Consider the following 57,289-nt stretch of genomic DNA (forward strand, 5'->3'; position numbering starts at 1 on the left):
GGAAGGTGCTGGCCGCCGGTGTGCGGGACTCCGCCGTGCATGTCGTACGGCCGCACGGGCTGACCCTGGAGGAGGTCGGGTACCCGGCGGACGAGCTGCTGGCCGCGCGGAACAAGGAGGCGCGGAACCGGCGGAGTCTGCCGGGGGCGCCCGGGGGCGGCTGCTGCTGACCCCGGGCGGCGGGGGGTGGGGTTACTGCGCGTTGGCCGCGGCGGCCGCCTGGGTCTCGCCCCGGCGGTGTATCTGGCGGAAGGTGGACTTGCCGAGGTCGTCGCCGGCGGTGAAGACGGCCTTGTCCTTCTCCGCCACGTCCTTGCCGTTGGTGAAGCCGGCGAGGGTGAAGTAGGCGTAGCGGCCGTAGGAGTTGGCGGTCGTACGGCAGACCGTCGTACGGCAGAAGGCGGGGACGCCGTCGCCGGGGAGGGAGACGATGGTGCTCTGCTTGTCCCAGTCCGTCTTGACCTTGGTCGCCTTGGCCTCGGTGTCGAACAGGGCGACGCCGATCGTGACCGCGACATCGTCCCGGTGGTACGTCACGCGCATGAAGCGGGTGCAGTCGTTGCTGGTGAGGAGCTTGTCGAGGGTGCCCTGGACGGCTGAGGCGCAGTCCTTCGTCGAGGCTGTGAGGCCCTTGAGGTAGACGTTGTCCTGCTCCGTCAGCTGGGAGCCCGGGAAGAGGATGTCCGGGCTGATCGGGGCCTTGTCCTTGCCCGAGCTGGAGATGAAGTCCTTCGGGTTCAGCGGGGGCGGGGCCGAGGTCGGTGCGAACGACGGGTCCGTCTTGGCGCTGGCGCTCGGGATGTCCGCGGTGGTCGGCAGGTCGTTCGGGCCGTTCGCCGTGGTGTTGCCGCTGTCGGCGTTGACGACGGCGACGGCCACGGCGACGCCTATGCCGACCGTGGCGAGGGCGCCGCCGACGATCATCAGGAGTCTGCGGCGTCTGTTGCGTGTTTCGGACTGCTCGGCGAGTGACGCCCAGTCCGGGGTCTGGTTACTGGTGGAATTCCACTGATTGTCCCACGGATTGTGGGAACCCCCGGGGCTCCACTGGGACCCCCCCTGCCCAAAGCTCATGGGCCGCATTTTAGACGGGTGCGGGGGTGTGCTGGTCAGTGTCCGCCGGGACTTGAGCCCCTAGCGTGATCTGGCGGGTGCGCGCAAATGCGGCCAACTGTGGTGGTCGGGGCGATCGCGGTCAGGTGGTCGACGAACGCGGTCAGGGGTCGGGGCGGGGTGTGTGGGCGCCCGGCCGCACCCGAGCGGAGCGGGGCCGTTTTGACCCGTCCGGGCCTGCCCGGCTAAGCTGCGTGTTCGTTATGTGTATTGGCTTGCTCATTCTCACGTGAGGGGCCCTTACACCGGTCCACCGGGCCGATGACCAGCGAGCCAGCACGCGGTTGCGTCACCGCTGTGCGGCAAGGGCTGTCGTGATCGTCTTCGGTGACCTGTCAGGAACCTCACTGAAGAAGCGAAGGCTACGAACCGTGCGTACGTACAGCCCCAAGCCCGGCGACATCACTCGCCAGTGGCACGTCATCGACGCCCAGGACATCGTCCTGGGTCGTCTGGCGACCACCGCTGCCACCCTTCTGCGCGGCAAGCACAAGCCGATCTACGCCCCCCACGTCGACGCTGGTGACTTCGTCATCATCATCAACGCGGACAAGGTCCACCTGTCCGGCAACAAGCGGACCCAGAAGATGGCCTACCGCCACTCCGGCTACCCGGGTGGTCTGCGCTCCGTCCGTTACGACGAGCTGCTGGAGAAGAACCCCGAGAAGGCCGTAGAGAAGGCCGTCAAGGGCATGCTCCCCAAGAACTCCCTGGGCCGTCAGATGCTCTCCAAGCTGAAGGTCTACTCGGGCGACCAGCACCCCCACGCTGCCCAGCAGCCGGTGCCGTTCGAGATCACCCAGGTCGCGCAGTAAGTCCGGCCACACCCCCTAGCCTGAAGAAATCTGAGGAGAATCGTGGCCGAGACCACCGTTGAGCAGCCGGTCGAAGAGACTGAGCTCGTCGACATCGACAGTTACACCACGGAGTCGGACGTCCCCGTCGAGGGCGAGTACACCTCCGAGTCCATGGCCTCCCGCTTCGGCGACCCGCAGCCGGCCGCCGGCCTGGGCCGCCGCAAGAACGCCATCGCGCGCGTCCGCATCGTGCCGGGCTCCGGCAAGTGGAAGATCAACGGGCGTACGCTCGAGGACTACTTCCCGAACAAGGTGCACCAGCAGGAGGTCAACGAGCCGTTCAAGGTTCTTGAGCTCGAGGGCCGCTACGACGTCATCGCCCGCATCGCCGGTGGCGGTGTCTCCGGTCAGGCCGGTGCGCTCCGTCTCGGTGTCGCCCGCGCGCTGAACGAGGCCGACGTCGACAACAACCGCGGCGCCCTCAAGAAGGCCGGCTTCCTCAAGCGCGACGACCGTGCGGTCGAGCGCAAGAAGGCCGGTCTGAAGAAGGCCCGTAAGGCCCCGCAGTACAGCAAGCGTTAATCACGCGCTGCCAGCGTCGCTTCGCTGCACCGCACGCAACGCCCCGGAGGCACGTACCTGTGCCACCGGGGCGGTTTGCGTAGCAGGGGCACGTGTTTATCGCAGGCTTATACACAGACTGGCGGTACAACCCCGATAGGGGGACGACAGTCTCAGGGAATGTACTTGGTCCGGGCGTGCCGGGACACTCAGGGACACCTGGTACGGGATCGGGTACGAGCCGCACATTCTCAGCAATTCGGAGGACACCACAGTGGGACGACTCTTCGGCACGGACGGCGTGCGCGGTGTCGCCAACGCGGATCTGACGGCCGAGCTCGCGCTCGGACTCTCCGTCGCGGCGGCACACGTACTCGCCGAGGCGGGCACGTTCGAGGGCCACAAGCCGGTGGCGGTGGTCGGGCGGGACCCGCGGGCGTCCGGAGAGTTCCTGGAGGCGGCCGTCGTGGCCGGCCTCGCCAGCGCGGGCGTCGACGTGCTGCGCGTCGGGGTGCTGCCCACCCCCGCGGTGGCGTTCCTCACCGGCGAGCTGGGCGCCGACCTCGGGGTGATGCTCTCCGCCAGCCACAACGCCATGCCCGACAACGGGATCAAGTTCTTCGCCCGCGGTGGCCACAAGCTCGCCGACGAGCTGGAGGACAGGATCGAGGGCGTGTACGAGGAGCACCGGACGGGGGCTCCCTGGGACCGGCCGACGGGTGCGGGGGTCGGGCGCGTCCGGTCGTACGACGAGGGCTTCTCGCGGTACGTCGAGCATCTGCTCTCCGTCCTGCCCAACCGGCTCGACGGGCTGAAGGTCGTCCTCGACGAGGCGCACGGCGCGGCCGCCGGGGTCTCGCCGGAGGTGTTCACACGTGCCGGCGCCGAGATCGTCACCATCGGGGCCGAGCCGGACGGGCTCAACATCAACGACGGGTGCGGTTCGACGCACCTCGGGAAGCTGAAGGCCGCCGTCGTCGAGCACGGGGCGCACCTCGGCATCGCGCACGACGGGGACGCGGACCGGTGCCTCGCCGTGGACCACGAGGGCGACGAGGTCGACGGGGACCAGATCCTCGCGGTGCTCGCGCTGGCGATGCGGGAGCGGGGGGAGCTCCGCTCGGACACCGTGGTCGCCACGGTCATGTCCAACCTCGGGTTCAAGCTGGCGCTGGAGCGGGAGGGGCTGCGGCTGGTGCAGACCGCGGTCGGGGACCGGTATGTGCTGGAGGAGATGAAGGAGCACGGATACGCGCTCGGGGGCGAGCAGTCCGGGCATGTGATCATCTCCGACCACGCGACGACCGGGGACGGCACGCTGACGGGGCTGCTGCTGGCCGCTCGGGTCGCGCAGGACGGGCGTACGCTCCGGGAGCTGGCCGGGGTGATGGAGCGGCTGCCGCAGGTGCTCATCAACGTGCCGGATGTGGATCGGACGCGGGTGTCCACGTCCGCGGAGCTGGCGGCGGCGGTTGCCGAGGCCGAGGGTGAACTGGGGTCCACCGGGCGGGTGTTGTTGCGGCCTTCCGGGACCGAGCCGCTTGTTCGGGTGATGGTGGAGGCCGCCGATATCGAGCAGGCTCGGGCGGTGGCGGGGCGGCTGGCTGATGTTGTGAAGTCTGCGCTCGGGTAGTTCTCGCGTTCCGGGTAGGGGCGTGGGGTTCTGTGCGGTGCGGGCTGCGGGTTTGTCGTGGCTTGTCGCGCAGTTCCCCGCGCCCCTATCGGGGCACGGCCCCTCTACGGGGCCTGGACCACAGCCACTTCTGGAGGAGCAGGGTGACGGTGCCTGCCAGGATGATGCCCAGGAGGTTGAGGAGCAGTTGCTCCGTGGAGCCCACCGTCTGTTTCGTGTCGCCGTAGGCCAGGGCCACCGCCGCGTTCGCCGCCGCCGGGACCGTGGTGACCGAGATGGCGACGCCCACCAGGGCGCCCGACTTCGCCGAGGTCAGGGAGAGGGTGCCGGCGATGCCGGCGAGGACGGCCACGACGAAGGAGAAGGCGTCGGGGGCGTAGACGAAGGCCGTGTTGGGGCGTTCGGCGTCCAGTTGTTCCCGGCTGAACAGGTCGAGCGCGTCCATGAAGAGGCTGAAGCCGACCGTCGCGGCCATGGCCACCGCGAAGCCCACGACGAGGGCGATCAGGGAGCGCAGGGCCAGGCGGGGACGGCGTTGGACGACGGCCGTGCTGATGCCTGCCAAGGGGCCGAACTCCGGGCCGACGGCCATCGCGCCGACGATCAGGATCGCGTTGTCGAGGACCACACCGCAGGCCGCGATCATCGTGGCGAGGGTGAGGAAGGCGACGTAGGTGATGGAGAGCGTCGACTCCTCGTGGGTCGCCTCCGTCAGGTGCTCCCACAGGACCGCGTCTGCGCCCTCGCCCGGTGCGTCCTTCTCGGCCTTGTCGGCGCGCTCGGAGAGCGACAGGTCGATGTCCTCGACGGCGATGGAGCCGGTCTTGTCGAGGTCCAACGCCCGTAGAGCGCCGATCAGTTCGTCACCGGCCTCGCGTGCCACGTCGCACATGACGACGTCCCCGGCGGGGTTGCGGGCGGCGCCCGGCACGACGACGAGGTGGGTGGTGCCGACGGTCTCCTCGACCAGACGCACCACCTCGCCCGTCTGGTCGGACGGGGTGATCAGGCGCAGATGCAGCATGCGGCCTTTTTAACAGGCCGCGGTTACGGCCAGGGGCAGGGCCCACGCCCTCACAGTTTGCGCAGGCTGAGACGGCGCACCTTGTGGTCCTGGCCCTTGCGGATGATGAGGGTGGCGCGGCCCCGGGTGGGGGCGATGTTCTCGACCAGGTTGGGCTTGTTGATGGTGCGCCAGAGGGTGCGGGCGTAGTCGAGGGCCTCGTCCTCGGAGACCTGGGTGTACTTGCGGAAGTACGAGTCGGGCTTCTGGAAGGCGGTCTGACGGAGCTTCTTGAAGCGGTTCAGGTACCAGTGCTCGATGTCGTCGGCGGCGGCGTCGACGTACACGCTGAAGTCGAAGTAGTCGGCGAGACCGACGCGGGTGCGGCCGTCCTGGCCGGGGAGGGCGGGCTGGAGGACGTTGAGGCCCTCGACGATGAGGATGTCGGGGCGGCGGACCGTGAGCCGCTGGTCGGGGACGATGTCGTAGATGAGGTGGGAGTAGACGGGGGCCGTCACCTCGTCCTTGCCGGCCTTGATGTCGGCGACGAAACGGGTCAGGGCCCGGCGGTCGTACGACTCGGGGAAGCCCTTGCGGGAGACCAGGCCGCGTTCCCGGAGGTCCTTCATGGGGAGCAGGAAGCCGTCGGTGGTGACCAGTTCGACGTGGGGGTGCTCGGGCCAGCGGGCGAGGAGGGCCTGGAGGAGGCGGGCGACGGTCGACTTGCCGACGGCCACGGAGCCGGCGACGCCTATGACGAACGGGGTGCCGGACTGGGAGCCCTGTTCGCCGAGGAAGGTGTTCAGGGCGCCGCGCAGGCCGTCGGTGGCGCCCACGTAGAGGTTGAGGAGGCGGGACAGCGGCAGGTAGATGTCCCGTACCTCGTCGAGGTCGATGACGTCGCCCAGACCGCGCAGCTTCTCGACCTCCTCGGCGTTCAGGGGGAGCGGCGTCTTTTCGCGCAGCGCGCTCCATTCGGCACGGGTGAGGTCGACGTAGGGAGTCGCCTCCGGCCTGGGCCGGTGGGCGCTCCGCGGCAACGAGGAGGCCGGTGAGATCACAGTCCATTGTGAACGGAGTTTGAACGGGGTGGCGGGTGGGGTCCGTCACGCCGGGGGCACCGTAGAGGGTTCGCCCTTCGCTGTGCGTGAACTGTGGTGAAGGTATGGACCTCGGGTGGGGGACGGGCTAGCGTCCGGGCGGTCGGGAGGGAGTCGCCTCCCGGTCGACCAGGGGGAAATGGGGGTTGGGATGGCATTTGGCGTGCGTCTGCGGTTACGGGACGCTGTGCGGCGTGGATCTACGCGCGGTGAGGCGGAGCTCGCCGGCCGGGTGTGCAGTGAGCTGTCGTCGGATCTGCCGGACGAGGATCTGGGCGAGTGTCTCGACGATGCGCTTGACATGTACCGGATGGGGAGCAAGCCGCGGTGCGAGGAGGTCGAGTATCTGGGGATGGTGCGGGAGGCCATCGACCGCATCGAGGAGGGGGAGTAGAAGGGGTGGCGCGGGGAGGGGGCGTGACGGGGCAGCGCGGCGAGGGGAGTTGAGACTCGTGGGTGGGGCGAGCATCAGGAGATGACGTCCCGCCAGGCCGCCGGGATCGCCTCCGCCACGTCGTGGGCGCTCGTCGGGGCGCCGTTCGCGGCGTAGCGGCCCGCCAGGCCGTGGAGGTACGCCGCCGCGCTCGCCGCGTCCAGGGGCGTGAGGCCGGCTGCCAGGAGGGAGCCCGCCAGGCCCGAGAGGACGTCGCCGCTGCCGGCCGTCGCCAGCCAGGGGGTGCCGGTGGGGTTGACGCGGACCGGGGTGGTGGGGTCCGGGGTGGCGACGAGGGTCGTCGAGCCCTTGAGGAGCACCGTGGCGTCGTAGGCGCGGGCCAGATCGTGTGCGGCGGTCAGGCGGGCGGACTCGACCTCCTCGCGGGAGACGCCCAGGAGGGCCGCCGCCTCCCCGGCGTGGGGGGTCATCAGGGTGGGGGCCCGGCGGGTGCGGACCGTCTCGCGGTCGGCGAGGCGGAGGCCGTCGGCGTCGAGGAGGACCGGGACGTCGGAGGCGAGGGCCTCGGCGACGGGGGTCGGGTCGTCGCCCGCGCCGGGGCCCGCGACCCAGGCCTGGACCCGTCCCGCCTTCTTCGGGCCCTCGTCCGAGACCAGGGTCTCCGGGAAGCGGGCGAGGACCGTGTCGGCGGCGGGGCCCACATAGCGGACGGCGCCCGCGCCGCCGCGCAGGGCGCCCGCGACCGCGAGGACCGCCGCGCCCGGGTAGCGGGTCGAGCCCGCCGCGATGCCGACGACTCCTCGGCGGTACTTGTCGCTCTCCTGGGACGGGCGGGGGAGCAGGGCGGCCACGTCGGCGTGCTGGAGGGACTCCAGGGCGGGAGTGGGCGGGAGGGTCTCCGTCAGGCCGATGTCGATCAGGCGGACCGAGCCGGCGTACTCGCGGGCCGGGTCGATCAGCAGGCCCGGTTTGTGGGTGCCGAAGGTGACGGTGAGGTCGGCGCGGACGGCTGCGCCGTGCACCTCGCCCGTGTCCGGCTCGATGCCGCTCGGGAGGTCGACGGCGACGACCGTCGCGGGGGAGGCGGCCACGCGGTCGGCCAGGTGGGCGGCTTCGGGGCGGAGGCCGCCCTTGCCGCCGATGCCGACGATGCCGTCCAGGACGAGGTCGGCTCGGGAGAGGGCGGTGGCGGCGGCTTGGGGGGTGGTCGTGGTGCCGCCTGCTCGGAGGAGGGCCTTGAGGGCTTCCGGGTGGGTGCGGTCGGGGGTGAGGAGGACGGCGGTCACTCCCGCGCCTCGTTTCGCCAGGCGGGCGCCGGCGTAGAGGGCGTCTCCGCCGTTGTCGCCGCTGCCGGTGAGGAGGACGACGCGGCTGCCGTAGACGCGGCCGAGGAGGTCGGCGCAGGCGGTGGCCAGGCCGGCGGCCGCGCGTTGCATCAGGGCGCCTTCGGGGAGGCGGGCCATGAGGGTGCGTTCGGCTGTGCGGACGGTTTCTACACGGTGGGCTGAGCGCATGGGGACGAGTCTGCCTTGCGGAGGGACGTGGGTGCAGCTGGGCTTGGGGTGTTGGGTGCGCTTCGCCGACGCTGGGCGGGGGTGGGTTTCGCTCACCGGCGCTCGCCGGGTGCCGCTGCGCCCACCCTCCCCCACTCTCGGCTTCGCTCGAGCGGGAGGTGCCCCCATCGCCCCAGCGGCACGATTGCCCGCAGCCACTACGGCAGGGGGACAGCGGGGCTGTGCCCCGTCAGGGGCGCGGGGAACTGCGCGATCGGCCACGGACGACCCGCAGTCGCTCTCCTACGCGCACCCCCGAGTCCTCAGGCGCCCCTCCCCCTCCCCTCCCCTCACCCCTCCGCGATCACCACCGCCGATGCCACCCCCGCGTCATGGCTCAGCGAGATGTGCCAGGACTTGACGCCCAGTTCGGCGGCGCGGGACGCGACCGTGCCGGTTACTCGGAGGCGGGGCTGGCCGGAGGGTTCGACGTAGACCTCGGCGTCGGTCCAGCGGAGGCCGACGGGGGCGCCGAGGGCCTTGGCGAGGGCCTCCTTCGCGGCGAAGCGGGCCGCCAGGGAGGCGATGCCCCGGCGTTCCCCGCTCGGGAGCAGGAGTTCGCTCGGGAGGAAGAGGCGGTCGGCCATGCCGGGCGTACGGTCCAGCGAGGCGCGGAAACGGTCGATCTCGGCGACGTCGATGCCGACTCCGATGATGGGCATGATCCGCAGCCTACGGGGACGGCGACGGGCGGAGTCCCGCGACGCCGCTCGACGGGCCCTGGCCCGCCCCGTCACCGACTCACTCCACCGTCACCGACTTCGCCAGGTTCCGCGGCTGGTCCACCTCGTTCCCCCGCGCCGTCGCCAGTTCGCAGGCGAAGACCTGGAGGGGGACCGTGGCGACCAGCGGTTGCAGCAGCGTCGGGGTCGCCGGGATGCGGATCAGGTGGTCGGCGTAGGGGACGACCGCCTCGTCGCCCTCCTCCGCGATGACGATCGTGCGGGCACCCCTCGCGCGGATCTCCTGGATGTTGGAGACGATCTTGTCGTGGAGGAGGGAGCGGCCGGCGGGGGAGGGGACCACGACCACGACCGGGAGGTCCTCCTCGATCAGGGCGATCGGGCCGTGCTTCAGCTCGCCCGCCGCGAAGCCCTCCGCGTGCATGTAGGCCAACTCCTTGAGCTTCAGGGCGCCTTCCAGTGCGACCGGGTAGCCCACGTGGCGGCCCAGGAACAGCACCGTGTTCTTGGTGGCGAGGGTGCGCGCCAACTCCCGTACCGGCTCCATCGTCTCCAGGACGCGTTCGACTTCGTGGGAGATGCGGGAGAGGTCGCGGATCACGGCCCGGATCTCGTCGCCCCACTTCGTGCCGCGTACCTGGCCGAGATAGAGGGCTACGAGGTAACAGGCCACCAGCTGCGTCAGGAACGCCTTCGTCGAGGCGACCGCCACCTCCGGGCCCGCGTGGGTATAGAGGACCGCGTCGGACTCGCGGGGGATCGTCGAGCCGTTGGTGTTGCAGATGGCGAGGACGCGGGCGCCCTGTTCACGGGCGTGACGCAGCGCCATCAGCGTGTCCATGGTCTCGCCGGACTGGGAGATGGCGATGACCAGGGTGTGCGGGTCGAGGATCGGGTCCCGGTAGCGGAACTCGCTCGCCAGTTCCACCTCGCACGGGATACGGGTCCAGTGCTCGATGGCGTACTTGGCGATGAGGCCCGAGTGGAACGCCGTACCGCACGCGACGATGACCACCTTGTTCAGCTCGCGCAGCTCCGAGGCGGGGATCCGGACCTCGTCCAGGGAGAGCGAGCCCGCCGCGTCGATACGGCCGAGGAGCGTGTCCGCGACCGCCTTGGGCTGCTCGGCGATCTCCTTGAGCATGAAGTAGTCGTAGCCGTCCTTCTCCGCGGCCGACGCGTCCCAGTCGACGTGGTACGAGCGGACGTCGGCGGGGCGGCCGTCGAAGGTCGTCACCGTCACGCCGTCGCGCCGCAGTTCGACCACCTGGTCCTGGCCCAGCTCGATCGCCGAGCGGGTGTGGGCGATGAACGCGGCCACGTCCGAGGCGAGGAAGGCCTCGCCCTCTCCCACGCCGACCACGAGGGGCGAGTTACGTCGGGCGCCCACGACCACGTCCGGCGCGTCCGCGTGCACCGCGACCAGCGTGAACGCGCCCTCCAGCCGGCGGCACACCAGCCGCATCGCCTCCGCGAGGTCGTCGCAGGACGAGAACTCCTCGGCGAGCAGATGGGCCACCACCTCCGTGTCCGTCTCGGAGGCCAGCTCGTGGCCCCGCTCGGCCAGTTCGGTGCGCAGGGCGGCGAAGTTCTCGATGATGCCGTTGTGGACGACGGCCACCCGGCCCGCGTTGTCGAGGTGGGGGTGGGCGTTGGTGTCCGTGGGGCCGCCATGGGTCGCCCAGCGGGTGTGGCCGATGCCGGTCGAGCCGGTCGGCAACGGGCGGCTGACCAGCTCCTTCTCCAGGTTGACCAACTTGCCGGCCTTCTTGGCGGCGGCGAGGCCCCCGTCGGCCAGGACCGCGACGCCCGCGGAGTCGTACCCCCGGTACTCCAGCCGCTTCAGTCCGGCAAGGACCACGTCCAGCGCGGACTGCGAGCCGACGTATCCCACGATTCCGCACATATCAACCCCTGTGTCGTGCCCTGTGTCGTACTGCTCGCGACCTGTCGTGTGCCCACTGTGACTGTACGTGACAGTGGGGCGTCCGGTGAGCCCTCATATCGGGTGACTTCCCACGCGGATATCGGGTGACGCACGCGCGGCAGTCTCATGGGCGTGAGGGCGGCACGTATCGCTGATCACATGACCGTTCGAAAGGGGCCCCGTGGGCTCTGAGACACTGGGGCTGACATGAGTGAGACAGCACCTCTGCGGAGCGCGCCCCTGCGGGCCCGTGCCGAGATCGATCTGGATGCCCTGCGGGCCAATGTGCGGAAGCTGCGCGCGTCGGCACCGGGTGCCGAGCTGATGGCCGTGGTCAAGTCCGACGCGTACGGCCACGGGGCGGTGCGGTGTGCCCGGGCGGCGGTCGAGGCGGGGGCGACCTGGCTGGGTACGGCCATGCCGGAGGAGGCGCTGGCGCTGCGCGCGGCGGGGCTCTCGGGGCGGCTGATGTGCTGGCTGTGGTCGCCGGGCGGCCCCTGGCGCGAGGCGGTCGAGGCGGATCTGGACGTCTCGGTCAGTGGCATGTGGGCGCTCGAGGAGGTCACCGACGCCGCCCGTGCCGTGGGCGTACGCGCGCGCGTGCAGCTCAAGGCCGACACCGGGCTCGGGCGCAACGGCTGCCAGCCGGGCGACTGGCCGGAGCTCGTCGCGGAGGCACTGCGCGCGGAGGCCGAGGGGCTCGTCACCGTCACCGGACTCTGGTCGCACCTCGCGTGCGCCGACGAGCCCGGGCACCCGTCCATCGACGCCCAGCTCACCCGCTTCCGCGAGATGGTCGCGTACGCCGAGGGACAGGGCGTCCGCCCCGAGGTGCGGCACATCGCCAACTCGCCCGCCACACTCACCCGCCCGGACGCCCACTTCGACCTCGTACGGTCGGGCATCGCCGTCTACGGCATCTCGCCCAGCCCGGAGCTGGGCAGCTCGGCCGATCTCGGGCTGCGCCCGGCGATGCGGCTCAGCGCCTCGCTCGCGCTGGTCAAGCACGTCTCCGGGGGCCACGGCGTCAGCTACGGCCACCACTACGTCACACCCGGTGACACGACCCTCGGCCTGGTGCCCGTGGGCTACGCGGACGGCATCCCCCGGCACGCCTCCGGCACCGGGCCCGTCCTGGTCGGCGGCAAGTGGCGGACGGTCGCCGGCCGGGTCGCGATGGACCAGTTCGTCGTCGACCTCGGCGGGGACGAACCCGCCGCCGGGGACGAGGTCGTGCTGTTCGGCGCGGGCGACGACGGCGAACCGACCGCCGAGGACTGGGCGAAGGCGGCCGGGACCATCGCCTACGAGATCGTGACGCGCATCGGAACCCGCGTTCCGCGCGTCTACGTCAACACGGGTGAGTGAGCGAAGCGCGTGCGACGGCGAGTGCGGCCCATGAGTATGTGATCACCAAGAGGTGATCCGGGGTACTTGAACGGGCGGTACCGAGCACGAGTAAGTGAAAGACGAACAAGACTGGAAACTCCGTACGGATGTGCGGAGCGGTAGCGGTAGCAGAATCGGCTGCACGATCGGCAGCGCTAACGGGATCGGCAGCGGGACCGGACGTCGGTGAAGAGGAGCGGGATGTGAGCGAGAGCAGCGCGGAGGCCGTGGAGGCCGTCGCGAGCGCGGCCGCCACGGCCGCGTCCTCCGAGGGCATCTGGCGCCGCGCCGGTGTCGCCGGGGCGGCGATAGGCGTGGTCGCGGCCGGCGCGGCCGCCGGCGTCGCCATAGAGCGGCTCACCGTCGGGCGCGGCATGCGCAGGAAGGCCCGCCTCGCGCTCGACTCCACCGGTCCGTACGGGGCGCTGCGCGGCACCCCCGGCAAGGCGTACGCCGACGACGGCACCGAGCTGTACTACGAGGTCGACGACCTCGAACCCGAGGCCGGCCTCTCCACCCGCAGGCGCCGGCTCTTCGGCCGCAAGGCCCCGGCCCCGGTCACCGTCGTCTTCAGCCACGGCTACTGCCTCAACCAGGACTCCTGGCACTTCCAGCGGGCCGCGCTGCGCGGTGTCGTACGGACCGTGCACTGGGACCAGCGCAGCCACGGCCGCTCCGGGCGCGGCGTCGGCCAGGTCCAGGACGACACGGCGCTCACCATCGACCAGCTGGGGCGCGACCTGAAGGCCGTGATCGACGCGGCGGTGCCGCAGGGGCCGATCGTACTCGTCGGGCACTCCATGGGCGGGATGACCGTCATGGCGCTGGCCGCGCACTACCCGGAGCTGATCCGCGAGAGGGTCGTCGCCGTCGCGCTGGTCGGTACGTCGTCGGGGCGGCTCGGCGAGGTCAACTTCGGGCTGCCGGTCGCGGGCGTCAACGCCGTACGGCGGGTGCTGCCCGGTGTGCTGAAGGCGCTGGGGCAGCAGGCCGCGCTGGTGGAGCGGGGGCGGCGGGCGACCGCCGATCTGTTCGCCGGGATCATCAAGCGGTACTCGTTCGCGTCCCGGGACGTCGACCCGGCGGTCGCGCGGTTCGCCGAACGGATGATCGAGGGCACGCCGATCGACGTGGTCGCCGAGTTCTATCCGGCGTTCACCGAGCACGACAAGACCGAGGCGCTGGTGGCGTTCGCCGAGCTGCCGGTGCTCGTGCTGGCCGGGGTCAAGGATCTCGTCACGCCCAGCGAGCACAGTGAGGCCATCGCCGATCTGCTGCCGGACGCGGAGCTGGTGCTCGTACCGGACGCGGGGCATCTGGTGATGCTGGAGCACCCCGAGGTCGTGACCGACCGGCTCGCCGACCTCCTCACCCGCGCGGGGGCCGTGCCGGCGGGGGCTACCGTTAGTGGTTATGGAAGCGCCAGCAGCACCGCACGTCCCGGGTGAGCCCATGTCGTCTCTTCGCGTCACCGTCACTTCTCCCGAGCAGATGCTCGAGTTGGGCCGCCGCCTGGCCAAGCTTCTGCGCGCGGGCGATCTCGTGATGCTCAACGGGGAGCTGGGAGCCGGGAAGACGACCCTGACGCGGGGGCTCGGGGAGGGGCTGGGGGTACGCGGGGCCGTCACCTCGCCGACCTTCGTCATCGCCCGGGTGCATCCGTCCCTGGTGGAGGGGCCGCCGCTCGTCCATGTCGACGCGTATCGCCTGGGCGGCGGGCTGGACGAGATGGAGGACCTCGACCTCGACGTCTCGCTGCCCGAATCGGTGATCGTGGTGGAGTGGGGCGAGGGGAAGGTCGAGGAGCTGACGGACGACCGGCTGAACGTCGTCATCCACCGGGCGGTCGGGGACACGACCGACGAGGTGCGGCAGGTGACCGTCACCGGGGTGGGGGAGCGGTGGGACTCCGTCGAGCTGGGTGTGTTGTCGGCCTGACGCCTCCATGTGTGCCGACAAGGTGTCGGCACACTGTTGCGTTGGGCGTCTTCGGCGTGGTCACATGGTAACCAGTCCTTGGTTAGGTCTACCTAACTTGGTTCGCCGGTGGCACCAGGAGGCTGTCCATGTCAGCATCAGAGCGGCGGCCCTCCGGGGCCGGCGGTGTGTCGATGCGGGACCTGTTGGCGGCGGGTGAGGCGGCGAAGGCCGTGTCGACGCCTCCTGCTCCGCCTGTGGCTCCGCCGGTGAAGGCGGAGGGGCGGAGGCCTGTGGAGCGGCGGCACCCTCGGGCCGCGTAGCCGTTTGCGCCCCGGGAGGGGTGTTGTGGGTCGGGTCGCGGCTGCGGGTGGTGGGGGTTGTTCGCGCAGTTCCCCGCGCCCCTTTTGTGCGGCCTGTTGCCTCGAAACGCGCTCCCTACTCGACCACGACCACCTTCGTGCCGATGCCGGCGAACTCCCACATCGCCTTGCCGTCCTTGCGGGACTCCCGGATGCCGCCCGTCTTGGTGGTGGGGTCGGGCTCGGGGGTGGAGCCGTCGACGGCCGCGCTGAAGCCGATGACGACGCCGTCGACCGACGCGAAGCGGACGACGTGTTCGATGGGGGTGCCGTCGGAGCCGGTGACGGCGGCCGAGCGGGACGTGACGGTGTAGGTCGCGGGGGTGGGGTCGACCGTGCTCGGGGTGACCTCGAACGTGCGGGTGATCTTCTCGTTGGAGCCGACCAGCCAGACGCGGTCGTCGTCGAGGGAGTAGACGACACGCTCGCCCGCGCCCGAGTCGTCGGGAAGGATCTGCTCCTTCTCCTTCTCCTGGTCGGCCGGGCTCTTGGACTGCTTGGCCTTCGGGGACTCCGAGGCGGACGGTTTGCCCAGGTCGTCGGGTACGCTCGCCGACGCCTGATAGGCGAGGAAACCTACTGCGGCGATGGCCGCCGCGGTGAGCCCGGCCACGAATCCCGAGCTGCTACTGGCCACCTTCTGTGTCCACCTCTCGTACCCACGTACGCCCTTGAAGTACGTCTGTGCTGTGACGGTAGCAGCAGAGGGAGCGTGCACCGGGTCGGCCGTGGCCCGGCCCGAAGCGCCGTAGGCTGTTTGCGTGCTCTTGCTCGCTCTGGATACCGCCACCCCCGCCGTCACCGTCGCGCTGCACGACGGCACGGACGTCGTCGCCGCGTCGAGCCAGGTCGACGCGCGTCGCCACGGGGAACTGCTGCTGCCCGCCGTCGACCGGGTCCTGGCCGAGGCGGGCACCCGCCTCGACGCCGTCACCGGCATCGTCGTGGGCATCGGCCCCGGCCCGTACACCGGGCTGCGCGTCGGCCTCATGACCGCCGACACCTTCGGCCTCGCCCTCGGGGTCCCCGTCCACGGCCTGTGCACCCTCGACGGGCTCGCGTACGCGGCCGAGGCCGAGGGAACGGCCGGGGGGCCGTTCGTGGTGGCCACCGACGCCCGGCGCAAGGAGGTGTACTGGGCGCGCTACGAGGACGCGCGGACACGGGTGACCGAGCCGGCCGTCGACCGGCCCGCCGAGATCGCGGAGCTGGTGGCCGGGCTGCCCGCGGTGGGCGCCGGGGCGCTGCTCTATCCGGACACCTTCACCGACGCCCGCGCGCCCGAGCACGTCTCCGCCGCCGCCCTCGCGGCGCTGGCCGCCGAGAGACTCGCGGCGGGCGAGGAACTGGAGGCGCCCCGGCCGCTGTATCTGCGCCGGCCGGACGCCCAGGTGCCCAAGAACTACAAGGTGGTCACCCCCAAGTGACGACCGCGGTGCTGCGCGAGATGCGCTGGTGGGACATCGAGCCCGTACTGGAGCTGGAGAAGGACCTCTTCCCCGAGGACGCCTGGTCCCGGGGCATGTTCTGGTCGGACCTCGCCCACGCGCGGGGCCCGCACGCGACCCGGCGGTACTTCGTGGCGGAGTCCCCGGAGGAGAACGGGCGGATCGTCGGGTACGGGGGCCTCGCCTCCGCCGGGGACGTCGCCGACGTACAGACCATCGCCGTCGCGCGTGAACACTGGGGCACCGGCCTCGGCGCGCTGATCCTCACCGAGCTGCTGCGGGCCGCCACCGCCTTCGAGTGCGCCCAGGTGATGCTCGAATGCCGGGTCGACAACGTCCGCGCCCAGAAGCTCTACGAACGCTTCGGCTTCGAGGCGATCGGCTTCCGCCGTGGCTACTACCAGCCGGGGAACGTGGACGCCCTCGTCATGCGACTCAACGACCCCTCCACATCCGTATCCGCACAAGGAACCGAGATCAATGGCTGACGAACCTCTGGTCCTGGGGATCGAGACCTCCTGCGACGAGACCGGTGTCGGTGTCGTGCGCGGTACGACGCTGCTGGCCGACGCGATCGCGTCGAGCGTCGACGAGCACGCCCGCTTCGGTGGGGTGGTGCCCGAAGTCGCCTCGCGGGCGCACCTGGAGGCGATGGTCCCGACGATCGACCGCGCGCTGAAGGAGGCGGGGGTCAGCGCGAAGGACCTGGACGGCATCGCGGTCACCGCCGGGCCGGGGCTGGCGGGCGCGCTGCTGGTGGGCGTCTCGGCGGCGAAGGCGTACGCGTACGCGCTGGGCAAGCCGTTGTACGGCGTCAACCACCTCGCCTCCCACATCTGTGTGGACCAGCTGGAGCACGGGGCGCTGCCCGAGCCGACGATGGCGCTGCTGGTGTCCGGGGGCCACTCGTCGTTGCTCCTTTCGACGGACATCACGTCGGACGTACGGCCGATGGGGGCGACGATCGACGACGCGGCGGGGGAGGCCTTCGACAAGATCGCGCGCGTGCTGAACCTCGGGTTCCCGGGCGGTCCGGTCATCGACCGGTACGCGCGGGAGGGCGACCCGAACGCGATCGCGTTCCCGCGCGGGCTGACCGGGCCCCGCGACCCGGTCTACGACTTCTCCTTCTCGGGTCTGAAGACCGCCGTGGCCCGCTGGATCGAGGCGAAGCGGGCGGCGGGTGAGGAGGTGCCGGTGCGGGATGTGGCGGCGTCCTTCCAGGAGGCCGTGGTGGACGTGCTGACGCGCAAGGCTGTGCGGGCGTGCCGCGACCAGGGGGTCGACCACCTGATGATCGGCGGCGGTGTCGCCGCCAACTCCCGGCTGCGGACGCTGGCCCAGGAGCGGTGCGAGGCGGCGGGGATCCGACTCCGGGTGCCCCGGCCCAAGTTGTGCACGGACAACGGGGCGATGGTGGCGGCGCTGGGCGCGGAGATGGTCGCGCGGGGACGGGCCGCGTCGGACTGGGATCTGTCGGCGGACTCTTCGCTGCCGGTGACGGATCCGCACGTGCCGGGGAGCGCGGCCGGGCACGGGCATGGCCACGACCACGATCATGTGCACGAGCTGGCGAAGGACAACCTGTACTCGTGACCGTCGCGTTGATGTGGGAGGCGCGGGCCGTGGCCGGGCGGGGCGAAGAGCTTCTCGCCTGGGCCCGGGCGCAGGAGCTGCCCGACAGCGGACGGCTCCTGCGCCGCGAGACCCTGCGGGCGCCTCAGGACCGGGTGCTGGTCATCACCTGGTGGGACGCCCCGTACGACGCCGACCTGCCCGAACTGCCGGAGCCGGGCGGTGAGTTGGTCAGCCGGGCGGTGCATCGGTGGCGGTTCGAGTCGGTGGGGGCGGACTGAGGCGGCCCGGATCCACGACCAGTGGCGGACGGGCTTGATCGGCCCCTCCGCCTGGGTCGTCGTTGTCCCGCACGCGAGGGCCCAGGCGGAGTGACAGGGGGCGTCAGCTCTCCAGGGCTCGGACCTCCGTCTCGCAGTGCAGCCGGCGGTCCGGGCCCACCTCCCGTACGGGCCCCCGCACGGTCAACCGCACCCGGTGGCGTACGTCCGTGCTCGACGCCGCCAGGCGGAGTTCCAGCGCGCCCGGTTCCACCACGCGGCGGCCGGAGCGGTCCGCGAAGCAGGACACGTCGGGGTGGAAGCGGAAGGTGACGCGGGAAGCCTCACCCGGCTCCAACTCCACGCGCTGGTAGGCGATCAGGCGGATGTCCGGGCGGGTCACCGAGGCCACCGGGTCGTGCAGGTACAGCTGCACGACCTCCGCCCCCGGCCGCTCACCCGTGTTGCGGACGGTCACCGCCACGTCGTACGTGCCGTCCGTGTCGATCTCCGCCTCGGTGCCCTCGAAGTCGCCCCATGCGAACGTCGTGTACGAGAGGCCGTGCCCGAAGGGGTACAGCGGGGTCGGGTCGAGGTTGCTCGCGCCGCCGTACAGGCCCGTCGGCGGCTGGAGGTACGTCCACGGCTGGCCGCCGGGGCGGTTCGGGACGCTGACCGGGAGGCGGCCCGAGGGGGAGACGCGGCCCGACAGCACTCCCGCCACCGACGGGCCGCCCTCCTCCCCGGGGAAGAACGCCTGGACCGCCGCCGCCAGTCGGCCGTTCCAGCGGCCGAGCGCGTAGGGGCGGCCGGTGAGGAGGACCAGGACCACCGGAGTGCCCGTGGCGACCAGCGCGTCCAGCAGCTTCGCCTGGACGCCGGGCAGCCGGAGGTCCTCCGCGTCGCAGCCCTCGCCGGAGGTGCCCCGGCCGAAGAGCCCGGCGCGGTCGCCGAGGACCGCCACGCAGACGTCGGCCTCGGACGCGCGGGCGATCGCCTCGGAGAACCCTTCCATGCTGTCGCCGTCGACCTCGCTGCCGGCGGTGTAGGTGATCTTCGCGTCGGGGAGTTCCGTGCGGAGGGACTCCAGGACGGTCGGGATCTCGATGCCGAGGGAGGTGCCGGGGTGGGCCGGGAGGACGTGGGAGGGGAAGGAGTAGCAGCCCAGCATGGCCAGGGGGTCGTCGGCCCGGGGGCCCACGACCGCGACCCTGATGTCGGGGGCGAGCGGCAGTACGTCGTTCGGGTTGTCCAGCAGGACCACCGACTCCTCGGCCAGGCGGCGGGCCAGGGCGCGGTTGCGCGGTGGGTCCAGGTCGACGGTGGCGGTGGCGCGCTCGGGGGTCCAGTCCTCGTCGAGGAGGCCCAGTTCGCACTTCTGGAGGAGGACCCGGCGGGCGGCGAGGTCCACCAGCGCCTCGGGAACCGCGCCCGCGCGCACGGCCTCGACCAGGGGCTCGCCGTAGCAGCGCAGGCTCGGCAGTTCCACGTCGATGCCGGCGGCCAGCGCCGCGTGGGCGGCCTCCGCGCGGCTGCTCGCCACGCGGTGGTTGGTCTCCAGGAAGCCGACGCCGAAGTAGTCGGAGACGACCGTGCCGGTGAAGCCCCAGTCGTCGCGGAGGAGTTCGGTGAGGAGGCCGCGGTCGGCCGACACCGGCACGCCGTCCGTCTCCGTGTACGCCGCCATCACCGAGCGGGCGCCGCCCTCCCGCAACGCCATCTCGAACGGGGGGAGGACCACGTCCGCGAACTCGCGGACGCCGGCGCGTACGGGCGCGTGGTTGCGGGCGCCCACGGACGCCGCGTACCCGGCGAAGTGCTTCAGGGTGGCCACGATGCTGGCCGCCTCCAGGCCCCGAACGTACGCCGAGCCGATCGTGCCCACCAGGTACGGGTCCTCGCCGATCGTCTCCTCGACCCGCCCCCAGCGCGGGTCGCGGACGACGTCCAGGACCGGGGACAGGCCCTGGTGGACGCCGACCGACGCCATGTCGTGGCCGATGCTCCGGGCCATCTCCTCGACGAGCGGCGGGTCGAAGGTCGCGCCCCAGGAGAGGGGGACCGGGTACGCCGTCGCGCGCCAGCTCGTGAAACCGGCCAGGCACTCCTCGTGGGCGACGGCCGGGATGCCGAAACGGCTCTCGGCCATGATCCGGCGCTGGAAGCGGGCCAGCGCCCGCGCGCCCTGTTCCGGGTCGACGGGAGCCGTGCCGAAGACACGGGTGAGCTGGCCCAGACCCCGGGTGATCAGCTCGTCGAAGTCGAACGATTCCGTCATGCCCGCCTCGTCGGGGGCGATGTCCTCGCCGGACGAGTCGGTCTTCACCCACACGCCGTACAGCTGGGCCGCCTTCTCCTCCAGGGTCATCCGGGAGAGCAGATCCTCGACCCGGTCGGTGGCGGGCAGGGCGCGGTCACGCCAGGGGATGGTCATGAAGCTCCTGTCGGGGGTCGGTGAGGTCAGAGGCCGCAGGGGCCGGTGCGACTGGTGGGCTCACTTGCCGCCCACCCCCATCAGCCCGCCCACCAGCGCCCGCCGCGCCACCAGGTACACGGCGAAGATCGGGATGCCGGAGAGGACGACCGAGGCGAGCAGGGCGGGGATGTTGACGCCGAACTGGCTGACGTAGTTGAACAGGCCGAGGGTGAGGACCCGGGGGCCGTCGGACTGGGTGAAGATCAGCGGGAAGAGGAAGCCGTTCCAGGCCTGGAGCGCCGCGTAGATGACGACCGTGCTGATGCCGCCCTTGGCCAGCGGGATCGTCAGCTGGAAGAGCATGCGCAGCGGGGACGCGCCGTCCAGGGCCATCGCCTCGTACAGGTCTTCCGAGACGTCGCGCAGGGTGCCGACCAGGACCAGGACCGAGACCGGCATCGCGAAGGCCGCCGTCGGGAGGATGACGGCCAGGAGGGTGTCGTAGAGGTCGAGTTTGGCGATCAGCAAATACAACGGGACCACCACCGCCTGCGCCGGGATCGCCACGCCCAGCAGGAACAGGCGGAAGGCGGCGTTCGACCAGCGGTCGCGGGTGCGGACGGCGACGTACGCGAGGGGGATGGACAGGACCAGGACGATCCCCACGACGGACACCGCGACGATCGCCGTGTTGCTCAGGAGGTGGCCGAAGCCGCTGGTGAGGACCGTGTTGTAGTTGTCGAGGGTCGGGTCCGTGGGGGGCTTCAGCGGGTTGCCGGTGAGGGCCTTGTCCGCGCCCGTGAGGGACGCCGACAGCATCGCGTAGATGGGGATGAGGACGATGACCAGCCAGACGAAGGCGCCGAGGCCCGCGACCGGGTTGCCGCGCCTCGTCCAGTGGCGTCGCCGGCGAGGGGCCACCACGGACGGGCCCCCGTCCGGCTGCCGGGTCTTCGTGGGGCGCGCCAACGTGTCGTGTGACACTCCGTCACATCCCTTCGCGGGTGCTGCGCATGGCGCCGAAGCCCGTCAGCCGGACCAGGACGAGCGACAGGCCCGTCGCGGCGATGACCAGGAAGGACGCGATGGCGCTGGCGTAGCCGAAGTCGTACGTCTTGAAGCCCGCCTCGTACATCAGGTACGGCAGGATCGCCGTGTCCGTGCCGGGGCCGCCCTTGGTGAGGATCAGGACCGTCTCGAAGTACGTCAGTGAGCCGACGACCATCAGGACCGTGGACGTGGTCATCGTGTGGCGCAGCTGCGGGAGCGTGATCGAGAAGAACTGACGGTAGCGGCCGGCGCCGTCGATGGCGGCGGCCTGGTAGAGGACGTCGGGGATCTGGCGGGCCCCGCCCTGGTAGATCAGGGTGTGGAAGGGGATGAACTGCCAGCCGCCGACGAAGACGATCGCGAGGAACGCGCCGCTCTGCGAGCCCAGGGTGTCCCTCTGGATGATGCCGAAGTTCGGGTCGAGGAGGGCGTAGAAGAGGATCGCGATGGCGGTGGAGGAGAGCAGGAACGGCACGAAGAAGACCGCGGAGAGGATCGCGCGGTTGCGCTGCCGGCCCGCCGCCCAGACGCCGAGGAGGAGGGCGACGACCGTCTGGAAGGCCCAGCTGGCGACGGTCAGGACCACCGTCAGCGTCAGGGACTGGGTGAGCCGGGGGTCGTCGAGCAGCTTCTGCCAGTTGTCGAAGCCCACCGGCCGCGGGTCGCCGAGGCCGTCCCAGCTGGTGAAGGAGAGATAGAGGGCCAGGCCCATCGGAACGATGGCGAAGAAGGTGAAGAAGAGCACGGCGGGCAGGGCCCAGACGGCGTGCGGGCGGCCGGTGCTTGTGGTCCTCGGCGCCTTCGTGGTGACGGGAGGCCGCTTCTCGACCACCGCCGTCACTTCAGCCCCTTGCACGCCGTCACGAACTCGCTCGGCGAGGACTGGCCCGCGAACAGCTTGCCTATCTCCGTGTGCATCTTGGTGCCCAGGCCGTCGCCGAGCGCCTGGTCCCAGGAGAGCGTGAAGGCGGGGGCCTTCTGCACCATGTCGTACTGGAACTTCGCGTACTCGGGGTTGGGCGCGGAGGAGAGGAGCTCGGCCGCGTTCGAGGTGGTGGGGACGTCGCCGTTGTCGACGAGGGCCTGCGCGTACGCCTTGGAGGCGCAGTCCTTGAGGAAGCCGACCGCCAGGTCCTTGTTCTTCGTACGGGCGTTGATGGACCAGTAGTTGGTGGGGTTGCCGACCACGTTGCGGACGTCGCCCGTGCCGCCCTCGACGGTCGGGAAGGCTGCCCAGCCCAGGTTGCTCTTGGCGAAGTCCGGGAACTTGCCGAGCTGCGTGGAGTACTCCCAGGAGCCCATCAGGTGCATGGCCGCCTTGCCGCGCGCGAAGACCGCGGGGGCGCCGCCGTTGACGTAGGACACCGAGGTGAACTTGGAGCCGAAGGCGCCGTCGTCGATGAGTTCCTTCACCAGTTCGGCGGCCTTGAGGACGGCCGGGTCGCCCCAGCCCTCGGCGTCACCGTCCTGGATGCGCTTGAAGACCTCGGGACCGCCGATGCGGTCGACCAGGTACTCCAGCCACATCAGGTCGGGCCAGATGTCGGAGCCGCCGAGCGCGAAGGGGGTGATCTTGGCCTTCTTCAGCTTGGCGTTGATGTCGAGGAGTTGGTCCCAGGTGGTGGGCGGCTGGAGCTTGTGCTCGGTGAAGACGGCCTTGTTGTAGAAGAGGATCACCGGCTGCATGCCGCGCATCGGGATGCCGTAGTGGCGGCCCTTGAGATCGCCGGCGGAGAGGACCGAGGGCAGGAAGCCGTCCTTGAGGACCGGGTCGCCCTCGATGATGTCGGTGAGGTCGACGAGCTTGCCGGCCTCCTCGTACGGCTTGATGGAGCCGCCGCCCCAGTTGAAGAAGACGTCCGGGGCGCTCGGGGAGCCCATGGCCGTGCGGAGCTTGGGGGAGTAGTCGGAGCCGGGGACCTTCTCCAGCTTGATCGTGCCGCCGGCCTTCTTCGCGGCGGCCGACTTGTTGAACCGGTCGACGCCCGCCTGCTGGACCTTCACCGCGTCGTCGCCGTACACGAACGCGGTGATCGTCTTGCCGTCCCCGCCGCCCGCGCCACCCCCGGAGCCGCAGGCAGTGAGGCCCGTGCCGAGGCCCGCGGTGAGCAGTGAGGCGGAACCGGCGCCGAGGAACCAGCGCCTGCTGAACGGCCGGCCACCAGTGCTGTTGCCGGGGACCTGGCCTCTACTCGACTCCATGAGAGCACCCTTCGCGAATGTTCGAACCTGCGAATGTTTCGGATGGGACTTCGAATGTTCCGGGAACGTATGGCGGTCGAAAGGGTTCGTCAAGAGGTCGCGCAGGGATACGATCCCGCCCATGAAGCCCGCGAAGCCCGAGGAAACCCAGACAAGAGCGCGTGCGTCCCACTCCACGCAGACCGCGACGCTCGCCGAGATCGCCCGTCAGGCCGGCGTCTCGGCTCCGACTGTTTCGAAGGTGCTCAACGGCCGCGCGGACGTCGCGCCCGCCACCCGCACCCGCGTCGAGGAGCTGCTGCGCGCGTACGGCTACCGCCGCCGGCGCGCCGAGGCGACCAGATCCCCCCTCATCGACCTGGTCTTCCACGAGCTGGAGAGCGCTTGGGCGATGGAGGTCATCCGGGGCGTCGAGAACGTCGCGCGCGAGGAGGGACTGAGCGTCGTCCTCTCCGAGAGCGCGGGCCGGCTCACGCCCGGCCGCACCTGGGCCGACCAGGTCGCCGCCCGCCGCCCGCACGGCGTCGTCCTCGTCCTGTCCGGGCTCGACGAGTCCCAGCGCGCGCTCCTGACCAGCAGGTCCATCCCGTTCGTGGTCATGGACCCGGCGGGCGACCCCGGCGACGACGTGCCCTCGATCGGCGCCACCAACTGGCAGGGCGGCCTCGCCGCCACCCGCCATCTGATCGAGCTCGGCCACCGCCGCATCGGCGCCATCAGCGGGCCGTCGCGGATGATGTGCAGCCGCGCCCGGGTGGACGGCTACCGGGCCGCGCTGGAGACCGCCGGGCTGCCGGTCGACCCGGGCCTGCTCAAGGCGGGCGACTTCCACCACGAGACCGGCTACCGGCTGGGCCTGGAGCTGCTGCGCCGCCCGGACCGCCCGACCGCCGTCTTCGCGGGCAACGACCTCCAGGCCCTCGGCCTCTACGAGGCCGCCCGTGAACTGGGCCTGCGCGTCCCGGAGGACCTGAGCGTGGTCGGCTTCGACGACCTGCCGGTGGCCCGCTGGGTGGGGCCGCCGCTGACGACCGTACGGCAGCCGCTGATGGAGATGGCCGAGGCGGCGGCCCGGCTGGTGCTCGACCTGGGGCGCCAGGAGGGCGCGTCGTCGGCGACGAGGGTGGAGCTGGCGACGAGCCTGGTGGTGCGGAGCAGTACGGGGGTGCCTCCGGCGGTCTAGGCGGGGTGGGCGTTCGGTGTGTGGCCGGGTGCTGCGTCGCCGTGGCTCGTCACGCCCACGCGGCGGAGCCGCATATCGGCCAGCCCCGCGCCCCTGGAGTGGCGCCGTGTGACGGCTTGGCCGGAAGTTGACGTATTGACGGGTGAGCCGACCACCCTCACACTCCTCCGCAGTCAATCGGTTGCACAACCGAAACTTTCGGAGGCATCCGCAATGAGATCCGCTCTCAGAACCTCCTTGAGTACCTTCCTCACTGGCCTGACGGCCGCCGCGGTGGCCACCGCCACCCTGCTCGTCGCGGCTCCCGCCGCCCACGCCGCCGACCCGCCCCTGCGCGGCCTCGCCGCCGCGAAGGGCAAGGCGATCGGCACCGCGGTGACCGGCTCCAAGCTCACCGGCGCCTACGGTGAGATCGCCGGCCGGGAGTTCAACTGGCTCACCCCCGGCAACGCCATGAAGTGGGGCTCCGTCGAACCCACCCGGGGCAACTTCAACTGGACCGAGGCCGACCAGATCGTCGACTTCGCCGAGGCCCACGACCAGGACGTACGGGGCCACACCCTCGTCTGGCACAGCCAGAACCCGAGCTGGCTCGACAACGGCACCTGGACGCCCGCACAACTCAGCCAGCTGATGAACGACCACATCGCGCTGGAGGTCGGCCGCTACAAGGGGCGCCTGGCCGCCTGGGACGTGGTGAACGAGCCGTTCAACGAGGACGGCACCTACCGCCAGACCCTCTGGTACAACGGCCTCGGCGCCGACTACATCGCCCAGGCCCTGACCGCCGCCCGCGCCGCCGACCCGGCCGCCAAGCTCTACATCAACGACTACAACGTCGAGGGCGTCAACGCCAAGAGCACGGCCCTCTACAACCTGGTCAAGGACCTGAAGGCACGTGGCATCCCCATCGACGGGGTCGGACTCCAGGCCCACCTGATCCTCGGTCAGGTCCCCTCCACGCTCCAGCAGAACATCCAGCGCTTCGCCGACCTGGGCGTGGACGTCGCCATCACGGAACTCGACATCCGCATGCAACTCCCGGCGACCGAGGCGAAGCTGGCCCAGCAGCGCGCCGAGTACGACGCCGTGGTGAAGGCGTGCGTGGCCGTGACCCGCTGCACCGGCCTCACCGTCTGGGGCTTCACCGACTCCGACTCCTGGATCCCGGACACCTTCCCGGGCGAGGGCGCGGCGACCCCGTACGACGAGAACTACCGCCCGAAGCCCGCGTACTACGGCATCGTGACCGCACTCGGCGGCACGGGAACGACGCCTCCGCCGTCGACGGACGGCTGCTCGGCGGCGTACAGCGTCGCGAACCAGTGGAACACCGGCTTCACGGGCAACGTCACGATCCGCTGCGCCGCCGGGTCCTCGCTCTCCTCCTGGCGGGTCACCTGGACGTTCGGGGCGGGCCAGCGGGTCGGCCAGGCCTGGAACGCGACGTGCGCCCAGACCGGTACGACGGTCAGCTGCGCCAACGCGTCCTGGAACGGGAGCGTGCCGAGCGGCGGTTCGGTGAGCTTCGGTTTCAATGGCACCTGGAGCGGGAGCAATCCCGTACCGACCGTGACGTTGGGCTGAGAAGTCTGAGAATTTCCGAAGGAAACGCAGCAAGCGGTTCCTGCACGTAACAATTCGGACGTAAGTTCCTGTGTGTGACTGGTGAAGAAGACGAGTACGGGGGCGTGGGCAGACGGCGGCGCTGGCTGAAGTTCGCGGGGTGCACGCTCGCCGGCGTCCTCGTACTCGGCGCGGTCGGAGCGGGCTGGGCGTTCTGGCGGCTCAACGACAACATCGAGAGCGTCGACATCAACAGCGCGCTCGGCGACAACCGGCCCGCGAAACCCCGGTCCTCCTCGGATGCGGAACCCTCCTCGCTGGGCTCCGCCGCGCCGCTGCCGAGCGGCGCGCTGAACATCCTCGTCCTCGGCTCCGACTCCCGCAGCGGCGAGGAGAACGCGGAACTCGGCGGCGGTGGGGAGGACTCGGGCGCCCGCTCCGACACGGCGATGGTCGTCCATCTCGACGAGGGCCGCACCGGCGCGACCGTCGTCAGCATCCCCCGCGACACCCTCGTCACCCGCCCGTCCTGCCCGCTGGAGTCGGGCGGTTCGACGTCGGTGGCGCACAACGTGATGTTCAACAGCGCGTACGCGGTCGGCGGCCCGGTCTGCGCGGTCAAGACCGTCGAGTCGGTGACGGACGTCCGCATGGACCACTACATCGAGATCGACTTCTCCGGCTTCGCGAAGCTCGTCGACACCCTCGGCGGTGTCACGGTGACGACGGACGAGGACATCGACGACGAGGACAGCCATCTGACGCTGGAGGCCGGCACCCACCACCTGGACGGCGAACAGGCCCTGGCCCTGGCCCGCACCCGCCACGGCATCGGCGACGGCAGCGACCTCGGCCGCATCGCCCTCCAGCAACAACTGGTGAAGTCCCTGCTGGACCAGGTCTCCTCCACCAACCTGCTGTCCAGCCCGACCCGGCTCTACCAGGCCGCCGACGCGATCACCGACAGCCTGACGACGGACACCGGCCTGGACTCGCTCGGCGAGCTGAGGAGCCTCGGCCAAAGCCTGAAGGGCCTGTCGTCGGCCAGCACGAAGACCGTGATGATGCCGGTGATTACGGCGCCCTACGACCGCAACCGCGTGGTGGCGGACGAGCCGGAGGCGAGCGAGCTGTGGGAGTCGCTGAAGTGAGGTCCGCAGCCGCAGCCGTCGGTGTCGGTCGGTCGCGTGCAGCCGGCCTCAAAGAATGTCGAAGATTTCTTGGCGGCCGTGTCGATCCGTGCGGGGCCCGTTCGACGTAGGGGTGAGAGGCGGGGAGAGACCCCGCCGATCCTTACCGAGGGAGTCACCATGCCGCGTTACCTGTCGATGGTCCGGATCGACGAGACGACCGCGCCCGCCGAGGGGCCGAGCCCCGAGCTGATCCAGCGGATGGGGGATCTGCTGGAGGAGATCACCAAGGCCGGGGTCATGCTCGACACGGCCGGCCTGATGCCGACCGCGCAGGGGAAGAGGGTGCGCTGGGAGGGCGGGCAACTGTCGGTCACCGACGGGCCGTTCACCGAGACCAAGGAGGTCGTCGGGGGCTATGCGCTGATGCAGTGCAAGGACATGGCCGAGGCGGTCGAGTGGGCCAAGCGGTTCCTGAAGGTGCACGAGGAGCACTGGACGGTCACCTGCGAGGTGCGGGAGATCCAGGAGGGCTGAGCCTGTTTGGCGAAGTTGTCCTCCGGGTGTCTGATGGTGGGCTGTGACCCCACAGCCCACCCCCGCTCCCACCCCCGCTCCTGCTCCCGCCCCCGATTCCGGCACGGCCGTCGAAACCGTCTTCCGGATCGAGTCGCCCCGCCTCATCGCCGGTGTCGCGCGGATCGTGCGGGACGTCGGCATCGCGGAGGAGCTGGCGCAGGACGCGCTGGTCGCGGCGCTGGAGCAGTGGCCGCGGGACGGGGTGCCGGACAACCCGGGTGCCTGGCTCATGGCCACGGCCAAGCACCGGGCGATCGACCTCGTGCGCCGCCGGGAGCGCTATGCGCGCAAGCTCGCGGAGGTGGGCCGGGACCTGGAGGCGGCGGGACCCCATGTCGACCAGCCGTCCGACCCGGACGACATCGACGACGACCTGCTCCGCCTCGTCTTCACGGCCTGCCACCCGGTGCTCTCCGCCGAGGCCCGTATCGCCCTCACCCTCCGTCTCCTCGGCGGCCTGACCACGGCCGAGATCGCCCGCGCCTTCCTGGCCCCCGAGCCGACGATCGCCCAGCGCGTCGTCCGCGCCAAACGGACCCTCGCCACCAAGGCCGTCGCCTTCGAGGTCCCCTACGGCCCCGACCGCGAGGCCCGCCTCGACTCGGTGCTGGAGGTCATCTACCTGATCTTCAACGAGGGCTACGCGGCCACCGCCGGCGACGACCTGCTGCGGCCCGCCCTCTGCGAGGACGCCCTCCGACTCGCCCGGGTCCTCGCCCAGCTGATGCCCAAGGAGCCCGAAGTGCACGGCCTGGTGGCCCTGCTGGAGCTCCAGGGGTCGAGGGCCGCCACCCGCACGGGGCCCTCCGGGGAGCCGGTCCTGCTCAAGGACCAGGACCGCCGCCGCTGGAACCGTCTCCTCATCGCCCGCGGTTTCACCGCCCTCGGCCGCGCCACCGCCACCGCCACGGGCGCCCCGGGTCCGTACGCCCTCCAGGCCGCCATCGCCGCGTGCCACGCCCAGGCCTACACGTACGAGGAGACGGACTGGCAGCGGATCGCGACCCTGTACGCCCTGCTCGCCGCCCGCTCCCCGTCGCCCGTGGTGGAGCTGAACCGGGCGGTCGCCGTCTCCATGGCGCAGGGCCCGGGTCCCGCCCTGGAGATCGTGGACGCCCTGGCCGCCGAACCCGCCCTCCGCGACTACCACTTGCTGCCGAGCGTGCGCGGGGACCTGCTGCGGAGGCTGGGACGTACGGAGGAGGCTCGGGAGGAGTTCGTACGGGCGGCGGGGCTGGCACGCAACGAGCGGGAGCGGGCGTTGCTGCTGGCGCGGGCGGAGGGGGAGTGAGGGGATAGGGGGAGGGGGTGTGAGGGGCTTGCGTCACGGGGAGGGCTGGGGCGCCGGGTGGCCGATCAGCATCGTCGGGGCGCCGGCGACCCGGGTCAGGAAGACCGTCGCCGAGTTGCGTCCCTGTGGCTTGACCTTCTTCCGCAGCTCCTCCGGCTCGACGGCCGACCCCCGCTTCTTCACGGTCAGGATGCCGACCTCACGCTCTCTGAGCAGGGCCTTCAACTTCTTGACGTTGAAGGGGAGTTGGTCGGTGATCTCGTACGCGGTGGTGTAGGGGGTGGGGTGGAGGGCGTCCGCGGTCACATAGGCGATGGTCGGGTCGATGAGACCGCCGCCGTCGAGTCCGGCGGCGACCTCGGCGACGAGGTGGGCGCGGATGACGGCGCCGTCGGGCTCGTAGAGGTAGCGGCCGACGGGGCGGACACGGGGGTCGGGGAGGCCGCGGCCGAGGAGGGTGCGCGGGCCGGGGAGAAGGGTCGCGCGGACGGCGGCCGCCGCCCCCGTGCCGAACCAGAGCACCGCCTCCTTCACATCGCCGCCGTCCGAGATCCACTCGGCCTCGGCCTCGGCGGGGACCGCCTCGTGGGGGATGCCGGGGGCGATCTTCAGGGCGGCGCGCGGCGCCTTGAGCGCGGTGGCGACGGCCCAGGAGAGCGGGGGCGAGTAGGCCTCGGGGTCGAAGATCCGGCCCCGGCCGCCGCGCCTGGCCGGGTCCACGAAGACCGCGTCGTACGGCGCGACGTCCACGTCCGTGACGTCCGCCTCCCGCACCTCGATCAGGTCGGCGAGGCCGAGCGCGTCGGCATTGGCGCGGGCCACCGCCGCCGTCAGGGGGTCGCGGTCGACGGCCAGGACGCGGATGCCGGCCCGCGCGAGGGCGATCGCGTCGCCGCCGATGCCGCAGCACAGGTCGGCCACGGAGGTCACGCCCAGGGCGCGCATCCGCTCCGCCCGGTACGTCGCCACGGTCGTCCTGGTCGACTGCTCGACCCCGTTCGGCGTGAAGAACATCCGCTCCGCGTCCGCCGCGCCGAACTTCGCCGCCGCCCGCTGCCGCAGCCGGGCCTGCGCCATCGCCGCCGAGACGAGCTCGGCCGGGTGGTCCCGGCGCAACCGGGTCGCCACGGCCAACTCCCGCGCCGGCTCGGTACCGCGCACCTCGTCGAGGAGAGCGCGGCCCTCCGGGGTGAGGAGGGGGGTGAGGAAGGCGGCGGGATCGAGGTCGTTCACCGGGCCATTGTCCGCCAGGGAGGGAGGCGTTGTAGGCCAGTCGGTGGACCGTGTGGGGCCGTCGGCGGTGTCGGGGCGGTGGGAAGGGGGCGGCCTGCGAGGATGCAGCGCCATGCGATTTGTACGACAAAATGATGTTAAGGGTGCCAAGTGGTCGGGTTCCGGGAGGGGGAGCGGTGGCCCCCGGGGCGGCGGTCTCCGGCGTGGCAGCCTCCGGCGTGGCGGCCTCCGGGGCGGCGGTCTCCTGGGCGGCGGTCTCCTGGGAGGTACCGCCGTGCTCGCCGTGGCGGTCATCGTGTCCGGGTGCACCTGGGGCGGTGCCGAGAAGGCTTCGGGGAGCGGTTCCGGCGGGTCCGGGCCTTCCCGTGGCTCCGGGGAACTCGAGAGCGCGGATCCGGTCCACGGTCAGCCCGGACGGCGGCGCCCTCTTGACGCGCCCGCCGCGCGGGCCATCGACAGGTACGCCGCGAAGTCGCGCCGGGCGCACGCCGCGCGGGTCGCCGCCGCGAAGCGCTGGGGGCTGACCCAGGCGCCCCTGCTCCCGCCCGCGCCCCCGGCGACGAAACCGGCGCTCAAGACCCGCAAGGGGTTCGAGGTCGACGGACACGTGGAGGACGGACTCCCGCCGGTCTTCACGACCGTCCCCACCCGCCACAAGGTCGTCTTCCTCACCATCGACGACGGCGCCGAGAAGGACCCCGCCTTCCTGCGCATGATGAGCGACCTGAGGATCCCGTACACCGCCTTCCTCAGCGACTACCTGATCAAGGAGGACTACGGCTACTTCGAGCGGATGCGGGACCGTGGCGTCGTCCTGAACAACCACACCCTCAACCACCGCTTCATGCCCGCCCTCTCCTACGCCGCCCAGAAACGCGAGATCTGCGGCATGCAGGACGTGATCGAGAAGCGGTACGGCGAACGGCCCACCCTCTTCCGGCCGCCGTACGGCAGCTACGACCAGGACACCCTCCGCGCCGCCAAGACCTGCGGCGTCAAGGCGGTCCCCCTCTGGAACGAGGAGGTCTTCGCCGACCGCTGGGACTACCGCGAATGGGACCGCGAACTCCGCCCCGGCGACATCGTCCTCAGCCACTTCCGGGGCAAGGCCGACTGGAAGGGCACCATGCCCGACATGATCCGCCGCTTCCTGAACCTGGTGACCGCCGAGGGGTACGCGGTGGCGAGGCTGGAGGACTACCTGTGAAGGACGCCGGGGGCGGCCGGCCGGGAGGACGAGGACGAGGAGGGGGAAGGGCGACGGGAGGACGCCGGGTGCCTGGAGGGCGAGGAACCCGAGCAGAGCGGACAGCGCGAGCAGCGCGGACAGCGCGGGGAGTACGGGCAGCGCGGGGAGCGCGGGGAGTACGGGCAGCGCGGGGAGCGCGGGGAGCGCGGGGAGTACGGGCAGCGCGGGTAGTGCGACGCGGGGCGCGCGCTTCGACGGCCCGTACGCCGGTCGCCCGCGCCGTGGCCGCCCTCTCCTCCCTCGCAGTTCTCGCCGTACTGCTCCTCGCCGGATGCGCGCCCGACCCCGTCGACCACGCCGGCCGAGCGGAGAAACCGGGGGCCGAGGTGGCGGCGAAGGGACCGGGGGCCGAAGCGGAGGCGGAGGGCCCACGGCCGGCGCCAGGGCCGGGGGCATCAGCGGCAGCGACGCCCCGGACACCGACTCCGGCACCCCCGACCCCGGCCCCGACCTCGACGGCCGCGCCCTCGAGCGCCCGGCCCACCGGTCCAAGTTCAGCCACGTCCCGCCCCGGCGGGGCCGACGGCGCATCGACCCCTGCCCCCTCCACCCCCTCCACCCCCTCCGTCCCGCGCACCCGCGCACGCGCCCCCGCCCCCGACGCCTCCCCTCACCACCTCCGCCCCGACTCGCCCCCGTACCGCCGCTGGGGCCTCGCCGCCCCCCTCGCCCCCGCGCCCAAGGTCCCCGACCGGCCGTCCGCCCCGGGCGCGGCGGGGCCCGGTCTGCCGCCCGTCGTCGATCGTGTGCGGACCCGGGACAAGGTCGTCTTCCTCACGTACGACGACGGGGCCGAGAGGGACCCCCGGTTCGTCGACATGGTCCGGGAGCTGCGGCTGCCGGTGAGCATGTTCCTGACGGACAGCGTCGTGGGGCCGGGCTACGGCCACTTCGCACGGCTGCGCGCGGTCGGGGTGACCGTGCAGAACCACACGCTCGACCACACCGCCCTGCGCGGCCTGCCGTACGCCGGACAGCGGGCGGAGATCTGCGGCCAGCAGCACAAGCTCAAGCAGCGCTTCGGTGTCCGCCCGACCCTCTTCCGCCCGCCGTACGGCGTCTACGACACCACCACGCTCCGCGCCGCCGCCGACTGCGGCATCTCGGCCGTCGTCCTGTGGCGCGCGGCCCTGCAGACCACCGACCCCCGCCCCACGGTCGGCGACCACCTGCGCCCCGGCGACATCGTCCTGGTTCTCTCCCACTCCCGGATCAGAGGCCCCGAACAGCTCAAGGGCACGACGCTCACGGAGATGACGACGCGGCTGCTGCGCCGCATCCAGGAGCAGGGCCTGACGGTCGGCCGCCTGGAGGACTATCTCTGACGCCCCTCCGGCCCCCTGGAACCGCCTCCGACACCCCGCCACAACCCACGCAATTAGCAGTCCGCTTGACCGAGTGCTAATCGCGGTCATAGTCTCAGGTCTGGCACTCCCCCCTGGAGAGTGCCAACTACGCGACGGGCAGGTCCGGCACCCGCGACGACGGATCCACCTGGTCGCCACCTCAGACAGTTAACCCCGTGAGATCTCCGAAGGGGGAGGTCGGATCGTGACGACCACCAGCTCCAAGGTTGCCATCAAGCCGCTCGAGGACCGCATCGTGGTCCAGCCGCTCGACGCCGAGCAGACCACCGCCTCTGGCCTGGTCATCCCGGACACCGCCAAGGAGAAGCCCCAGGAGGGCGTCGTCCTGGCCGTGGGCCCGGGCCGCTTCGAGAACGGCGAGCGCCTGCCGCTCGACGTCAAGACCGGCGACATCGTGCTGTACAGCAAGTACGGCGGCACCGAGGTGAAGTACAACGGCGAGGAGTACCTCGTCCTCTCGGCTCGCGACGTCCTCGCGATCATCGAGAAGTAATTCACCAGGCTTCCCGCGAGGCGTACATCGTCCCGCGAAAGCACATTGCTTTGAGCTGCGCCCCTGGCCCCCGCGACCATTAATCAGCCGGGCGTCGGGGGCGCGGTTCGTTTCACCAACGTTTTCCGAGAGGGCTGAACCGCTCCCATGGCGAAGATCCTGAAGTTCGACGAGGACGCCCGTCGCGCCCTCGAGCGCGGCGTCAACAAGCTTGCCGACACGGTCAAGGTGACGATCGGCCCCAAGGGCCGCAACGTCGTCATCGACAAGAAGTTCGGCGCCCCCACCATCACCAACGACGGTGTGACCATCGCCCGTGAGGTCGAGGTCGAGGACCCGTACGAGAACCTCGGTGCCCAGCTGGTGAAGGAGGTGGCGACCAAGACCAACGACATCGCGGGTGACGGTACGACCACCGCCACCGTGCTCGCCCAGGCGCTCGTGCGCGAGGGCCTGAAGAACGTCGCCGCGGGTGCCTCCCCGGCCGCCCTGAAGAAGGGCATCGACGCCGCCGTCGCCGCGGTCTCCGAGGAGCTCCTCGCAACCGCCCGCCCGATCGACGAGAAGTCCGACATCGCCGCCGTCGCCGGTCTGTCCGCCCAGGACGCCCAGGTCGGCGAGCTCATCGCCGAGGCGATGGACAAGGTCGGCAAGGACGGTGTCATCACCGTCGAGGAGTCCAACACCTTCGGTCTGGAGCTGGACTTCACCGAGGGCATGGCCTTCGACAAGGGCTACCTGTCGCCGTACTTCGTGACGGACCAGGAGCGTATGGAGGCCGTCCTCGACGACCCGTACATCCTCATCCACCAGGGCAAGATCGGCGCCATCGCCGACCTGCTGCCCCTGCTGGAGAAGGTCATCCAGTCCAACGCCTCGAAGCCGCTGCTGATCATCGCCGAGGACGTCGAGGGCGAGGCCCTCTCCACCCTCGTCGTCAACAAGATCCGCGGCACCTTCAACGCGGTCGCCGTCAAGGCCCCCGGCTTCGGCGACCGTCGCAAGGCGATGCTGCAGGACATGGCGACCCTGACCGGCGCCGAGGTCATCTCCGAGGAGGTCGGCCTCAAGCTCGACCAGGTCGGTCTCGACGTGCTCGGCTCCGCCCGCCGCGTCACCGTCACCAAGGACGACACCACGATCGTCGACGGCGCCGGTGACTCCGGGGCCGTCCAGGGCCGTGTCGCCCAGATCAAGTCCGAGATCGAGAACACGGACTCCGACTGGGACCGCGAGAAGCTCCAGGAGCGCCTCGCGAAGCTGGCCGGCGGCGTGTGCGTCATCAAGGTCGGCGCCGCCACCGAGGTGGAGCTGAAGGAGAAGAAGCACCGTCTGGAGGACGCCATCTCCGCGACCCGCGCCGCGGTCGAGGAGGGCATCGTCTCCGGTGGTGGCTCCGCGCTCGTCCACGCCGTCAAGGTCCTCGAGGGCAACCTCGGCAAGACCGGCGACGAGGCCACGGGTGTCGCGGTCGTCCGCAAGGCCGCCGTCGAGCCGCTGCGCTGGATCGCCGAGAACGCCGGCCTGGAGGGCTACGTCATCACCTCCAAGGTCGCCGAGCTCGACAAGGGCCAGGGCTTCAACGCCGCGACCGGCGAGTACGGCGACCTGGTCAAGTCCGGCGTCATCGACCCGGTCAAGGTCACCCGCTCCGCCCTGGAGAACGCCGCCTCCATCGCCTCCCTCCTCCTGACGACCGAGACCCTGGTCGTCGAGAAGAAGGAAGAGGAGCCGGCCGACGCGGGCCACGGCCACGGTCACGGCCACGCCCACTGAGGCACCCCGCTGCCAAGAGAAGCCCCCGCTCCGCATCGGCGGAGCGGGGGCTTCCCCGTGGGCCGGCGCCCCGTCACTGTTCCAGCGCGTCCAGGGCTCCGAGCTGATGCATCAGCCCCAGCCGGTCGTACTCCCACCACGCCTCGGCGATCTTGCCGTCGGGCGTGCACCGGTGGATCGTCGTCCCCGTCATGGTGACGTCCCTCCCGGTCGCCGCGATGCCCAGGAACTCGCCCTTGTGCCGGGCGTTCCAGGTCCAGCGCGTGCACACGCGGTCACCCTGGGCGATCTGGTCGTCGACCGTGAACGCGAAGTCGAAGCCCGCTCGCCACACCTCGGCCTCCCGCCGGAAGGCGTCCAGTCCCAGGGTGTCCGGTTCGTTGCCGTGGTCGTGGTAGTCCTCGATCAACAGGTCGTTGAACGGGGGCAGTTCCCCCCGCGTCGCCAGGGTCTCGAAGAACCGCCGCGCGGTGCCCGCGTACAACTGCTCGTCGCGCACCACGTCCAGATCGGTGAAGGTGGGCATCTCGTCGCAGAGCGCCACCATCTCCTGGAAGATCCGGTCCGTCTCCGGCAGGTTGGAATTCCGCATCGCGTCCTCGTACGACGCGAACTCCACGATCTCGATGACGTGCGACGAGTCGGACCGGTCCGTGCCGACCACACTGTGTGTCGCCGTCCGCTTGCCCTTGGTCTGCTCGACCCACCTGTCCATCAGCTGGTTCATCTCGTCGAGCCGGCTGGTCCTGCAGTCGATGAGCTGCACGAACGTCATGCCACACCACCTCCCGGCCCCCCTGCTTCCGGTCAACGACTCCATTGTCCGGCCGCCGCCGGGCAGCCGCAGTCCGACAGCCGGACGCCCCACGGCCGCCTTACTGCGGCCCGTACTGCCGCCCCGCCTTCGAGCTGATCCCGCCCAGCAGTCCCCGGGGCACCACCTTCACCACACCCATCAGCGTCTTGTAGCGCGGGTCGGGGATGGAGACGGACTTGCCGCGGGAGAGGTCGGCGAGAGCGGCGGTGACGAGTTTGTCGGCGTCGAGCCACATCCAGGACGGGATGTTGTCGGTGCCCATGCCGGCCCGGTCGTGGAACTCGGTGCGGACGAAGCCCGGGCACAACGCCATCAGCCGTACGCCGCTGCCGGCCAGGTCCCGCGCAACACCCTGGGTGAACTGCACGACCCAGGCCTTGGACGCGCCGTACGTCCCGCGCGGTACGAACGCCGCCACCGACGCGACGTTGACGACGCCCCCTCGGCCCCGCTCCCGCATCCCCTCCGTCGCCGCCGAGGTCAGACGCAGTACCGCCTCGCAGTGCACCTTGAGCATCTTCAGCTCGTCGGCCATGGAGACCTCGAGGAAGCGGCCCTTGTTGCCGAAGCCGGCGTTGTTGATCAGCAGGTCGACCGGGTTCTTGCGGTCGGCCAGCCGCCGCGCGACCGTCTCGATGCCGTCGTCCGTCGCGAGGTCCGCCGTCAGCACCTCCGCCTCGATGCCGTGCCGGTCGTGCAACTCCGTGGCCTGTTCGCGCAGTCGCTTGGTGTCGCGCGCCACCAGGACGAGGTTGTGTCCGTCCGCCGCCAGCCGCCGCGCGAAGGCGGCACCGATGCCCGCTGTCGATCCCGTGATGAGAGCCGTTGTCATGGCGCAAGCGTAGTGACCGGAACTGTGCGGGTCCGCTTGCTCCACCGCACGTTCACCAGTGCCTTCAGCTCCGCTCCGCCACGTACTTCCGCGCCCACTCCGCCACCTCCGAGTGCAGCGCCTCTCCCGCGTCCAGCAGGCGCGGCAGCAGCTCTTTCTCGGTCATCGTGGCGCGGAAGGCGAGGGCGACGGTGATGTCGTGGTCGGGGCGGTGGACGATCTCGATCGGGTCGCCCGCGCGGATCTCGCCCGGCCGGATCACCCGCAGATACGCACCGGGCGCGCCCTGCCGCGTGAAGCGCTTGAGCCAGCCCCGCTCACCCAGGTGCCGCTGGAAGTTGAGACAGGGGACGCGGCCGGAGGTGATCTCCAGAACCGCCTCGGAGCCGATCCGCCAGCGTTCACCGACGAGAGCGCCGGAGACGTCGACGCCCTCGGTGGTGAGGTTCTCGCCGAAGGACCCGCTGGGCAGCGTGCGGCCCAGCTCGCGTTCCCAGCCGTCCAGGTCCTCGCGGGCGAACGCGTAGACCGCCTGGTCGTCGCCGCCGTGGTGCTCGGTGTTGCACACCGCGTCCCCGGTCACCCCGCTGGCGCCGACCCCCTTGGGCCCCGGCGCGAAGACCCGCACCGGTCCGTCCACCGGCCGTTTGTCGATGCCCGTGACCTTCTTCGACTCCTCCGGGAGGTCGACGGCCCGGGGGCGTCCCACATTCAGTGACAGAAGCTTCATACCGGCACGTTAAGCGGGCGAGGGTCAAAGCGTCGACACGATATTCGGCACCCCGCCCAAGCCGCGCTTATGCTCACACCGTGATCGAGGCCCGTCATCTCCGCGTCCTGCGCGCCGTCGCCGCCACCGGCTCCTTCTCGGCGGCGGGACGCGAACTCGGGTGCACACAGCCCGCCGTCAGCCAGCAGATGAAGGCGCTCGAAGCGTCCGTCGGTACGCCGCTGCTGGTGCGCGGCGGCCGTGAGATGCGGCTGACGCAGGCGGGCGAGGCTCTGGTGCGTCACGCGGCCGGGATCCTCGCCGGGCTCACCGCGGCAGAGGAGGAGGTCGCCGCCATCGCCGGGCTGCGCGCCGGACGGGTCCGTCTGGTCTCCTTCCCCAGCGGCAGCTCCACCCTCGTCCCCACCGCCCTGGCCGCCCTGCGCGCCGCGCATCCCGGCACCCGGGTCTCCCTGGAGGAGGCCGAACCGCCCCGCTCGGTCGAGATGCTCCGTGAGGGCGACTGCGACATCGCGCTCGCCTTCCGCTACGAGGGCGCGGCGGGCGACGGGGAAGGGGAAGGGGAATGGGACGACCTGGTCGTCCGGCCCCTGCTCACCGACCGGCTCGTCGGGCTCGTCCCGCAGGGGCATCGCCTGGCCCGGGCGCGGTCCATCGGCATCGGCGAACTCGCCGGGGAATCCTGGATCGCCGGCTGCCCGCGCTGCCGGGGGCAACTGGTGCGGGTCTGTGAGAGCGCGGGGTTCACGCCCCGCATCGACTTCGCGACCGACGACTATCCGGCGGTGGTCGGCCTGGTGGGCGCGGGCCTCGGGGTCGCCGTCCTGCCGGAGCTGGCCATCGAGTCCGTACGCGCCAAGGGGGTGCGGGCGGTGTCGGTCGAACCGCTGGTGTGCCGGGAGATCGTGGCGCTCACTTTGCCGGACCTGGCTCAGGTGCCCACGGTTGCGGCGACGCTGGACCGGCTCGCCGGGGCGGCCGCGCGATAGCGCCGGCGTTCCGGACGGGCGGACCGGACGCGGACTGGACGGGCGCGATTACAGCCCGTACATGCCCGTACATGTCCGTACGCGCTCGTACAGAGGCGCTGCAGAAACGTTCTTTCAGGTGTCCGAACCGGCGTCGCTCCCGGACGTGGACGCCGACACCAGCCGGTGGCGTGCCCGGCCCATGAGCTCCTCGCGTTCGTCCTCGGTCAGCCCGCCCCACACGCCGTACGGCTCGCGCACCGCGAGGGCGTGGGCCGCGCACTGCGCGCGTACCGGGCATCTCATGCAGACCTCTTTGGCCGAGTTCTCACGAGCGCTCCGTGCCGCACCGCGTTCTCCCTCGGGGTGGAAGAAGAGTGAGCTGTCGACCCCACGGCAGGCCGCGAGGAGCTGCCAGTCCCACAGATCAGCGTTCGGTCCGGGAAGGCGGGAGAAATCTGCCATTACGTGTCCCCTTGTTGCCGTTCTTGTAGGAGATGTTGCCCATGACCGTACATCGACTATCAAAGGAGATGAAAATATGACTCATTGCGAATCTAGCCTCAGACACCAGCAAAAGGGAACAAAAACGTCTGAATGGGGCATAGGTTGTGATGAAACATTGAGGGTCCGTTGTGCATGTCTGCACCGTGTTGGCGCCCTCACGTAGAGTGCCGAAGGTGGCCAGCCATCCCGTAACTCTTTCGAGTGACCGTCGTTGAGACGGGCGGAGGCGGTTGAAGAACAAGCGCTCGGGCAGGCGTTCGTGTCCGCTCGTGAGCGTCGACCGCACAGGTGACGATTTCGTACCAGCCTGGAGGCTCAAGGTGACGCGCATCAGCTGCGGAGGGCGGCCATGACATCCGTCCTCGTCTGCGACGACTCCCCGCTTGCCCGAGAGGCGCTGCGCCGCGCGGTGGCGACCGTGCCCGGCGTCGAGCGCGTGACCACGGCGGCCAACGGCGAGGAAGTCCTCCGCCGCTGGGGGGCCGACCGCTCGGACCTGATTCTGATGGACGTACGCATGCCCGGTCTGGGCGGCGTCGAGACCGTACGGCGGCTGCTGTCCGCCGACCCCGGGGCGCGCATCATCATGCTCACCGTCGCCGAGGACCTGGACGGCGTGGCCCTCGCGGTCGCCGCCGGTGCGCGGGGCTATCTACACAAGGACGCCTCCCGCGCGGAGCTGCGTGCCACGGTCACGCAGGCCCTCGCCGACCCGACCTGGCGGCTCGCCCCGCGCCGGCTGCGCTCGGCCGAGATGGGCGCCGCGCCGACGCTCACCGCGCGGGAGATCCAGGTTCTCGAAGGCATGAGCCACGGCCGTTCGAACGCCGAGATCGGTCGCGAGCTGTTCCTCTCCGAGGACACCGTCAAGACCCACGCCCGGCGCCTGTTCAAGAAGCTCGGCGCCTCGGACCGCGCGCACGCCGTGGCGCTCGGCTTCCGCTGGGGTCTGGTCCGCTGAGTGAGCCGTGACGGGGGTACGAGAATCCCCGCCCATCGCGTGGTGGGCGGGGGTGGTGAGACGGCCCATCGGGTGCCCGCTGCTCGTTTCGCCGCGGATGCCGCATCCTTGAGGTGTGGAGTTCCTCGGGGAGCAGTCGAACGAGCGGGAGGGGAGGGCGCAGGAGATGAGTTCCGGCGCACCTGCTCATAACGCTTCGGTGCACAACCACGGACGTGGCGCCACGGACCGGACGGCCGCAAGGCACCATGGACCGATGCGCGACGACGAGACGACGGTGATCGGTGCGCTCGTGCATCGCGCGGTCGACGGGGACGAGCAGGCCACGCACGATCTGCTCGCCCATGTCCACCCTCTGGCCCTGCGGTACTGCCGCACCCGTCTGTCCCGGCTGCCGGGCGACGCGCGGCACTTCGTGGAGGACCTGGCACAGGAGGTCTGCGTCGCCGTCCTCCTCGCACTGCCGCGTTACAAGGACACCGGGCGGCCGTTCGAGGCGTTCGTCTTCGCCATCGCCGGCCACAAGGTCGCCGACCTCCAGCGCGCCGCGATGCGCCATCCCGGCTCGACGGCCGTCCCCTCGGACGAGATGCCGGAGCGCCCCGACGACTCCCTGGGCCCCGAGGAGCGTGCGCTGCTCAGCAGCGACGCCGAGTGGGCCAAGAAGCTCCTCGCCAACCTCCCCGAGAACCAGCGCGAGCTGCTCCTGCTGAGGATCGCGGTGGGGCTCACGGCCGAGGAGACGGGGCAGATGCTCGGGATGTCGCCGGGCGCGGTCCGGGTGGCACAGCACCGGGCGCTGAGCAGGCTCCGGGCGCTGGCGGAGCAGTAGTCGTACGGGCTCTCAGGGCGCCCCGATGAACATGCGGGGCGCCGTTTCCGTACGAACATACGAGGTCCGGCCTCACTTCGTACCGTGGAATGTGTGCCCCACGCTTCCCGTTAGCATGGACATCCGCACCGATCAAGGCCATTTGGGGAAGGTGTCATGACTGCCAACGTCGACGGAGTGCCCGACAAATTCGCGACGCTCGGGCTGACCTACGACGACGTGCTGCTGCTGCCGGGCGCGTCGGACATGGCGCCCGACGAGATCGACACCGCCTCGTACGTCTCCAAGAACGTGCGGGTGAACATCCCGCTCCTCTCGGCCGCCATGGACAAGGTCACCGAGTCCCGGATGGCCATCGCCATGGCCCGTCAGGGCGGTGTCGGCGTGCTGCACCGCAACCTGTCCATCGAGGACCAGGCCAACCAGGTCGACCTGGTGAAGCGCTCCGAGTCCGGCATGGTCGCCGACCCGATCACCGTGCACCCGGACGCCACGCTCGCCGAGGCCGACGCGCTGTGCGCCAAGTTCCGCATCAGCGGCGTCCCGGTGACGGACGGCAACAAGAAGCTGCTCGGCATCGTCACCAACCGTGACATGGCCTTCGAGACCGACCGCTCGCAGCGGGTCCGTGAGGTCATGACGCCGATGCCGCTGGTCACCGGCAAGGTCGGCATCTCCGGCGTCGAAGCCATGGAGCTGTTGCGCAAGCACAAGATCGAGAAGCTTCCGCTGGTCGACGACGCGGGCATCCTCAAGGGCCTCATCACGGTCAAGGACTTCGTCAAGGCCGAGAAGTACCCGCACGCCGCGAAGGACGGCGAGGGCCGCCTCCTCGTCGGCGCGGCCGTCGGTGTCGCCGGCGACGCCTTCGAGCGCGCCCAGGCCCTCATCGAGAACGGCGTCGACTTCATCGTCGTCGACACCGCCCACGGCCACTCCCGCCTGGTCGGCGACATGGTCGCCAAGATCAAGTCGAACTCCTCCGGCGTCGACGTCATCGGCGGCAACATCGCCACGCGTGACGGCGCCCAGGCCCTGATCGACGCGGGCGTGGACGGCATCAAGGTCGGCGTCGGCCCCGGCTCCATCTGCACGACCCGTGTCGTCGCCGGCATCGGCGTCCCGCAGGTCACCGCCATCTACGAGGCCTCGCTGGCCGCCAAGGAGGCCGGTATCCCGGTCATCGGCGACGGTGGCCTGCAGTACTCCGGCGACATCGCCAAGGCCCTGGTCGCGGGCGCCGACACGGTGATGCTGGGCTCGCTGCTCGCGGGCTGCGCCGAGTCGCCGGGCGAGCTGCTGTTCATCAACGGCAAGCAGTTCAAGTCGTACCGCGGCATGGGTTCGCTGGGCGCCATGCAGTCGCGCGGCGACCGCAAGTCGTTCTCCAAGGACCGCTACTTCCAGGAGGGCGTCGCCTCCGACGAGCAGCTCGTCCCCGAGGGCATCGAGGGCCAGGTGCCCTACCGCGGCCCGCTCTCCTCGGTCGTCCACCAGCTGGTCGGCGGGCTGCGCCAGTCGATGTTCTACGTCGGCGGCCGCACCGTTCCGGACCTCCAGGCCAACGGCCGCTTCGTCCGCATCACGTCGGCGGGCCTCAAGGAGAGCCACCCGCACGACATCCAGATGACCGTCGAGGCGCCGAACTACAGCCGTAAGTAAGCGGCAGGCCTGACCGAGGGCGGTCCCGGAGCATCCGGGGCCGCCCTCGTCGTGCCCGTCGGCGATACTGGTAGACGCTGAACGCATCAGGGAAAGGCCACAGACGTGACTGAGATCGAGATCGGGCGCGGCAAGCGCGGCCGCCGGGCGTACGCCTTCGACGACATCGCCGTCGTCCCCAGCCGCCGTACGCGGGACCCGAAGGAGGTCTCGATCGCCTGGCAGATCGACGCCTACCGCTTCGAGCTGCCCTTCCTGGCCGCCCCCATGGACTCGGTCGTCTCCCCGGCCACCGCGATCCGCATCGGCGAGATGGGCGGCCTCGGCGTCCTGAACCTCGAAGGGCTGTGGACGCGGTACGAGGACCCGCAGCCGCTGCTCGACGAGATCACCGGCATGCCCGACGAGGCCGCGACCCGCCGTCTCCAGGAGATCTACGCCGCTCCCATCAAGGAGGAGCTGATCGGGCAGCGCCTCAAGGAGGTGCGCGACTCGGGTGTCGTGACGGCCGCCGCGCTCTCGCCGCAGCGCACCGCCCAGTTCTCCAAGGCCGTCGTGGACGCGGGTGTCGACATCTTCGTCATCCGCGGGACGACCGTGTCGGCGGAGCACGTCTCCGGGGCGCACGAGCCGCTGAACCTGAAGCAGTTCATCTACGAGCTGGACGTCCCGGTCATCGTCGGCGGCTGCGCCACGTACACGGCCGCGCTGCACCTGATGCGCACGGGCGCGGCCGGTGTCCTCGTCGGCTTCGGCGGTGGCGCGGCCCACACCACGCGCAACGTGCTCGGCATCCAGGTCCCGATGGCGACGGCCGTGGCCGATGTGGCCGCCGCCCGCCGCGACTACATGGACGAGTCCGGCGGCCGGTACGTGCACGTCATCGCCGACGGCGGTGTCGGTTGGTCCGGCGACCTCCCCAAGGCCATCGCCTGCGGCGCGGACGCGGTCATGATGGGCTCCCCGCTGGCCCGCGCCACGGACGCGCCCGGCAAGGGCAACCACTGGGGCATGGAGGCGGTGAACGAGGAGCTGCCGCGCGGCAAGAAGGTGGACCTCGGGACGGTCGGCACGCTGGAGGAGGTCCTCACCGGGCCCTCCCACACCCCCGACGGTTCCATGAACCTCTTCGGCGCCCTGCGGCGGGCGATGGCCACCACCGGGTACAGCGAGCTGAAGGAGTTCCAGCGCGTCGAGGTGACGGTGGCGGACTCCCAGCACAAGCGGTGAGATGACGCGGCGCTCGGCTTGAGCGACGGGAGGGGCTCGGTGGCCTGAGGGTGACCGGGCCCCTTCTCTGTGCCCAAGTGGGCTGGTGGGGGCGTGGGTTGCGGGTGGGGGCGCGTGGTTGCGTTCGGGGCGAATGCGGGCCGAACGGGCGTAGCGGGGCGATAGCGTTCCTGTCCGGCGCCCCAGCTTGCCTGGGAGCCCCCTTCCAAGGACCTGGTCCGGACCCCGCCCTCGGGGCCCGGCCCGATTTCCGACGGACCGTCCACCGGGCACTGGGCGGTGTCGTGGAAGGGGGCGCCCATGGGACGTCACCGCAAGCCCACTCGCTGGGACCGGATCCGTCTGCGGATGGTGAAGTGCCGGAGGAGGTGGATCTTGCGGATTTACGGAAGGTGAGCGGCCGCCCCCAAGGCAACTAGGGGCGGACACTCCGTGAACCATCCAGGAGCTCGTCGCAGTGCCACCTGCGGCGGGCTCCACCTTTTGTTGCGGAAGGTGAGCGGTCGCCCCCACACAAGCTAGGGGCGGACACTCCGTAAACCTTCCAGGAGCTCGTCGCAGGCCCAACTGCGGCGGGCTCCGCCTGTTTCCGTACGGTACCGGTGGAGGTCGTCGTCTGCCACCGACCCGGAGGTCGGGGCCGTATCGTGCGCCCCCCTCACAACCTGTGCGCCGCCCCCGTGGGGGTGGCCCCCCGGGTGTCCAGCAGGAGCTGGGCCTTCACCGACAGGCCCTGGAGGTCGTAGGTGCGATGCTGCTGGAGGAGGATCGTCAGGTCGGCGTCGGCGGTGGCCTCGTAGAGCGAGTCGGCGCGGGGGATGGGGCGGTCGAGGACGCTCCAGGTGGGGATGTGCGGGTCGTGGTAGCTGACGTGGGCGCCGAGTTCGATGAGGCGGCGGGCGATCTCGTCGGCGGGGGTGCCCTGTCGGTCGGGGAGGTCGGGCTTGTAGGTGATGCCCAGGAGGAGGACGCGGGCGCCCCGGGCCGACTTGCCGTGCTCGTTGAGGAGGGTGGCGGCGCGTTGGACGACGTACTGGGGCATGCGGTTGTTGACGCGCTGGGCCAGTTCGACCATGCGGAGCGAGCGGGGGGCGTGGCCCGACAGGTCCTGGGGGAGGGCGTGGCCGCCCACGCCGGGGCCGGGGCGGAAGGCCTGGAAGCCGAAGGGCTTCGTCTCGGCGCAGCGGATGACGTCCCACAGGTCGACGCCGAGGTCGTTGCAGAGGACGGCCATCTCGTTGACGAGGGCGATGTTGACGTGGCGGTAGTTGGTCTCCAGGACGTGGACCGTCTCCGCCTCGCGCAGGCCACGCGCGCGCACCACCTTGTCGGTGAGGCGGCCGTAGAAGGCGGCGGCCGACTCGGTGCAGGCCGGGGTGAGGCCGCCGATGACCTTGGGGGTGTTGGTGGGGCCGAAGTCGCGGTTGCCCGGGTCGACGCGGGCGGGGGAGTAGGCGAGGTGGAAGTCGCGGCCCGCGCGCAGGCCCGAGCCCTCTTCGAGGAGGGGGCGCAGGAGTCGCTCGGTCGTGCCCGGGGGGACGGGAGATTCCAGGATGACCGTGGTGTGCGGGCGCAGGCGGGCGGCCAGGGTGCGGGCGGCCTCCTCGACCTGGGTGAGGTCGAGCGAGCCGTCGGCGCCGAGTGGGGTCGGGGCGCAGATGACGGCCGTACGGACGCGGCCGAGTTCCACGGGGTTGGTGGTGGGCTTGAAGCCGCGGGCGAGCATGCGGCGCAGTTCGCCGGGGGTGAGCGAGCCGGAGTCGGGGCCGGTGCGGTAACCGAGCGTGGCGATGCCGGCGGCGACGGCGGCCTGGGCCAGCGGCAGCCCCAACTGGCCGAGTCCGATGACGGCGAGATCTGCGGGCATGGCGTGGGCCGTCCTTCCCAATAACCGAAGCGGGACAGACGCGCAAGCCCTGTGGACTGGATGAGCGAGCGCAATGTCACACTAGGCGTAAATATGACCGATATGCGGGATTGGAAAGTTGTTTTTCTGTGCGCGTCCTGCGGAGTTGTCCACAGGCTGGAGGCTGGTGGTGGCCGAAGTCGGGCAACGCGGTCAGAATTTTGGGCAGGGGGATGCGAGCAGGGTCTCGCCCGACGGGCATGGACAGGTGAGGCCGGCGCGACCGACAGCGGGAGGCAGCGGTGAGGACAGCGGCACTGGGACCGGCGCAGCGCGCCGAGTCACTGGCGGGTATGGCCGAGCGCGAGCTGGACGTGCTGGTCGTGGGCGGTGGCGTGGTCGGCGCGGGCACGGCCCTGGACGCCGTGACACGCGGTCTGTCCACGGGCCTGGTCGAGGCACGCGACTGGGCGTCCGGCACCTCCAGCCGGTCCAGCAAACTGATCCACGGCGGTCTGCGCTATCTGGAGATGCTCGACTTCGCGCTCGTGCGGGAGGCCTTGAAGGAGCGTGGGCTGCTGCTGGAGCGGTTGGCGCCCCATCTGGTGAAGCCTGTGCCGTTCCTCTACCCGTTGCAGCACAAGGGCTGGGAGCGGTTCTACGCGGGCTCCGGCGTCGCGATGTACGACGCGATGTCCATGGCGCGCGGGCACGGGCGTGGGCTGCCCGTTCATCGTCATCTGACCCGCCACCGCGCTCTGCGCATCGCGCCCTGTCTGAAGAAGGACGCGCTGGTCGGGGCGCTTCAGTACTACGACGCCCAGATGGACGACGCCCGCTATGTGGCGACGATGGTGCGCACGGCCGCGTCGTACGGGGCGAAGGTCGCCAACCGCGCGCGTGTGACGGGGTTCCTGCGTGAGGGCGAGCGCGTGGTCGGCGCCAAGGTGCAGGACGTCGAGGGCGGCGGGGAGTACGAGGTCCGGGCCCGGCAGATCGTGAACGCCACCGGGGTGTGGACCGACGACACCCAGGCGATGGTGGGGGAGCGCGGGCAGTTCCACGTCCGGGCGTCCAAAGGCATCCATCTGGTCGTACCGAAGGACCGGATCCACTCCACGACCGGGCTGATCCTGCGGACCGAGAAGTCCGTGCTGTTCGTGATCCCCTGGGGGCGGCACTGGATCGTGGGGACGACGGACACCGACTGGGATCTCGACAAGGCGCATCCGGCGGCGTCCAGCGCGGACATCGACTATCTGCTGGAGCATGTGAACTCCGTGCTGGCGGTGCCGCTCACACGGGACGACGTGCAGGGGGTGTACGCCGGGCTCCGGCCGTTGCTCGCGGGGGAGTCGGACGCCACCAGCAAGCTCTCGCGGGAGCACATCGTCGCCCATCCGGTGCCGGGGCTCGTGGTCGTGGCCGGGGGAAAGTACACGACGTACCGGGTGATGGCCAAGGACGCGGTGGACGCGGCCGTGCACGGGCTGGACCAGCGGGTCGCCGAGTGTGTCACCGAGGACGTGCCGCTGCTCGGGGCGGAGGGGTACCGGGCGTTGTGGAACGCGCGGGCGCGGATCGCGGCGAGCACGGGGCTGCATGTGGTGTGGGTGGAGCATCTGCTGAACCGGTACGGGTCGGCGACCGAGGAAGTGCTCGATCTGATCGCCTCCGAGCCGTCCCTGGGGGAGCCGTTGCAGTCCGCCGACGACTATCTGCGGGCCGAGGTGGTGTACGCCGCCTCGCACGAGGGGGCGCGGCATCTCGACGATGTGCTCACTCGGCGGACCCGGATCTCCATCGAGACGTTCGACCGGGGGGCGCGGAGTGCGCGGGAGGCGGCGGAGCTGATGGCACCGGTGCTCGGGTGGGACGAGGGGCAGATCGAGCGGGAGGTCGAGCACTATCACAAGAGGGTGGAGGCGGAGCGGGAGTCGCAGCGGCAGCCGGATGACCTGACGGCGGACGCGGCGCGGTTGGGGGCGCCGGACATCGTGCCGTTGTAGGTGCTCGGCCCCCCCCGCCGCCCCTGCCCCCGCCGGACGGGCCGAGTGGTGCTGAACATGCGTCAGATACCGGACACTGACTGAGAGTTCCGGGCCGGCCTCACAAGTGGGGCCCGGCCGGGGGGATTGCTGTCGCGCCCTGGTGGTGAAGTGTGGGTGGGTGCCGTGAGGGGCTTGGAGGCGGGGTGGCTGGTTGAGGGGGGCCCTGGGCGTGGGGCGCTTGGCGGGTGGGTGACAATGGAGGCTCTGTCAGGGCGGGTTGTATGAGGGGACGCATGTCGGAGGCGGAGCGGGCTGGGGAATCCCGTCAGGACAAGGACGCACGTCTCCTCGCCGGGCGGTACCGGCTGGGAGGGGTCCTCGGTCGCGGCGGTATGGGCACGGTGTGGCGTGCCGAGGACGAGACGTTGGGCCGTACGGTCGCCGTCAAGGAGTTGAGGTTCCCGTCGAGCATCGACGCGGACGAGAAGCGGCGGCTGATCACGCGCACGCTGCGCGAGGCCAAGGCGATCGCGCGGATCCGTAACAACGCGGCGGTGACGGTCTTCGACGTCGTCCACGAGGACGACCGGCCGTGGATCGTGATGGAGCTCGTCGAGGGCAAGTCGCTCGCCGAGGTCATCCGTGAGGACGGGGTGCTCGAACCGAGGCGGGCCGCCGAGGTGGGGCTCGCCATTCTCGACGTGCTGCGGGCCGCGCACCGCGAAGGCATCCTGCACCGGGACGTGAAGCCGTCGAACGTGCTGATCGACAAGCACGACGGCCGGGTCGTCCTCACCGACTTCGGTATCGCACAGGTCGAGGGCGACCCCTCCATCACCTCGACCGGCATGCTCGTGGGCGCGCCCTCGTACATCTCGCCGGAGCGGGCGCGCGGGCACAAGCCCGGCCCCGCGGCGGACCTCTGGTCGCTCGGCGGTCTGCTCTACGCGGCGGTCGAGGGGGTGCCGCCCTACGACAAGGGGTCGGCCATAGCGACGCTGACCGCGGTGATGACCGAGCCGGTGCCGGAACCGAAGAGGGCCGGGGCGCTGAAGGACGTCATCTTCGGCCTGCTCACCAAGGACCCCGAGCGGCGGCTCGACGACGCCGGCGCGCGGGCGATGCTCAACACCGTGATCCACGCGCCGGACCCGAAGGACGCCGATCCGCTGGACGCCACGCGGGTCGTGCCGTTGCCGCCCGTGCCGGAGGAGCGTCCGAAGAAGGGCGGTTCCGGAGGCGTGGGTACCGGGGCCAAGGAGGGCGGCGGCGAGCGGCCGCGTGCGCCTCGGTGGTCCATGCGGAAGGGCGCGGCGGGAGCTGGAGCAGGAGGGGCGGGGGGCGCGGGCTCGGCTGCGGCATCCCCTGCGGCTGCCGGTGCTGGGGCCGGGGCCTCGCGGGGGGTGTCCGGTGGGGCAGCGGTCGGTGCTTCCGGTGGGGTCTCCGGTGCGACGTCCAGTGGGGCCAAGGCCGGTGCCGCCTCTCCGGCCACCTCACCGGCCGCTTCCGCTGCGGCTGTCTCGACGCGGTCCGCGTCCGTCGGGGTCTCGTCGGGTGCCGCCGGTGAGAAGGCGGGCGGTGCCGCGGGCAGGTCGGCGGTCGGGGCGCGCGGCACCGGTACCGCCGGTACGGGCGACTCCGTTACGGCGCGGCGGACTTCCGGGTGGCCCGAGGTGCCGCCGCCGGATCTGCCGCCGCGGCCGGTGCCCAGGGCGCCGATCACGGACGTGGTGTCGCGGCGGACGCTGGCGGTCATCGCGGTTGCCGTGGTGCTGGCCGTTCTCGGGACCGTGCTGGCGTTCACCCTCGGCGACGACAACTCGTCGAACAACAGCAAGGGCGCCGACACCAAGGCGGCCGCGTCCAGCGGGACGGCGTCGGGGAGCGACGCCGACAGCGAGGACGCGGGCACGGACAAGAAAGCGGACAAGGAAGCGGACAAGGGGTCCGCTCCCAGTCCGGACGGTGACACGACGGACGAGGCCGAAGGGTCGAGCGGGTCCGCCGGCAGTTCGCCGAGCCCCTCGGGCGGCTCCGGCGACTCCGTGAGCGGTGACGGCTCCGGGACCACCGCGACCGAGACGTACAAGAGCGGTCAGGGGTTCTCGATCGGGCTGCCCGACGGGTGGAAGTACCAGTCCACGGACGCCGCGGGGGCCCGCTTCTCCGGTCCCGACGGGCAGCGGCTGCTCGTCGGGTGGACGACCACCCCGAAGGACGACCCGGTCGCGGACTGGAAGAACCAGGAGCGGTACATGACGCGCTCGCAGTACAAGCGGATCCGAATAGAGGAGGTGGACTACCGGAGCTGGAACACGGCCGACTGGGAGTTCACCTATGTGGAGAGCGGAACGAAGTACCGGTCGATCGACCGCGGTTTCGTCGTCGACTCCCAGCAGGGGTACGCGCTGATGTACACCGCGAAGGCGTCGGAGTGGAGCGGTGAGCTGCGCAAGGACACCTGGCGGACGTTCACGGGGACGTTCCGGCCGAAGTCGTGACGCGGCAGAGGCCGTTGCCCCGGGGCGCGCGTGCGGGTGGGCTGTTGTGCGCCGGTGCGTTCGAGGCGGCGGCCCCATACGGTTTCGTGCCTCAGCTCGGGGCGCCGTTCGGGGGCGTGAGGGGGCGTGGGGCGGGGTGAGCCCGGTCGATGTGAGTTCGACTTCGGGAGTTCTGCCCGCCGGGTGAGTTCGGGAACGGGCCTTCCGGGGAAGATCGAGGGCGTTCGATCGCATTCGAGACGAACCAGATATCGCATCGACTCAATGTGAGTTGCCTCCGGCACGTATCGTGAATGGCTGCGGACCGCACGCATCCAGAACGGAACGGGACGCGGCGCGAGCGGAATTGAGCATCGGGCGGCCGGGGGAGGGCATCGTGGACGAATACGCGGGGCGAGTACTCGCCGACCGCTATCGCCTGCCGCTGCCGCCCTCCGACGAGTACGAACTCGCCGAGACCCGGGCCTTCGACACCTACAGCGGACAGGAAGTCCTGGTCCGGCAGGTGCCGTTGCCCGAGGTCGTCGAGGCGGAGATGCTCGACGCCGACGGACTGCCCGAGGGGTATGTGGCGCGGGACGGCGGGGCGCGCCGGGGTGCGGCGCGGACCACGCGCCGGCCCACCGACCCGGCCGTACGGCGGGCCATCGACGCGGCCCAGGCCGCCGCGCAGATCCCCGACCACCCACGGCTCGACCAGGTCTTCGACGTGTTCGCCGAGGGCGGCTCGTTGTGGATAGTGAGCGAACTGGTGTCCGCACGGCCCCTCGCCGCGCTGCTCGCCGAGCAGTCGCTGACCCCGTACCGGGCGGCCGAGGTCGCCTCCGACGTGCTCACCGCGCTGCGGGCGCTGCACGCCCACGGCTGGGTGCACCGGAACATCACCGCCCGTACGGTGCTCGTCTGCGACGACGGCCGGGTGATGCTCACGGGACTCGCGGTCGGGGCGGCGGAAGAGGCGTTGTGCGGATACGACCCGGTGCCCGTGCGGGAGTTCGAGGACAGGCCGCCCGGCGGAGGCGCGGGAGTGCCTGCCGTGGGGCCCGGCGGTGGGCACGCTTCGCGTCGTGACCCGGTGGCGCCCGGGGGCGCCCTGCCCGGGGGCACCGGCGGCGGTACGTTCGGCGGTGCCCGTGCGGGCGGGGCCGGTCTCGGAGCCGGTGGCGGGGCCGAGGATCCCGAAGCCGCACGGCGGGCCGCGATAGAGGCGCGGGCCGGCAGCGCGGCGGCGCCGGTCACGGACCCCTCCGGGGGGCAGCGCGCGCTGGAGGCCGGCGGGGACGCCAGGGCGGCGCGGGCGGGAGCGATCGCGGCGTACCGGGCGGGGGCGCGGGCCGCGGCCCGGGTCCAGGACGACCAACGAGGCGGGCCCGGCACGGGGTTGCCCGCGCAGCGGCCGGCCCCGCAGGGCGGTAGGGCGTCGGGGCGGGACGGCGACCCGGCCCCGGGCACGCGACCGGTGCCTCTCGGCCAGATCGCCGACCCCTACGGTGTCCTCGGCAGCGGCGGCGCCACGAGCGCCTGGCACGGTGCGCTGCCGCGCGGCGGGACGGCCGCGCCCGGCACCGGCGGGCCGACCGACGACGGCGCCCAGGGCGGAAGGGCGCCCGGGAACGCCCCGTACGGCGGTGGCCCGCTCGATGACCCGTCCGGCACCGGCGGGCGGCGCAGCACCCCCTTCCCCGTGGACAGCGGCGACCCCGGCCCGCACGCGACCCCGGCCCGTGGCTCACAACTCGGCACCGGGTACGACGACTTCGGACACGGCGGCCGCGCGCAGGGCAGCGGCGTCTACCGCGACCTCGTGCAGGGGGTCGCCGCGCACAGCGACAGCACACGCGGCGGCACCCACGCCGATGCCTCGCACGGCAACGGCGTCCCGATTCCCGGCGGCGTGACGGACGCCGCCCCCTGGGACGGCGCCGGGGCCGGGGCCGTTCCTCGGCGGGGGCCCGCGACCGCGCTCGCCGCCGAGCGGGCCCGGCAGGCGCGGATGGCGGTGGTGGGGCCGGTCACCGAGCGATGGGCGCCGGAGCAGGCCGGACCGGTGCATGAGAACTGGCAGTTGGCGGCACCGATCGGGCCGGCGACGGACCTGTGGGCGCTGGGCGCGTTGCTGTTCCGGGCTGTGCAGGGGCACGCGCCCTACCCGGAGGAGAACACCGCCGAGCTGGTGCAGCTGGTGTGCGCGGAGCCGCCCGCGTTCGCCGAGGAGTGCGGGCCGCTGCGGCCGGTCGTGGAGTCGCTGCTGCGTCAGGACCCGACGGAGCGGCTGGACTTCGAGGAGCTGCGCGGCTGGCTGCGCTCGCTCGTGCGGTCGGCGCCCGAGCCAGAGGCCGGTGCGCATGTCGTGCCGACGCCGCCCGTGGACGCGAGCCGGCTGCCGATCGTACGGCGACGGGGCGAGCTCGTCCGCAGGCGCCGGGCCAAGCTGCCCGCGACCAGCGCGCACGCCCGCCACAAGCGCGCCCGGCACGAGAGGCCCGCAGAGCCCCGCAAGCTGGGGCGGAATCTTCTCCTGTTGATCCTGCTGGCGTTGGCCGCGGCGGTCGCGTACGCCATGGTGTTCATGCCGAAGACAGCGCCGAGCAGCGAGGGCAGTGACACCGGCAGCCGCACGGACAGCGTCGGGCAGCCCGGTTCGGAGCCCGAGGCGAGCAGCGAGCCCCGCCCCGACCAGAACTCGAGCTCGCCCGACGGCGGTGAGGAGGGCCAGAGCGGGGCGAGCCCTTCGGAGACGTCAGGTTCGACGCAGACGCAGACCGGTGACCCCGAGATCGCCCAGGGCTTCACCCTGCGCAAGGACCCCGAGGGGTTCCAGGTCGCCGTCGCCGACGGCTGGCAGCGCACCGCCGAGAACGGGCGGGGCCAGATCGTCTACTCCCGGGGCGACTTCGAGCTGATCCTCGTCCCCGGACGGGACAGCGCGCAGACCTACGGCAGCGACCCGCTGAAGTACCAGCGGGAGGACGAGCGCGAGCTGCAGCCGTTCCGCGACTCGACCTGGGCCACCTCCACCGGGATGCGGTTGATCGAGGTGGGCGGGGTGACCTCGGCCGAGGGGCAGTTCACCTGGCAGGACTCCGAGGGGCGCGGCGTCTTCGTACGCAACCTCGCGATACTCCTCGACGGGCGCTACCACGTACTGCAGTTGCGCGGGCCGGAGGCCGAGCGGGACGAGGTCACGCGGCTGTACGAGCAGGCGGCGGGCACGTACAAGGTGACCGGCTGAACGGCGTATCGGCAAGGGCACGAAAGGTTGCGCGGCGCTCGCGGAAGCGAGAACCGTCACAGTGCGGTCTCTGTGCGGCCGAGCCGGTTTCCCGTGCTGCGGGCCGGTACCTAATGTGACCCTGTCAAGAACTTGCGGGGCAACGTGAATCAGATGCAGGGCCAGCTCCTCGCGGAGCGCTATCGGCTCGTCGACACGATCGGCAGCGGTGGCATGGGACGGGTCTGGCGTGCGCATGATGAGGTGCTGCACCGGGCCGTGGCGGTCAAGGAGTTGACGGCCGCGCTCTACGTCTCGGAGAACGAGCAGGCCGTACTGCTGGCGCGGACCCGGTCGGAGGCGCGCGCGGCGGCGCGGATCAACCACTCGGCCGTCGTGACCGTGCACGACGTGCTGGAGCACGACAACCGGCCGTGGATCGTCATGGAGTTGGTCGAGGGCGTCTCGCTGGCCGACGCGGTCAAGGAGCGGGGGCGGGTCGAGCCGCGCGAGGCGGCGCGGATCGGGCTGTGGGTGCTGCGCGCGCTGCGCGCCGCCCATCAGGCCGGCGTGCTGCACCGCGATGTGAAGCCGGGGAACGTGCTGCTCGGCGAGGACGGGCGGGTCATGCTGACCGACTTCGGCATCGCGCAGGTCGAGGGCGACACGACCATCACCCGGACCGGCGAGATCGTCGGTTCGGTCGACTACATCGCCCCCGAGCGGGTGCGCGGGCACGAGCCCGGGCCCGCTTCCGACCTGTGGTCGCTGGGCGCCACGCTGTACACGGCGGTGCAGGGCAAGTCGCCGTTCCGGCGCACCACACCGCTCACCACCATGCAGGCCGTGGTGAGTGAGGAGGCCGACGAACCGGCGGACGCGGGGGCGCTGGGGCCCGTCATCACCGCGCTGCTCTGCAAGGACCCCGCTGTACGGCCGGGTATGGACGAGGCCGAGCAGATGCTCGCCGAGGCGGCGGAGGGGCGGCGGCCCCGGGTGGCACAGGCGTATGTGCCGACTCGGCAGCGGTGGGTGGGCGGCGGTCCCGACGGGGAGGGTGCCGGCAGGGATGGTGCCGGCAGGGATGGTGCGGATCGTGCGGACGCGCGGGGGGCCCAGGGCGGCGGACCTGGTGCGGGCGGCGCGCAGGCGCCGGGGCACCCCACCGTGTCCGCGGCCTCCGCCGGGACCCCCGCGTCCGCCGGCCATACCCCCTCCGGCACCCCGGTCGCCCCCATGGCCACCGCCTATCAGCCCACTCCAGGAGCCACCGCGCCGGCCGCGTCCGCCGTCAAGCGGCGCCGCCGGGGGCGTACGGTCGCGCTCGTCGTCCTGCTGGCCGCGCTGGTCGGCGGCAGTGGGGCCGTCGCGATGCACTACGCCGACGAGTGGCGTGCGGGGAGCGGCTCCGCCACGGCCGGTACGGACGGTACGGACGGTACGGACGGTACGGACCAGGGGGACCAGTCGGCGGCTGACAGCGTGCCCGAGGGGTGGGAGCGCGTCGAGGACCCGGAGGGTTTCAGCCTTGCCCTGCCCAAGGGGTGGAAGCGGCAGGTGGAGGGTTCACAGATCGACTACACGCCCGATGGCGGTGACCACTTCCTCCGGGTCGCCGTGGACGACTCGCCGGACTTCGACAGCCCGTACCACCACCAGCTCGACCTGGAGGAGCAGGTGAGGACGCGGCCCGAGTACCAGCAGGTGAGGCTGGAGGAGAACATCTTCCGCGACCGGCCGGGCGCGCTGTGGGACTTCACCTGGACCGCGCCGGCCACCATGGAGTTCCCCGGGCCGCGCCGGGCGATCGAGCAGATGTACCTCTCCCGGGACGGCGTCGAGTACACGATCTACATGTCCGCGCCGGCGGCGGACTGGGACACGGCGGAGGAGCAGTTCTACGCGGTGCTGCGCAGCTGGCGGCCGCCCCAGAAGTGAGGTGGCGGTGAGTCTGGGAGCACCTGCGGCCTGAACCGCGTGGGACCGTCCCGGTCCCGGCACGGCCTCCGAGGCGCCCCCGCCGCACCGGCGCTCGCGAGGCGCTCACGAGACGTGCGTACGTCGCTTGTCGGCCAGGCCGTCACACGGCACCGGAGGGTTTCGATCCGGTGCGGCATGATGGGGCGTATGGGGACCGAGGGGGAGAACGTCCGTGTCATAGCGGGTCGTTACCGGCTGGAGGCCAGGATCGGCCGCGGCGGTATGGGGATCGTGTGGCGTGCCACCGACCAGCTCCTCGGTCGGCAGGTGGCGGTCAAGGAGCTGGCCCTCGACGACTCGCTCCCGGATGAGCGGTCCCGGCAGCGGCGCGAGCGCACCCTGCGGGAGGCGCGGGCGGTCGCCCGGCTCGGCCACCCGCACATCATCGTCGTCCATGACGTCGTCGAGCAGGACGAACGCCCGTACATCGTCATGGAGTTGATCGACGGGAGTTCGCTGGCGGAGCGGATCGCGGCCGAGGGGCCGGTCGACGCGCGGGAGGCCGCGCGGATCGGGATCGATCTGCTCGGCGCGCTGCGGCGGGCGCATGACGCCGGGGTGCTGCACCGCGATCTCAAGCCCGCGAACGTCCTGATGGAGGCCGGCACCGACCGGGTCGTCCTCACCGACTTCGGCATCGCCCAGGTCGCCGGCGCGACCACGCTCACCGAGAGCGGGTCCTTCGTCGGCTCGCCCGAGTACACCGCGCCGGAACGGATGTCCGGGGTCCGCACCGGGCCGGAGTCCGACCTCTGGTCGCTGGGCGCGCTGCTGTGCGCCGTGCTGAGCGGGGAATCGCCGTTCCGGCGCGACTCGTTGGGCGGCATCCTGCACGCGGTCGTCGTCGACGAGATCCGCCCGCCCGCGCAGGCCGCGCCGCTGCTCCCCGTCGTACGGGGCCTGCTGGAGCGCGACCCGGACCGGCGGCTCGACGCGGTGGAGGCGGAGCGGCTGCTGCGGGCCTTCCGGGAGACCGGCCGGACACCGAGAACGACGAAGAGCCCGAGGGCGTCGGCCGGTTACACCCCCACCCGGCGGGACGTCCCGCACTTCGGCTGGTACGCGCACCGTACGGCCGCTGCCGGGGCCGCCGACCAGGACGTACCGGCGGCCGGGCAGGCGGGGCCGCCCGCGCCCGGACCGGCGGCCGCTCCGCCCGAGCAGCCCGCACGGCAGCGGCCGCCGCACTCCACCCGCAGCGTGCTGGTCGCGGCCGCGCTGGTGGCGGCGATGGCCGGGGCGGGCGTCTCGGCCGCGGCACTGCTGATGCGGGACGGGGGCGACGGGGGCGGCACGCCGGGCAGTTCGGCACCACAGACGCCGGGGACGTCGACTACGGCGGGCACGGCGAGCGCGTCGAGTACGGCGGGCGAAACGGGCGGCAACACGGGTGAGACGGGCAAGCCGAGTACGACCGGCACGGCCGGTGCCTCCGGTGACTCCGGTACCTCCGGCGAGTCCGGTACGACGGCCGGTGCCAAGCCCACCCTCACGCGCTCGCGGGCGGCCACCGCGCCGACCGTGCCCTCGGGATACCGGCTCGCCGAGGACGACCGGGGCTTCCGCCTCGCCGTGCCGGAGGACTTCAGGCGGGAGCCGCAGGGGGAGCGGGTCTTCTACATGTCGCCGGGGCAGGCGATCCGGATCGGCGTCAAGCTCGACGACCCGGAGGAGGGCGGGCCGGCCGGGGTGATGCGGCGCGCCCACGGGAAGGGGCCCTCCACGAACCCCGGCTACCGCGACGGCCGGGTCTCCGAGATCACGCACGAGGGTCGGCCCGCCGCGCTCTGGGAGTTCACCTGGGACGGCTTCAGCGCGGCGGAGGGACCCCGGCACACGTACGACCTGTGCTGGGAGCAGGACGGGCGGCTCTACGACGTGTGGGTGTCGGCGCCGGTCGGGAGGGTGAGCGAGGCGAAGGAGTACTTCGACGTGGCGGTGGACACCTTCGTCCGCCGCTAGGCGGCGCGT

At 71.5% G+C, this 57,289-nt stretch carries 47 protein-coding genes and 1 pseudogene (1 of these 48 only partly in view); 31 read left to right on the forward strand and 17 right to left on the reverse strand.

Annotated features, from left to right (window positions below; genetic code table 11):
- Positions 1–170, forward strand: partial view of a tRNA pseudouridine(38-40) synthase TruA gene (gene truA, locus ACWD26_RS08830; RefSeq protein ID WP_451267666.1) — the 3' end only. Its footprint begins 694 nt before the window's first position; 170 of the gene's 864 nt are visible here — the last part of the coding sequence; its start codon lies off the left edge, out of view; its stop codon occupies positions 168–170.
- Positions 171–192: 22 nt separating this feature from the next.
- Here truA and ACWD26_RS08835 read toward each other — a convergent pair whose 3' ends face one another.
- A complete protein-coding gene (locus tag ACWD26_RS08835; protein ID WP_451267668.1) occupies positions 193–1,074 on the reverse strand; it encodes a hypothetical protein in 882 nt (293 codons plus the stop codon).
- A gap of 410 nt (positions 1,075–1,484) precedes the next feature.
- Here ACWD26_RS08835 and rplM point away from each other — a divergent pair, with 410 nt between their 5' ends.
- From rplM to glmM, 3 genes are all read left to right on the forward strand, one after another.
- Positions 1,485–1,928: a 50S ribosomal protein L13 gene (rplM, locus tag ACWD26_RS08840; RefSeq protein ID WP_338896529.1), complete on the forward strand. Its 444-nt coding sequence runs from the start codon at positions 1,485–1,487 to the stop codon at positions 1,926–1,928.
- A 42-nt stretch (positions 1,929–1,970) separates the two neighbouring features.
- On the forward strand, positions 1,971–2,492 hold the full coding sequence (gene rpsI / locus ACWD26_RS08845) for a 30S ribosomal protein S9 (protein ID WP_451267670.1): 522 nt from the start codon (positions 1,971–1,973) through the stop codon (positions 2,490–2,492).
- Between the two features lie 253 nt (positions 2,493–2,745).
- Positions 2,746–4,104, forward strand: a complete 1,359-nt coding sequence (glmM, locus tag ACWD26_RS08850) for a phosphoglucosamine mutase (protein ID WP_451267672.1) — start codon at positions 2,746–2,748, stop codon at positions 4,102–4,104.
- An 85-nt stretch (positions 4,105–4,189) separates the two neighbouring features.
- Here the strand turns inward: glmM and ACWD26_RS08855 are convergent, their stop codons facing one another.
- Entirely contained in the window at positions 4,190–5,128 is a 939-nt protein-coding gene (locus ACWD26_RS08855) for a DUF389 domain-containing protein (protein WP_451267674.1), read from the reverse strand.
- A 50-nt stretch (positions 5,129–5,178) separates the two neighbouring features.
- Positions 5,179–6,168 (reverse strand): type I pantothenate kinase, encoded by a 990-nt coding sequence (gene coaA / locus ACWD26_RS08860; protein WP_451267676.1) that lies wholly within the window; start codon positions 6,166–6,168, stop codon positions 5,179–5,181.
- A 190-nt stretch (positions 6,169–6,358) separates the two neighbouring features.
- On the opposite strand from coaA, the gene ACWD26_RS08865 reads away from it, so the two are divergent.
- Positions 6,359–6,601, forward strand: a complete 243-nt coding sequence (locus ACWD26_RS08865; RefSeq protein ID WP_451267678.1) for a hypothetical protein — start codon at positions 6,359–6,361, stop codon at positions 6,599–6,601.
- Between the two features lie 74 nt (positions 6,602–6,675).
- Here the strand turns inward: ACWD26_RS08865 and ACWD26_RS08870 are convergent, their stop codons facing one another.
- The 3 genes from ACWD26_RS08870 to glmS all read right to left on the reverse strand — a co-directional run bounded on the left by ACWD26_RS08870 (position 6,676) and on the right by glmS (position 10,743).
- Complete coding sequence (locus ACWD26_RS08870; RefSeq protein WP_451267680.1) at positions 6,676–8,115, reverse strand: NAD(P)H-hydrate dehydratase; 1,440 nt, start codon at positions 8,113–8,115, stop codon at positions 6,676–6,678.
- 329 nt (positions 8,116–8,444) lie between these two features.
- Positions 8,445–8,816: a holo-ACP synthase gene (locus ACWD26_RS08875; protein ID WP_451267682.1), complete on the reverse strand. Its 372-nt coding sequence runs from the start codon at positions 8,814–8,816 to the stop codon at positions 8,445–8,447.
- Between the two features lie 79 nt (positions 8,817–8,895).
- Positions 8,896–10,743 carry a glutamine--fructose-6-phosphate transaminase (isomerizing) gene (gene glmS / locus ACWD26_RS08880; RefSeq protein WP_451267684.1) on the reverse strand — a complete coding sequence of 616 codons (1,848 nt, stop codon included), beginning with the start codon at positions 10,741–10,743 and terminating at the stop codon, positions 8,896–8,898.
- A 228-nt stretch (positions 10,744–10,971) separates the two neighbouring features.
- On the opposite strand from glmS, the gene alr reads away from it, so the two are divergent.
- The 3 genes from alr to tsaE all read left to right on the forward strand — a co-directional run bounded on the left by alr (position 10,972) and on the right by tsaE (position 14,091).
- Complete coding sequence (gene alr / locus ACWD26_RS08885; RefSeq protein ID WP_451267686.1) at positions 10,972–12,132, forward strand: alanine racemase; 1,161 nt, start codon at positions 10,972–10,974, stop codon at positions 12,130–12,132.
- Between the two features lie 224 nt (positions 12,133–12,356).
- Complete coding sequence (locus ACWD26_RS08890) at positions 12,357–13,601, forward strand: alpha/beta fold hydrolase (RefSeq protein ID WP_451267688.1); 1,245 nt, start codon at positions 12,357–12,359, stop codon at positions 13,599–13,601.
- Positions 13,567–14,091: a tRNA (adenosine(37)-N6)-threonylcarbamoyltransferase complex ATPase subunit type 1 TsaE gene (gene tsaE / locus ACWD26_RS08895; RefSeq protein ID WP_451267690.1), complete on the forward strand. Its 525-nt coding sequence runs from the start codon at positions 13,567–13,569 to the stop codon at positions 14,089–14,091. The genes ACWD26_RS08890 and tsaE overlap by 35 nt, the downstream gene beginning before the upstream one ends.
- Positions 14,092–14,508: 417 nt before the next feature.
- On the opposite strand, the gene ACWD26_RS08900 is transcribed toward tsaE, so the two are convergent.
- Positions 14,509–15,069, reverse strand: a complete 561-nt coding sequence (locus tag ACWD26_RS08900; protein ID WP_451267692.1) for a L,D-transpeptidase — start codon at positions 15,067–15,069, stop codon at positions 14,509–14,511.
- Positions 15,070–15,193: 124 nt separating this feature from the next.
- Between ACWD26_RS08900 and tsaB the strand changes: the two genes are divergently transcribed.
- From tsaB to ACWD26_RS08920, 4 genes are read left to right on the forward strand one after another with little or no spacing between them, the layout of a single operon-like run.
- Positions 15,194–15,859 (forward strand): tRNA (adenosine(37)-N6)-threonylcarbamoyltransferase complex dimerization subunit type 1 TsaB, encoded by a 666-nt coding sequence (tsaB, locus tag ACWD26_RS08905; protein WP_451267694.1) that lies wholly within the window; start codon positions 15,194–15,196, stop codon positions 15,857–15,859.
- Positions 15,856–16,368, forward strand: coding sequence for a ribosomal protein S18-alanine N-acetyltransferase (gene rimI, locus ACWD26_RS08910; RefSeq protein ID WP_451267696.1), 513 nt, complete (start codon positions 15,856–15,858; stop codon positions 16,366–16,368). The genes tsaB and rimI overlap by 4 nt, the downstream gene beginning before the upstream one ends.
- Complete coding sequence (tsaD, locus tag ACWD26_RS08915; RefSeq protein ID WP_451267698.1) at positions 16,361–17,476, forward strand: tRNA (adenosine(37)-N6)-threonylcarbamoyltransferase complex transferase subunit TsaD; 1,116 nt, start codon at positions 16,361–16,363, stop codon at positions 17,474–17,476. The genes rimI and tsaD overlap by 8 nt, the downstream gene beginning before the upstream one ends.
- A complete protein-coding gene (locus ACWD26_RS08920; RefSeq protein WP_451267700.1) occupies positions 17,473–17,736 on the forward strand; it encodes a hypothetical protein in 264 nt (87 codons plus the stop codon). Before tsaD ends, ACWD26_RS08920 begins: the two co-directional genes overlap by 4 nt.
- Before the next feature lie 103 nt (positions 17,737–17,839).
- Here the strand turns inward: ACWD26_RS08920 and ACWD26_RS08925 are convergent, their stop codons facing one another.
- Genes ACWD26_RS08925 through ACWD26_RS08940 form a run of 4 tightly spaced genes read right to left on the reverse strand, consistent with a single transcriptional unit; the run spans position 17,840 to position 23,383 of the window.
- Positions 17,840–20,149, reverse strand: coding sequence for a beta-xylosidase/alpha-l-arabinosidase (locus ACWD26_RS08925; protein ID WP_451267702.1), 2,310 nt, complete (start codon positions 20,147–20,149; stop codon positions 17,840–17,842).
- A 60-nt stretch (positions 20,150–20,209) separates the two neighbouring features.
- Complete coding sequence (locus ACWD26_RS08930) at positions 20,210–21,115, reverse strand: carbohydrate ABC transporter permease (protein ID WP_451267704.1); 906 nt, start codon at positions 21,113–21,115, stop codon at positions 20,210–20,212.
- A 4-nt stretch (positions 21,116–21,119) separates the two neighbouring features.
- On the reverse strand, positions 21,120–22,022 hold the full coding sequence (locus ACWD26_RS08935) for a carbohydrate ABC transporter permease (protein WP_451267706.1): 903 nt from the start codon (positions 22,020–22,022) through the stop codon (positions 21,120–21,122).
- A complete protein-coding gene (locus ACWD26_RS08940) occupies positions 22,019–23,383 on the reverse strand; it encodes an ABC transporter substrate-binding protein (RefSeq protein WP_451267708.1) in 1,365 nt (454 codons plus the stop codon). Before ACWD26_RS08940 ends, ACWD26_RS08935 begins: the two co-directional genes overlap by 4 nt.
- Positions 23,384–23,504: 121 nt before the next feature.
- Here ACWD26_RS08940 and ACWD26_RS08945 point away from each other — a divergent pair, with 121 nt between their 5' ends.
- The 5 genes from ACWD26_RS08945 (at position 23,505) to ACWD26_RS08965 (ending at position 29,132) form a co-directional block, all read left to right on the forward strand.
- Positions 23,505–24,566 carry a LacI family DNA-binding transcriptional regulator gene (locus ACWD26_RS08945; protein ID WP_451267710.1) on the forward strand — a complete coding sequence of 354 codons (1,062 nt, stop codon included), beginning with the start codon at positions 23,505–23,507 and terminating at the stop codon, positions 24,564–24,566.
- A 213-nt stretch (positions 24,567–24,779) separates the two neighbouring features.
- Positions 24,780–26,153, forward strand: a complete 1,374-nt coding sequence (locus ACWD26_RS08950; protein WP_451267712.1) for an endo-1,4-beta-xylanase — start codon at positions 24,780–24,782, stop codon at positions 26,151–26,153.
- 74 nt (positions 26,154–26,227) lie between these two features.
- Positions 26,228–27,283: an LCP family protein gene (locus tag ACWD26_RS08955; RefSeq protein ID WP_451267714.1), complete on the forward strand. Its 1,056-nt coding sequence runs from the start codon at positions 26,228–26,230 to the stop codon at positions 27,281–27,283.
- A gap of 159 nt (positions 27,284–27,442) precedes the next feature.
- Positions 27,443–27,799, forward strand: a complete 357-nt coding sequence (locus tag ACWD26_RS08960) for a YciI family protein (RefSeq protein WP_451267716.1) — start codon at positions 27,443–27,445, stop codon at positions 27,797–27,799.
- Between the two features lie 43 nt (positions 27,800–27,842).
- Positions 27,843–29,132 (forward strand): RNA polymerase sigma factor, encoded by a 1,290-nt coding sequence (locus ACWD26_RS08965; protein WP_451267718.1) that lies wholly within the window; start codon positions 27,843–27,845, stop codon positions 29,130–29,132.
- Between the two features lie 33 nt (positions 29,133–29,165).
- Here the strand turns inward: ACWD26_RS08965 and ACWD26_RS08970 are convergent, their stop codons facing one another.
- Positions 29,166–30,365 (reverse strand): class I SAM-dependent methyltransferase, encoded by a 1,200-nt coding sequence (locus tag ACWD26_RS08970; RefSeq protein WP_451267720.1) that lies wholly within the window; start codon positions 30,363–30,365, stop codon positions 29,166–29,168.
- Positions 30,366–30,477: 112 nt separating this feature from the next.
- Here ACWD26_RS08970 and ACWD26_RS08975 point away from each other — a divergent pair, with 112 nt between their 5' ends.
- The 4 genes and pseudogenes from ACWD26_RS08975 (at position 30,478) to groL (ending at position 35,250) form a co-directional block, all read left to right on the forward strand.
- The gene (locus tag ACWD26_RS08975; protein WP_451267722.1) at positions 30,478–31,572 is read left to right on the forward strand and encodes a polysaccharide deacetylase family protein; all 1,095 of its coding nucleotides are present in this window, start codon (positions 30,478–30,480) and stop codon (positions 31,570–31,572) included.
- 659 nt (positions 31,573–32,231) lie between these two features.
- Positions 32,232–32,939: pseudogene (locus ACWD26_RS08980) on the forward strand (polysaccharide deacetylase family protein); the annotation flags it as partial.
- A 226-nt stretch (positions 32,940–33,165) separates the two neighbouring features.
- Positions 33,166–33,474, forward strand: a complete 309-nt coding sequence (groES, locus tag ACWD26_RS08985; RefSeq protein ID WP_003998759.1) for a co-chaperone GroES — start codon at positions 33,166–33,168, stop codon at positions 33,472–33,474.
- A gap of 147 nt (positions 33,475–33,621) precedes the next feature.
- Complete coding sequence (gene groL / locus ACWD26_RS08990; protein ID WP_451267724.1) at positions 33,622–35,250, forward strand: chaperonin GroEL; 1,629 nt, start codon at positions 33,622–33,624, stop codon at positions 35,248–35,250.
- 73 nt (positions 35,251–35,323) lie between these two features.
- On the opposite strand, the gene ACWD26_RS08995 is transcribed toward groL, so the two are convergent.
- The 3 genes from ACWD26_RS08995 to ACWD26_RS09005 all read right to left on the reverse strand — a co-directional run bounded on the left by ACWD26_RS08995 (position 35,324) and on the right by ACWD26_RS09005 (position 37,629).
- Positions 35,324–36,025: an ester cyclase gene (locus ACWD26_RS08995; RefSeq protein ID WP_451267726.1), complete on the reverse strand. Its 702-nt coding sequence runs from the start codon at positions 36,023–36,025 to the stop codon at positions 35,324–35,326.
- Between the two features lie 100 nt (positions 36,026–36,125).
- A complete protein-coding gene (locus ACWD26_RS09000) occupies positions 36,126–36,899 on the reverse strand; it encodes an SDR family NAD(P)-dependent oxidoreductase (protein ID WP_451267728.1) in 774 nt (257 codons plus the stop codon).
- A 64-nt stretch (positions 36,900–36,963) separates the two neighbouring features.
- Positions 36,964–37,629: an MOSC domain-containing protein gene (locus ACWD26_RS09005; RefSeq protein ID WP_451267730.1), complete on the reverse strand. Its 666-nt coding sequence runs from the start codon at positions 37,627–37,629 to the stop codon at positions 36,964–36,966.
- Positions 37,630–37,709: 80 nt separating this feature from the next.
- Here ACWD26_RS09005 and ACWD26_RS09010 point away from each other — a divergent pair, with 80 nt between their 5' ends.
- On the forward strand, positions 37,710–38,618 hold the full coding sequence (locus ACWD26_RS09010) for a LysR family transcriptional regulator (protein ID WP_451267732.1): 909 nt from the start codon (positions 37,710–37,712) through the stop codon (positions 38,616–38,618).
- 114 nt (positions 38,619–38,732) lie between these two features.
- Here ACWD26_RS09010 and ACWD26_RS09015 read toward each other — a convergent pair whose 3' ends face one another.
- The gene (locus ACWD26_RS09015) at positions 38,733–39,062 is read right to left on the reverse strand and encodes a WhiB family transcriptional regulator (protein ID WP_451267734.1); all 330 of its coding nucleotides are present in this window, start codon (positions 39,060–39,062) and stop codon (positions 38,733–38,735) included.
- 391 nt (positions 39,063–39,453) lie between these two features.
- Here ACWD26_RS09015 and ACWD26_RS09020 point away from each other — a divergent pair, with 391 nt between their 5' ends.
- The 4 genes from ACWD26_RS09020 (at position 39,454) to ACWD26_RS09035 (ending at position 43,789) form a co-directional block, all read left to right on the forward strand.
- A complete protein-coding gene (locus ACWD26_RS09020; RefSeq protein WP_003948568.1) occupies positions 39,454–40,065 on the forward strand; it encodes a response regulator transcription factor in 612 nt (203 codons plus the stop codon).
- Positions 40,066–40,321: 256 nt separating this feature from the next.
- Positions 40,322–40,897, forward strand: a complete 576-nt coding sequence (locus ACWD26_RS09025) for a sigma-70 family RNA polymerase sigma factor (protein WP_005481141.1) — start codon at positions 40,322–40,324, stop codon at positions 40,895–40,897.
- A 156-nt stretch (positions 40,898–41,053) separates the two neighbouring features.
- Complete coding sequence (gene guaB / locus ACWD26_RS09030) at positions 41,054–42,559, forward strand: IMP dehydrogenase (protein WP_215448570.1); 1,506 nt, start codon at positions 41,054–41,056, stop codon at positions 42,557–42,559.
- 105 nt (positions 42,560–42,664) lie between these two features.
- Positions 42,665–43,789: a GuaB3 family IMP dehydrogenase-related protein gene (locus ACWD26_RS09035; RefSeq protein WP_451267737.1), complete on the forward strand. Its 1,125-nt coding sequence runs from the start codon at positions 42,665–42,667 to the stop codon at positions 43,787–43,789.
- A 658-nt stretch (positions 43,790–44,447) separates the two neighbouring features.
- Here ACWD26_RS09035 and ACWD26_RS09040 read toward each other — a convergent pair.
- On the reverse strand, positions 44,448–45,656 hold the full coding sequence (locus ACWD26_RS09040; protein ID WP_451267739.1) for a nucleotide sugar dehydrogenase: 1,209 nt from the start codon (positions 45,654–45,656) through the stop codon (positions 44,448–44,450).
- 281 nt (positions 45,657–45,937) lie between these two features.
- Here ACWD26_RS09040 and ACWD26_RS09045 point away from each other — a divergent pair, with 281 nt between their 5' ends.
- The 5 genes from ACWD26_RS09045 to ACWD26_RS09065 all read left to right on the forward strand — a co-directional run bounded on the left by ACWD26_RS09045 (position 45,938) and on the right by ACWD26_RS09065 (position 57,280).
- On the forward strand, positions 45,938–47,644 hold the full coding sequence (locus ACWD26_RS09045; RefSeq protein WP_451267741.1) for a glycerol-3-phosphate dehydrogenase/oxidase: 1,707 nt from the start codon (positions 45,938–45,940) through the stop codon (positions 47,642–47,644).
- A 275-nt stretch (positions 47,645–47,919) separates the two neighbouring features.
- A complete protein-coding gene (locus tag ACWD26_RS09050; RefSeq protein ID WP_451267743.1) occupies positions 47,920–50,127 on the forward strand; it encodes a serine/threonine-protein kinase in 2,208 nt (735 codons plus the stop codon).
- A gap of 376 nt (positions 50,128–50,503) precedes the next feature.
- Positions 50,504–53,359: a protein kinase gene (locus ACWD26_RS09055; RefSeq protein ID WP_451267745.1), complete on the forward strand. Its 2,856-nt coding sequence runs from the start codon at positions 50,504–50,506 to the stop codon at positions 53,357–53,359.
- Positions 53,360–53,512: 153 nt separating this feature from the next.
- On the forward strand, positions 53,513–55,276 hold the full coding sequence (locus tag ACWD26_RS09060; RefSeq protein ID WP_451267747.1) for a serine/threonine-protein kinase: 1,764 nt from the start codon (positions 53,513–53,515) through the stop codon (positions 55,274–55,276).
- 189 nt (positions 55,277–55,465) lie between these two features.
- Positions 55,466–57,280, forward strand: coding sequence for a protein kinase domain-containing protein (locus ACWD26_RS09065; RefSeq protein WP_451267749.1), 1,815 nt, complete (start codon positions 55,466–55,468; stop codon positions 57,278–57,280).
- Positions 57,281–57,289 lie beyond the last annotated feature (9 nt).

This window comes from Streptomyces sp. NPDC002787, assembly GCF_053592095.1.

What these genes read in the sequence shown, in the direction of transcription:
- ACWD26_RS08870 (WP_451267680.1), bottom strand. Translation starts at nt 8,115, where the DNA reads ATGCGCTCAGCCCACCGTGTAGAAACCGTCCGCACAGCCGAACGCACC.
- guaB (WP_215448570.1), top strand. Translation starts at nt 41,054, where the DNA reads ATGACTGCCAACGTCGACGGAGTGCCCGACAAATTCGCGACGCTCGGG.
- ACWD26_RS09020 (WP_003948568.1), top strand. Translation starts at nt 39,454, where the DNA reads ATGACATCCGTCCTCGTCTGCGACGACTCCCCGCTTGCCCGAGAGGCG.
- ACWD26_RS09050 (WP_451267743.1), top strand. Translation starts at nt 47,920, where the DNA reads ATGTCGGAGGCGGAGCGGGCTGGGGAATCCCGTCAGGACAAGGACGCA.
- ACWD26_RS08865 (WP_451267678.1), top strand. Translation starts at nt 6,359, where the DNA reads ATGGCATTTGGCGTGCGTCTGCGGTTACGGGACGCTGTGCGGCGTGGA.
- ACWD26_RS08940 (WP_451267708.1), bottom strand. Translation starts at nt 23,383, where the DNA reads ATGGAGTCGAGTAGAGGCCAGGTCCCCGGCAACAGCACTGGTGGCCGG.
- alr (WP_451267686.1), top strand. Translation starts at nt 10,972, where the DNA reads ATGAGTGAGACAGCACCTCTGCGGAGCGCGCCCCTGCGGGCCCGTGCC.
- ACWD26_RS08855 (WP_451267674.1), bottom strand. Translation starts at nt 5,128, where the DNA reads ATGCTGCATCTGCGCCTGATCACCCCGTCCGACCAGACGGGCGAGGTG.
- ACWD26_RS08960 (WP_451267716.1), top strand. Translation starts at nt 27,443, where the DNA reads ATGCCGCGTTACCTGTCGATGGTCCGGATCGACGAGACGACCGCGCCC.
- tsaE (WP_451267690.1), top strand. Translation starts at nt 13,567, where the DNA reads ATGGAAGCGCCAGCAGCACCGCACGTCCCGGGTGAGCCCATGTCGTCT.
- ACWD26_RS08925 (WP_451267702.1), bottom strand. Translation starts at nt 20,149, where the DNA reads ATGACCATCCCCTGGCGTGACCGCGCCCTGCCCGCCACCGACCGGGTC.
- ACWD26_RS09015 (WP_451267734.1), bottom strand. Translation starts at nt 39,062, where the DNA reads ATGGCAGATTTCTCCCGCCTTCCCGGACCGAACGCTGATCTGTGGGAC.
- ACWD26_RS08950 (WP_451267712.1), top strand. Translation starts at nt 24,780, where the DNA reads ATGAGATCCGCTCTCAGAACCTCCTTGAGTACCTTCCTCACTGGCCTG.
- ACWD26_RS08975 (WP_451267722.1), top strand. Translation starts at nt 30,478, where the DNA reads ATGCGATTTGTACGACAAAATGATGTTAAGGGTGCCAAGTGGTCGGGT.
- tsaD (WP_451267698.1), top strand. Translation starts at nt 16,361, where the DNA reads ATGGCTGACGAACCTCTGGTCCTGGGGATCGAGACCTCCTGCGACGAG.
- glmS (WP_451267684.1), bottom strand. Translation starts at nt 10,743, where the DNA reads ATGTGCGGAATCGTGGGATACGTCGGCTCGCAGTCCGCGCTGGACGTG.
- ACWD26_RS09040 (WP_451267739.1), bottom strand. Translation starts at nt 45,656, where the DNA reads ATGCCCGCAGATCTCGCCGTCATCGGACTCGGCCAGTTGGGGCTGCCG.
- ACWD26_RS08835 (WP_451267668.1), bottom strand. Translation starts at nt 1,074, where the DNA reads ATGAGCTTTGGGCAGGGGGGGTCCCAGTGGAGCCCCGGGGGTTCCCAC.
- ACWD26_RS08995 (WP_451267726.1), bottom strand. Translation starts at nt 36,025, where the DNA reads ATGACGTTCGTGCAGCTCATCGACTGCAGGACCAGCCGGCTCGACGAG.
- ACWD26_RS09000 (WP_451267728.1), bottom strand. Translation starts at nt 36,899, where the DNA reads ATGACAACGGCTCTCATCACGGGATCGACAGCGGGCATCGGTGCCGCC.
- ACWD26_RS08875 (WP_451267682.1), bottom strand. Translation starts at nt 8,816, where the DNA reads ATGCCCATCATCGGAGTCGGCATCGACGTCGCCGAGATCGACCGTTTC.
- ACWD26_RS09005 (WP_451267730.1), bottom strand. Translation starts at nt 37,629, where the DNA reads ATGAAGCTTCTGTCACTGAATGTGGGACGCCCCCGGGCCGTCGACCTC.
- ACWD26_RS08945 (WP_451267710.1), top strand. Translation starts at nt 23,505, where the DNA reads ATGAAGCCCGCGAAGCCCGAGGAAACCCAGACAAGAGCGCGTGCGTCC.
- ACWD26_RS09065 (WP_451267749.1), top strand. Translation starts at nt 55,466, where the DNA reads ATGGGGACCGAGGGGGAGAACGTCCGTGTCATAGCGGGTCGTTACCGG.
- groL (WP_451267724.1), top strand. Translation starts at nt 33,622, where the DNA reads ATGGCGAAGATCCTGAAGTTCGACGAGGACGCCCGTCGCGCCCTCGAG.
- ACWD26_RS09060 (WP_451267747.1), top strand. Translation starts at nt 53,513, where the DNA reads ATGCAGGGCCAGCTCCTCGCGGAGCGCTATCGGCTCGTCGACACGATC.
- ACWD26_RS09025 (WP_005481141.1), top strand. Translation starts at nt 40,322, where the DNA reads ATGCGCGACGACGAGACGACGGTGATCGGTGCGCTCGTGCATCGCGCG.